Annotated in this window: 61 protein-coding genes (2 of these 61 cut by a window edge); 54 read left to right on the top strand and 7 right to left on the bottom strand. The window is 64.0% G+C overall.

Annotated elements, in window-relative coordinates:
* The 38 genes from motA to FXB40_RS14900 all read left to right on the top strand — a co-directional run.
* Positions 1-508, top strand: partial view of a flagellar motor stator protein MotA gene (gene motA / locus FXB40_RS15085; protein ID WP_187436891.1) — the 3' portion only. The gene continues 389 nt to the left of window position 1, outside the view; 508 of the gene's 897 nt are visible here — the last part of the coding sequence; its start codon lies beyond the left edge, outside the window; its stop codon occupies positions 506-508.
* Complete coding sequence (locus tag FXB40_RS15080; protein WP_148772968.1) at positions 505-1,446, top strand: flagellar motor switch protein FliM; 942 nt, start codon at positions 505-507, stop codon at positions 1,444-1,446. Before motA ends, FXB40_RS15080 begins: the two co-directional genes overlap by 4 nt.
* Entirely contained in the window at positions 1,427-1,741 is a 315-nt protein-coding gene (locus FXB40_RS15075) for a hypothetical protein (protein ID WP_148772967.1), read from the top strand. Before FXB40_RS15080 ends, FXB40_RS15075 begins: the two co-directional genes overlap by 20 nt.
* A 75-nt stretch (positions 1,742-1,816) precedes the next feature.
* On the top strand, positions 1,817-2,191 hold the full coding sequence (gene fliN / locus FXB40_RS15070; RefSeq protein ID WP_027535981.1) for a flagellar motor switch protein FliN: 375 nt from the start codon (positions 1,817-1,819) through the stop codon (positions 2,189-2,191).
* Positions 2,192-2,193: 2 nt separating this feature from the next.
* The gene (locus tag FXB40_RS15065) at positions 2,194-3,234 is read left to right on the top strand and encodes a flagellar motor switch protein FliG (protein ID WP_148772966.1); all 1,041 of its coding nucleotides are present in this window, start codon (positions 2,194-2,196) and stop codon (positions 3,232-3,234) included.
* A gap of 13 nt (positions 3,235-3,247) precedes the next feature.
* Positions 3,248-4,333, top strand: coding sequence for a flagellar biosynthesis protein FlhB (flhB, locus tag FXB40_RS15060; RefSeq protein ID WP_148772965.1), 1,086 nt, complete (start codon positions 3,248-3,250; stop codon positions 4,331-4,333).
* 64 nt (positions 4,334-4,397) lie between these two features.
* A complete protein-coding gene (flgB, locus tag FXB40_RS15055) occupies positions 4,398-4,799 on the top strand; it encodes a flagellar basal body rod protein FlgB (protein WP_035973106.1) in 402 nt (133 codons plus the stop codon).
* A gap of 11 nt (positions 4,800-4,810) precedes the next feature.
* Positions 4,811-5,227 carry a flagellar basal body rod protein FlgC gene (gene flgC / locus FXB40_RS15050; RefSeq protein WP_148772964.1) on the top strand — a complete coding sequence of 139 codons (417 nt, stop codon included), beginning with the start codon at positions 4,811-4,813 and terminating at the stop codon, positions 5,225-5,227.
* Positions 5,228-5,229: 2 nt separating this feature from the next.
* The gene (fliE, locus tag FXB40_RS15045) at positions 5,230-5,562 is read left to right on the top strand and encodes a flagellar hook-basal body complex protein FliE (protein ID WP_148772963.1); all 333 of its coding nucleotides are present in this window, start codon (positions 5,230-5,232) and stop codon (positions 5,560-5,562) included.
* Between the two features lie 17 nt (positions 5,563-5,579).
* Positions 5,580-6,371 (top strand): flagellar basal-body rod protein FlgG, encoded by a 792-nt coding sequence (gene flgG / locus FXB40_RS15040; RefSeq protein ID WP_148772962.1) that lies wholly within the window; start codon positions 5,580-5,582, stop codon positions 6,369-6,371.
* Positions 6,372-6,384: 13 nt separating this feature from the next.
* The gene (gene flgA / locus FXB40_RS15035) at positions 6,385-6,861 is read left to right on the top strand and encodes a flagellar basal body P-ring formation chaperone FlgA (RefSeq protein ID WP_187436890.1); all 477 of its coding nucleotides are present in this window, start codon (positions 6,385-6,387) and stop codon (positions 6,859-6,861) included.
* Positions 6,858-7,988 (top strand): flagellar basal body P-ring protein FlgI, encoded by a 1,131-nt coding sequence (gene flgI / locus FXB40_RS15030; RefSeq protein WP_148772960.1) that lies wholly within the window; start codon positions 6,858-6,860, stop codon positions 7,986-7,988. Before flgA ends, flgI begins: the two co-directional genes overlap by 4 nt.
* 67 nt (positions 7,989-8,055) lie before the next feature.
* On the top strand, positions 8,056-8,811 hold the full coding sequence (locus FXB40_RS15025) for a MotE family protein (RefSeq protein ID WP_187436889.1): 756 nt from the start codon (positions 8,056-8,058) through the stop codon (positions 8,809-8,811).
* Positions 8,812-9,507 (top strand): flagellar basal body L-ring protein FlgH, encoded by a 696-nt coding sequence (gene flgH, locus FXB40_RS15020; protein WP_148772958.1) that lies wholly within the window; start codon positions 8,812-8,814, stop codon positions 9,505-9,507.
* Positions 9,508-9,537: 30 nt separating this feature from the next.
* Positions 9,538-9,981, top strand: coding sequence for a flagellar basal body-associated FliL family protein (locus FXB40_RS15015; protein WP_148772957.1), 444 nt, complete (start codon positions 9,538-9,540; stop codon positions 9,979-9,981).
* The gene (gene fliP, locus FXB40_RS15010; protein ID WP_148772956.1) at positions 9,978-10,718 is read left to right on the top strand and encodes a flagellar type III secretion system pore protein FliP; all 741 of its coding nucleotides are present in this window, start codon (positions 9,978-9,980) and stop codon (positions 10,716-10,718) included. The genes FXB40_RS15015 and fliP overlap by 4 nt, the downstream gene beginning before the upstream one ends.
* A gap of 238 nt (positions 10,719-10,956) precedes the next feature.
* Positions 10,957-11,862, top strand: coding sequence for a flagellin N-terminal helical domain-containing protein (locus FXB40_RS15005; RefSeq protein ID WP_148772955.1), 906 nt, complete (start codon positions 10,957-10,959; stop codon positions 11,860-11,862).
* 273 nt (positions 11,863-12,135) lie between these two features.
* Complete coding sequence (locus FXB40_RS15000) at positions 12,136-13,044, top strand: flagellin N-terminal helical domain-containing protein (RefSeq protein WP_148772954.1); 909 nt, start codon at positions 12,136-12,138, stop codon at positions 13,042-13,044.
* A 276-nt stretch (positions 13,045-13,320) separates the two neighbouring features.
* On the top strand, positions 13,321-14,229 hold the full coding sequence (locus FXB40_RS14995) for a flagellin N-terminal helical domain-containing protein (protein WP_148772953.1): 909 nt from the start codon (positions 13,321-13,323) through the stop codon (positions 14,227-14,229).
* Between the two features lie 304 nt (positions 14,230-14,533).
* Complete coding sequence (gene fliF, locus FXB40_RS14990) at positions 14,534-16,159, top strand: flagellar basal-body MS-ring/collar protein FliF (protein ID WP_148772952.1); 1,626 nt, start codon at positions 14,534-14,536, stop codon at positions 16,157-16,159.
* Positions 16,156-16,857, top strand: coding sequence for a hypothetical protein (locus tag FXB40_RS14985; RefSeq protein WP_148772951.1), 702 nt, complete (start codon positions 16,156-16,158; stop codon positions 16,855-16,857). The genes fliF and FXB40_RS14985 overlap by 4 nt, the downstream gene beginning before the upstream one ends.
* Positions 16,858-16,864: 7 nt before the next feature.
* Positions 16,865-18,184 carry a MotB family protein gene (locus tag FXB40_RS14980; protein WP_148772950.1) on the top strand — a complete coding sequence of 440 codons (1,320 nt, stop codon included), beginning with the start codon at positions 16,865-16,867 and terminating at the stop codon, positions 18,182-18,184.
* Positions 18,181-19,365, top strand: coding sequence for a chemotaxis protein (locus tag FXB40_RS14975; protein ID WP_148772949.1), 1,185 nt, complete (start codon positions 18,181-18,183; stop codon positions 19,363-19,365). The genes FXB40_RS14980 and FXB40_RS14975 overlap by 4 nt, the downstream gene beginning before the upstream one ends.
* Entirely contained in the window at positions 19,362-20,717 is a 1,356-nt protein-coding gene (gene fliK / locus FXB40_RS14970; protein WP_148772948.1) for a flagellar hook-length control protein FliK, read from the top strand. The genes FXB40_RS14975 and fliK overlap by 4 nt, the downstream gene beginning before the upstream one ends.
* Positions 20,668-21,246, top strand: a complete 579-nt coding sequence (locus tag FXB40_RS14965; RefSeq protein WP_148772947.1) for a transglycosylase SLT domain-containing protein — start codon at positions 20,668-20,670, stop codon at positions 21,244-21,246. Before fliK ends, FXB40_RS14965 begins: the two co-directional genes overlap by 50 nt.
* A gap of 115 nt (positions 21,247-21,361) precedes the next feature.
* Positions 21,362-22,618 carry a flagellar hook protein FlgE gene (locus FXB40_RS14960; protein ID WP_148772946.1) on the top strand — a complete coding sequence of 419 codons (1,257 nt, stop codon included), beginning with the start codon at positions 21,362-21,364 and terminating at the stop codon, positions 22,616-22,618.
* Positions 22,619-22,664: 46 nt separating this feature from the next.
* On the top strand, positions 22,665-24,140 hold the full coding sequence (gene flgK / locus FXB40_RS14955; RefSeq protein ID WP_148772945.1) for a flagellar hook-associated protein FlgK: 1,476 nt from the start codon (positions 22,665-22,667) through the stop codon (positions 24,138-24,140).
* A gap of 2 nt (positions 24,141-24,142) precedes the next feature.
* A complete protein-coding gene (locus tag FXB40_RS14950) occupies positions 24,143-25,189 on the top strand; it encodes a flagellar hook-associated family protein (protein WP_148772944.1) in 1,047 nt (348 codons plus the stop codon).
* Between the two features lie 61 nt (positions 25,190-25,250).
* The gene (flaF, locus tag FXB40_RS14945) at positions 25,251-25,595 is read left to right on the top strand and encodes a flagellar biosynthesis regulator FlaF (RefSeq protein WP_148772943.1); all 345 of its coding nucleotides are present in this window, start codon (positions 25,251-25,253) and stop codon (positions 25,593-25,595) included.
* On the top strand, positions 25,595-26,005 hold the full coding sequence (gene flbT / locus FXB40_RS14940; protein ID WP_148772942.1) for a flagellar biosynthesis repressor FlbT: 411 nt from the start codon (positions 25,595-25,597) through the stop codon (positions 26,003-26,005). Before flaF ends, flbT begins: the two co-directional genes overlap by 1 nt.
* A 14-nt stretch (positions 26,006-26,019) precedes the next feature.
* Positions 26,020-26,439 carry a flagellar hook assembly protein FlgD gene (flgD, locus tag FXB40_RS14935; protein WP_148772941.1) on the top strand — a complete coding sequence of 140 codons (420 nt, stop codon included), beginning with the start codon at positions 26,020-26,022 and terminating at the stop codon, positions 26,437-26,439.
* Between the two features lie 2 nt (positions 26,440-26,441).
* Complete coding sequence (fliQ, locus tag FXB40_RS14930) at positions 26,442-26,708, top strand: flagellar biosynthesis protein FliQ (RefSeq protein ID WP_148772940.1); 267 nt, start codon at positions 26,442-26,444, stop codon at positions 26,706-26,708.
* 78 nt (positions 26,709-26,786) lie between these two features.
* Complete coding sequence (flhA, locus tag FXB40_RS14925; protein WP_148772939.1) at positions 26,787-28,868, top strand: flagellar biosynthesis protein FlhA; 2,082 nt, start codon at positions 26,787-26,789, stop codon at positions 28,866-28,868.
* Complete coding sequence (fliR, locus tag FXB40_RS14920) at positions 28,865-29,614, top strand: flagellar biosynthesis protein FliR (protein ID WP_148772938.1); 750 nt, start codon at positions 28,865-28,867, stop codon at positions 29,612-29,614. Before flhA ends, fliR begins: the two co-directional genes overlap by 4 nt.
* A 6-nt stretch (positions 29,615-29,620) precedes the next feature.
* A complete protein-coding gene (locus tag FXB40_RS14915) occupies positions 29,621-30,040 on the top strand; it encodes a hypothetical protein (protein ID WP_148772937.1) in 420 nt (139 codons plus the stop codon).
* A complete protein-coding gene (locus FXB40_RS14910) occupies positions 30,037-30,510 on the top strand; it encodes a rod-binding protein (protein ID WP_148772936.1) in 474 nt (157 codons plus the stop codon). Before FXB40_RS14915 ends, FXB40_RS14910 begins: the two co-directional genes overlap by 4 nt.
* Before the next feature lie 44 nt (positions 30,511-30,554).
* Entirely contained in the window at positions 30,555-31,139 is a 585-nt protein-coding gene (locus FXB40_RS14905) for a flagellar biosynthesis protein FlgN (protein ID WP_148772935.1), read from the top strand.
* On the top strand, positions 31,136-31,594 hold the full coding sequence (locus FXB40_RS14900) for a hypothetical protein (RefSeq protein WP_148772934.1): 459 nt from the start codon (positions 31,136-31,138) through the stop codon (positions 31,592-31,594). The genes FXB40_RS14905 and FXB40_RS14900 overlap by 4 nt, the downstream gene beginning before the upstream one ends.
* A 214-nt stretch (positions 31,595-31,808) precedes the next feature.
* Here FXB40_RS14900 and FXB40_RS14895 read toward each other — a convergent pair whose 3' ends face one another.
* Positions 31,809-32,579 (bottom strand): response regulator transcription factor, encoded by a 771-nt coding sequence (locus FXB40_RS14895; protein ID WP_148772933.1) that lies wholly within the window; start codon positions 32,577-32,579, stop codon positions 31,809-31,811.
* A gap of 817 nt (positions 32,580-33,396) precedes the next feature.
* On the opposite strand from FXB40_RS14895, the gene FXB40_RS14885 reads away from it, so the two are divergent.
* On the top strand, positions 33,397-34,329 hold the full coding sequence (locus tag FXB40_RS14885; RefSeq protein WP_148772932.1) for a hypothetical protein: 933 nt from the start codon (positions 33,397-33,399) through the stop codon (positions 34,327-34,329).
* Between the two features lie 13 nt (positions 34,330-34,342).
* On the opposite strand, the gene FXB40_RS14880 is transcribed toward FXB40_RS14885, so the two are convergent.
* Positions 34,343-34,921 carry a MarR family winged helix-turn-helix transcriptional regulator gene (locus tag FXB40_RS14880; protein ID WP_148772931.1) on the bottom strand — a complete coding sequence of 193 codons (579 nt, stop codon included), beginning with the start codon at positions 34,919-34,921 and terminating at the stop codon, positions 34,343-34,345.
* A 568-nt stretch (positions 34,922-35,489) separates the two neighbouring features.
* Between FXB40_RS14880 and FXB40_RS14875 the strand changes: the two genes are divergently transcribed.
* Together FXB40_RS14875 and FXB40_RS14870 are read left to right on the top strand one after the other, a co-directional pair.
* Entirely contained in the window at positions 35,490-36,710 is a 1,221-nt protein-coding gene (locus FXB40_RS14875) for an MFS transporter (RefSeq protein WP_246207622.1), read from the top strand.
* A gap of 119 nt (positions 36,711-36,829) precedes the next feature.
* Positions 36,830-37,717, top strand: coding sequence for a dienelactone hydrolase family protein (locus tag FXB40_RS14870; RefSeq protein WP_148772930.1), 888 nt, complete (start codon positions 36,830-36,832; stop codon positions 37,715-37,717).
* 58 nt (positions 37,718-37,775) lie between these two features.
* On the opposite strand, the gene FXB40_RS14865 is transcribed toward FXB40_RS14870, so the two are convergent.
* Positions 37,776-39,041, bottom strand: coding sequence for a serine hydrolase domain-containing protein (locus tag FXB40_RS14865; RefSeq protein WP_148772929.1), 1,266 nt, complete (start codon positions 39,039-39,041; stop codon positions 37,776-37,778).
* Between the two features lie 114 nt (positions 39,042-39,155).
* Positions 39,156-40,004 (bottom strand): SDR family oxidoreductase, encoded by an 849-nt coding sequence (locus tag FXB40_RS14860; RefSeq protein ID WP_148772928.1) that lies wholly within the window; start codon positions 40,002-40,004, stop codon positions 39,156-39,158.
* Positions 40,005-40,141: 137 nt separating this feature from the next.
* Between FXB40_RS14860 and FXB40_RS14855 the strand changes: the two genes are divergently transcribed.
* Positions 40,142-40,894, top strand: a complete 753-nt coding sequence (locus FXB40_RS14855) for an HAD family hydrolase (protein ID WP_187436888.1) — start codon at positions 40,142-40,144, stop codon at positions 40,892-40,894.
* Positions 40,895-40,907: 13 nt separating this feature from the next.
* Here the strand turns inward: FXB40_RS14855 and FXB40_RS14850 are convergent, their stop codons facing one another.
* The gene (locus FXB40_RS14850; RefSeq protein WP_148772927.1) at positions 40,908-41,315 is read right to left on the bottom strand and encodes a nuclear transport factor 2 family protein; all 408 of its coding nucleotides are present in this window, start codon (positions 41,313-41,315) and stop codon (positions 40,908-40,910) included.
* Positions 41,316-41,401: 86 nt separating this feature from the next.
* A complete protein-coding gene (locus FXB40_RS14845; RefSeq protein ID WP_187436901.1) occupies positions 41,402-42,871 on the bottom strand; it encodes a mannitol dehydrogenase family protein in 1,470 nt (489 codons plus the stop codon).
* 146 nt (positions 42,872-43,017) lie between these two features.
* Here FXB40_RS14845 and FXB40_RS14840 point away from each other — a divergent pair, with 146 nt between their 5' ends.
* From FXB40_RS14840 to FXB40_RS14805, 8 genes are all read left to right on the top strand, one after another.
* Positions 43,018-43,827, top strand: coding sequence for a FadR/GntR family transcriptional regulator (locus FXB40_RS14840; protein WP_148772925.1), 810 nt, complete (start codon positions 43,018-43,020; stop codon positions 43,825-43,827).
* Positions 43,828-43,914: 87 nt separating this feature from the next.
* Complete coding sequence (locus tag FXB40_RS14835; protein ID WP_148773032.1) at positions 43,915-44,874, top strand: sialic acid TRAP transporter substrate-binding protein SiaP; 960 nt, start codon at positions 43,915-43,917, stop codon at positions 44,872-44,874.
* Between the two features lie 78 nt (positions 44,875-44,952).
* On the top strand, positions 44,953-45,531 hold the full coding sequence (locus FXB40_RS14830) for a TRAP transporter small permease (RefSeq protein WP_148772924.1): 579 nt from the start codon (positions 44,953-44,955) through the stop codon (positions 45,529-45,531).
* A gap of 4 nt (positions 45,532-45,535) precedes the next feature.
* Positions 45,536-46,942, top strand: coding sequence for a TRAP transporter large permease (locus FXB40_RS14825; RefSeq protein WP_148772923.1), 1,407 nt, complete (start codon positions 45,536-45,538; stop codon positions 46,940-46,942).
* Positions 46,939-47,988: an L-idonate 5-dehydrogenase gene (locus FXB40_RS14820; protein WP_148772922.1), complete on the top strand. Its 1,050-nt coding sequence runs from the start codon at positions 46,939-46,941 to the stop codon at positions 47,986-47,988. The genes FXB40_RS14825 and FXB40_RS14820 overlap by 4 nt, the downstream gene beginning before the upstream one ends.
* A gap of 36 nt (positions 47,989-48,024) precedes the next feature.
* Positions 48,025-49,215 carry a mannonate dehydratase gene (gene uxuA, locus FXB40_RS14815; protein WP_148772921.1) on the top strand — a complete coding sequence of 397 codons (1,191 nt, stop codon included), beginning with the start codon at positions 48,025-48,027 and terminating at the stop codon, positions 49,213-49,215.
* Between the two features lie 34 nt (positions 49,216-49,249).
* Positions 49,250-50,401 carry an alpha-hydroxy acid oxidase gene (locus FXB40_RS14810; RefSeq protein ID WP_148772920.1) on the top strand — a complete coding sequence of 384 codons (1,152 nt, stop codon included), beginning with the start codon at positions 49,250-49,252 and terminating at the stop codon, positions 50,399-50,401.
* Positions 50,402-50,569: 168 nt separating this feature from the next.
* Positions 50,570-51,487: a lipase family protein gene (locus FXB40_RS14805; protein WP_148772919.1), complete on the top strand. Its 918-nt coding sequence runs from the start codon at positions 50,570-50,572 to the stop codon at positions 51,485-51,487.
* A gap of 20 nt (positions 51,488-51,507) precedes the next feature.
* Here the strand turns inward: FXB40_RS14805 and FXB40_RS14800 are convergent, their stop codons facing one another.
* Complete coding sequence (locus FXB40_RS14800; protein ID WP_148772918.1) at positions 51,508-52,446, bottom strand: LysR family transcriptional regulator; 939 nt, start codon at positions 52,444-52,446, stop codon at positions 51,508-51,510.
* A gap of 205 nt (positions 52,447-52,651) precedes the next feature.
* On the opposite strand from FXB40_RS14800, the gene FXB40_RS14795 reads away from it, so the two are divergent.
* The 4 genes in view from FXB40_RS14795 to FXB40_RS14780 are tightly spaced (at most 36 nt apart) and all read left to right on the top strand, a layout consistent with a single transcriptional unit that may run on beyond the window.
* Positions 52,652-53,731: an ABC transporter ATP-binding protein gene (locus tag FXB40_RS14795; RefSeq protein WP_148772917.1), complete on the top strand. Its 1,080-nt coding sequence runs from the start codon at positions 52,652-52,654 to the stop codon at positions 53,729-53,731.
* Positions 53,732-53,767: 36 nt separating this feature from the next.
* Positions 53,768-54,484: an HAD family hydrolase gene (locus tag FXB40_RS14790; RefSeq protein ID WP_148772916.1), complete on the top strand. Its 717-nt coding sequence runs from the start codon at positions 53,768-53,770 to the stop codon at positions 54,482-54,484.
* Positions 54,485-54,499: 15 nt separating this feature from the next.
* Positions 54,500-55,807 carry an NAD(P)/FAD-dependent oxidoreductase gene (locus FXB40_RS14785; RefSeq protein WP_187436887.1) on the top strand — a complete coding sequence of 436 codons (1,308 nt, stop codon included), beginning with the start codon at positions 54,500-54,502 and terminating at the stop codon, positions 55,805-55,807.
* Positions 55,808-55,829: 22 nt separating this feature from the next.
* Positions 55,830-55,859, top strand: the start of a protein-coding gene (locus tag FXB40_RS14780) for an ABC transporter substrate-binding protein (RefSeq protein WP_187436886.1). The gene runs 1,017 nt beyond the window's last position; 30 of the gene's 1,047 nt are visible here — the first part of the coding sequence; it begins with the start codon at positions 55,830-55,832; its stop codon lies off the right edge, out of view.

Below are 55,859 nucleotides of genomic sequence, written 5' to 3'. Positions count from 1 at the left end.
CCGCCTCATCATCATGGGCAATGCGCGCACGCACGAGATCGAAGCGCTCATGGATGAGGAGATCCACACCATCGTGAAGAGCAAGCTGACGCCCTATCATGCGCTGGTGACGGTGTCAGAGGCGCTGCCGGCACTCGGTATCGTCGCCGCCGTGCTCGGCGTCATCAAGGCCATGGGCGCGCTCGATCAGTCGCCGAAGCTGCTCGGCGGCTTCATCGGCGCCGCGCTGGTCGGCACCTTCGCCGGCATCTTCCTGTCCTACGGCATCATTTCGCCCTTCGCGTTGAAGATCAAGATGACGCGCGAGAAGAAGTGCCGGCCCTACATTATCGTCAAGCAGACGCTGCTGGCGTTCATGAACGGCGCCATGCCGCAGATCGCCGTCGAGCACGGCCGCAAGATGATCGCGAGCGGTGAGCGGCCGTCGATCGACGTCGTCGAGAACGAGACGATCGCAGGTCCCAAGGCCGTCGTGACCGAGGCTGAACCCAAGGCTGCACGCGCATGACGATGGAAGACGTCGAGATCGATCAGCGGAAGCAGCTGCCGAACTACCTGCTGGACGCGGCCGGCATCTCGATCGAACGCATGCCGATGCTCAATGTGATCTTCGATCGCATGGCGGCATCGTGCACGGACAGCCTGCAGCCGATGGCGGGTACACCCTGCTACTTCTCGGTCAACGGCATCACCAGCGATCCTCTCGGCGACATCATCAAGGACTACGAGGGCAACGCGGTCGCCGCCGTGCTCTATGCGGAACAGTGGGACTCCCGCGTCATTATCGTGCTCGACCGCGACTTCGTTTTCACCATGGTGGAGGCGATGTTCGGCTCCGACGGCGCCGAGCCGCCGCTCGACGTCGAGCGTTCGTTCTCGAACATCGAGATCCGCCTGGTCCAGGCGCTGTTCGAACGGTTCGCCAAAGCGCTACAGGCCGCCTTCGCTGGCACGTCCAACGTCACCTTCCGCGTCGAGCGGGTCGAGACCGCCATGGCGTCGCTGGCGATCGGGCGCAGCAGCAACATGTCGATCTGCGCGAACATCATGGTGCAGGCACTCTATCGCGGCGGCCAGATGTTCTTGATCATTCCGCACTCCGCGCTCAATCCGCTGCGGCAGAAGCTCGCTCACGTCGTCGTCAGCGACGGTCGCGCGGCCGATCCGCGCTGGCGCGAGCAGATGGAGAGCGAGGTTCACCGCACCGAGGTGACGCTGAGCGCAGTGCTCGACGAGAAGATGATAATCCTCGACGACGTCGTGAAGTTCAAGGTCGGACAGGTGCTCGAGCTCGAAGCCACGCCGCGCACGCTGGCGCGGCTCGAGAGCAACAACCAGGTGCTGTTCTGGTGCCAGATCGGCCAGCTTGATGGCTACTACGCCATGCAGGTGGCAGATCCCGTCGATCAGAAGCGGGAGTTCGTCGATGATATCCTATCTCGTTGATGCCGTGCTGCTGATTGCGCTGGCCTTCACCAGCATGCGGGTGACCCGGATGCACCGCGAACTGGCACGGCTGCGCAGCTACCAGGGTGAGTTCTCGACCATCGTCCACGAGACCGCGGGCGCCTTCGATACGGTGATCACCGCGGCGCATGATTCCACGGCAAATCTCGGCCGGCTGGCCAACGTGCTGAGCACGAAGATCGACCAGGCCCACGACGCGATCGCGGCGCTCGATGCGCGGATCGGGCTCGAGCCCGCGGCGACCGCGAGCGGCGCTGAGGCCAACAAGCATTGAGGCCGGGACCGGCTGAACGGATAGATCGGAACGTCGCGGCGCTCCGGGAGCGGAAATACCAAGAGGCGATACCAAATGGCGCAATCCTTCGACTACGAGTCAGCAACCGCATCCGATGATGCCGAGACGTCTCCGCTGGAGCGGCTCGCGGAGATCGCCGCGCGCACCGCGGAGGAGACCGGCAAGTTCGCCAATGTCGACGCCATCCTGCGCATTCCCGTCACCATGCAGGTGGTGCTGGGATCGGCGACCATCCCGGTGGCGAACCTGATGAAGCTCGGCCGCGGTGCCGTGGTTCCGCTGGATCACCGCGTCGGCGAGCCCGTCGACGTCGTAGTCAACGGCCGCGTCGTTGCCCGCGGCGAGGTGGTCGTCGTCGAGGAGGACAATTCGCGCTTCGGTGTCTCGCTGACCGAGATCGTCGGACCTCTGGGGCAGGGTGATTCCTGACCATGGCGGCACAGGTCGGCATCGCTCCCATCAAGCAGCGAGGCGTTGCCACGCTGGGTGGAACGGAAAAGGTCGCGGCGCTCCTGCTGGCCATGGGCCGGCAGGCGGCCGCGAGCGTGCTTGCGCAGTTCGAGCCGCAGGACATCCGCATCGTCACCAAGGCCGCGGCTGAGCTGCGGCCGATCACGGCGCAGGAACTCGAGCAGATCGTCGAGGAGTTCGCCCAGCAGTTCTCGATGGGCGCGAACATTCTCGGCACCCTCGGCGGCCTCGAAGCGGTGCTCGGCGACGTGCTTCCCGCCGACCAGGTCTCAGCGATCATGTCGGACCTGCTCGGCAATTCGAGCCGGTCGGTGTGGGACCGCGTCTCGTCGGTCTCGGAAAACTCGCTGGCGACCTACCTCTCCAAGGAGCATCCGCAGACCGCGGCGTTGATCCTGTCCAAGGTCAAGCCGTCCTGCGCGGCCAAGGTGATGAGCCAATTGCCGTCGAGCCTGCGCAACGAGCTGATGCGGCGCGTGCTCAGCCTCAAGCCGATCGTCGACGACGCGCTGAAGGTCCTCGAGAAGACGCTGCACGAAGATCTGACGCTCAATTTCGCCCGCAACCTCGGCGCCGACACCTACGCCCGCGTCGCCGACATCATCAACAAGATGGAGCGCGGCCATATCGAGGACATGCTCAAGAGCTTGTCCGAGAAGCGACCGAAATCCGCCGAAGTGTTGAAGGAGCTGCTGTTCACCTTCGACGACGTCATCAACCTGGCACCGAAGGCGCGCACCATGATCTTCGACCAGGTGCCGACCGATCGTATCGTCGTCGCGCTGAAGGGCACCGACAAGCACTTCCGCGAGCTGATCCTGTCCGCGGTCGCCTCGCGCGTCCGCCGCGTCGTCGAGCACGAACTCGCGATCGGCGAGCCGTCGAACCAGCGCGACGTGCTGGAGGCGCGCCGCGTCATTACCGACCTCGCCCTCGACCTCGCCGAGAAGGGCGAAATCGAGCTCAATCCCGACCAGGAGGATGAGCTGGTCTTCCGCTGACCGCTGAGCAGGCATGGCAGAGTCATCCGATCAGGAGAGCAAAACAGAAGAGCCGACCGAGAAGAAAGTCCGCGATGCGCTCGAGCAGGGCAATATTCCGGTCTCTCGGGAGGCATCCATGCTCGCGACCATGGCGGCGCTGATGGTGATCCAGGCGTTCCTGATCGGCCAGGGCGTGCAGCGACTGACGCCGACCTTGAAGAGCTTTATCGACGAACCCGACGGCTTCCCGCTCAGCACCTCGGCGGACGCACAGAATCTTCTCACCGTGGTGGGTCTCGAGGCACTGCGATTCCTGGTGCCGCTGGTCGTGATCATTGCGGTGTTCGGGCTTGCCGCGTCGCTGCTGCAAAACGCGCCGCGGCTGGCGCTGCAGCGCATCCTGCCCGACGTCTCCCGAATCTCGCCGACCAGCGGTTGGAGCCGCATTTTCGGAGCGCAGGGCCTCGTCGAGTTCGCCAAGTCGATGTTCAAGCTCGCCTCGGTGAGCATCGTCGTCTGCTTCGTGCTGCGATCGTCGGAGGCGAGAGCGTTCGAGGCGATGTACACCGATCCTGTCGCGTTGCCGGAGATGATCCTCACCATCGCGATGCGGATCGTGTCGGCGATCTGCATTGCGACGATCGTTCTGGTCGCGATCGATCTCGCCTGGGCGCGCTTCCGCTGGCGGCGTGAGCTGCGCATGACCAAGCAGGAGATCAAGGACGAGCACAAGCAGTCCGAGGGCGATCCGCTGATCAAGGCGCGCCTGCGTTCGCTCGCGCGCGACCGCTCGCGCCAGCGCATGATCGCCTCGGTGCCGCGCGCGACGCTGGTGATCGCGAACCCGACGCACTTTGCGATCGCATTGCGCTACAACCGCGACGAAAACCCGGCGCCGCTGGTGGTCGCGAAGGGCATGGACGTGATCGCGCTGAAGATCCGCGAGGCCGCCGAGCAGAACAAGATCCCGGTGATCGAGAACAAGGCTCTCGCGCGCGCGCTCTACGAGGCGGTGCAGGTTGATCAGGTCATCCCTGCCGAATTTTTCCGCCCGGTTGCCGAGATCATCTACTTCTTGCAGTCGAAGCAAACGCCGCGACCCGAGAAGGTTCAGTAGATTTACGAGGATGGTGCGTCGCCCAACAGCTTGACGAAAGCTTAACGCCCTAGGGTTCTCTCCAATGAATCATAATGGGGCCGTCGTGGGACCGCTTTATCTCTTCGAACTCGCATCGTCGCAGGCACGCTGGCTCGAGCTTCGTCAGTCGACCATCGCCACCAACGTCGCCAACGCCAATACGCCGGGTTTCAAGGCGCGCGACGTCGAGCCGTTCAACAAGGTGCTCGACGGAATGCCGGTCAGGCTTGCGACGACGTCGCCCACGCATATGCAGCTTTCCCCGGCCGAGACCGATACGCGGGCAACCGCGAAGAAGGATAGCTGGGATGTCGTCCACTCCGGCAACTCGGTCAGCCTTGAACAGGAAATGATCAAGGGCAGTGACGTCAATCGCGACTATTCGATGAACTCTGCGATCGTGCGTTCGTTCAATCGCATGATCCTGACCAGCGCGAAGACCTGAGGCGAACCGACATGCTTGACGCTCTATCGGCTTCATTGACGGTCGCGAGCTCCGGGCTCGAAGCGCAGTCGACCCGCATGCGCGTCGTCTCGGAAAACCTCGCGAATGCGAGCTCGACCGGGCGCACCGCCGGCGCAGACCCATATCAGCGCAAGACCATCACTTTCGATGCCGCGATGGATCGTGCCTCGGGCTCGCAGCTGGCGAAGGTCAAGGAGATCGGGGTCGACACCACGCCCTATCGTGTCGAGTACGATCCAGGACATCCCGCGGCCGACAAGGCCGGCTACGTCAAGATGCCCAACGTCAACATGATGATCGAGATGGCGGATATGCGGGAAGTCAACCGGTCCTATGAAGCCAATCTCCAGGTGGTGAAGCAGGTGAGATCGATGCTCGGCATGACCATCGATCTTTTGAGGAGCTGAAAATGCTAGAAGCGATTTCATCCACTGCGATCACCGCAGGGCAGGCGGCGGCGTCCCGCATCACCGAAACGCAGACCATTGCGCCCAGCGCGACGTCCCCGGTTCAGGCCGGCGACGACGTTGGCTTCGATTCGGTGATGAAGCAGGTGACCACGGACGCGATCGGTACGCTGAAGGCCGGCGAGAGCGCGTCGATCTCGGCGATGCAGGGCAAGGAATCGACGCGGAAAGTCGTCGAAGCGCTGATGTCGGCCGAGCAGGCCTTGCAGACCGCGGTCGCCGTCCGCGACAAGGTCGTGCAAGCCTACCAAGAAGTCGTTCGTATGTCGATTTGATCTGAAGGAATGACGCTGTGAAATCGCTTGCCATCGCGGCCACGGGCATGAATGCCCAGCAGACCAATATCGAAGTCATCGCGAACAACATCGCCAACATCAACACGACGTCGTTCAAGCGTGCACGTGCGGAATTCACCGATCTGTTCTACCAGATGGACCGCATGCAGGGTGTTGCGAACGTCAACGGCGCCTCGCCGATCCCGGAAGGCGCCAATCTCGGCCTCGGCGTCAAGTCGGCCGCGATCCGCAAGCTGCACATCCAGGGCGCGCTGACGCAGACCGGCAACCCTTATGACCTCGCGATCAACGGTCGCGGCTGGTTTCAGGTGCTCGGCCCGAACAACGAGGTGCAGTACACCCGCGCGGGCTCGTTCAACACCAACGCCACCGGCCAGCTGGTGACGATGGACGGATACCTGCTGGATCCCAACATCACGGTGCCGCAGGGAACGGTGCAGGTCACCGTCAACCAGACCGGGCAGGTGTTCGCCAAGCTGGACACGGTAGTGAACCCGCAGCAGATCGGCCAGCTCAACCTTGCCAATTTCGCCAACGAAGCGGGCCTCGAGCCGCTGGGCAGCAATCTCTATCGCGAGACCACGGCGTCGGGCGCCCCGGTCGTTGGTCTCCCCGGCGATGCCGGCTACGGCAAGATCAACCAGCAATATCTCGAAGCCTCGAACGTCGATCCCGTCAAGGAAATCACCGAGTTGATCTCGGCGCAGCGCGCTTACGAGATGAATGCCAAGGTCATCCAGGCGTCGGATGAGATGGCGCAGACGGTATCGAAGAATCTCAGTCGCTAGTTCCGGTGTGTCCATGTTGAACAGGGTGGGCCTGATCGCGCGCGGGTTGGCCGCCGCGCTGCTGGTTCTCGTCTCCGCGCGGCTCGCCGCCGCAGACGAGAAGCGGCTTCCGGTGCCGGCTGTAGCGATCCGCGCCGGAGAGCTGATCAGGGACGACATGATCACCGAGCGCACCTTTGCGCCGAACGTGCTCGGTGTCGCCATGTTCATCGAAGGGCGTCAGGTCCTCGTCGGCCGCATGGCGCGGCGGGCGTTGCTGCCGGGCCAGCCGATTCCCACCAATTCGGTCGAGGATCCCTGGACCATCGCCCGTGGCGCCATGGTCAAGGTCGTGGTCGAAGACTCCGGTCTGTCGATCGTGACCTACGGTGCGGCTATGCAATCCGGTGCACCGGGCTCGCTCATTACCGTGCGGAACACCGACACGGGCGTGATGATCAGGGCCATCGTTCAGCCGGACGGCACCGTCAGGGTTGCGGACGGGTCATGACCAGATTCCTGATCGCGCTTCTCCTTATCGTTTCCGCCGCCAGCGCCCAGGCCGCCGTCCGCATCAAGGACATCGCGGACATCAAGGGTCTGCGCGAAAACCAGATCGTCGGCTATGGCCTCGTCATCGGCCTCAACGGCACCGGCGACACCCTGCGCAACGCGCCATTCACGGAACAGTCGCTGCAGTCGATGCTCGAAAACATGGGCATCAACGTCCGGAACGAGACGACCAGCACGAACAACTCGGCGCGGCCGACGACGCTACGCACGCGCAACGTCGCCGCCGTGATGGTGACCGCGGATCTGATGCCGTCGATCGGCCCAGGCGAACGGATGGACGTAACGGTGTCGTCGCTGGGGGATGCGACGTCGCTGCTCGGCGGCACGCTGGTGATGACGTCGCTGCGCGCGGCCGACGGTGCGGTCTACGCGGTGGCGCAAGGTGCGGTCATGGTCGCCGGTTACAGCGTCGGAGGCCAGGCCCAGAACGTCAGCCAGGGCACGCCGACGTCGGGCCGTATTCCGAACGGCGCGCTGGTCGAGCGGGAGGTGCAGGGTAGCCTTCACGAGATGGAATACCTGGTGCTGGAGCTGAAGAACCCCGACTTCGTCACCGCGACGCGAATCCTCGACGCCGTCAATCGCTATGCCGGCGGCCGCTATCGCGCCCAGATCGCCTTCGAGCGCGACTACCGGACCATCGTGCTGTCCAAGCCACGCTACGTCGGCCCGGTCCGCTTTCTCGCCGAGATCGGTGAGCTCACCGTCGAGCCCGACACGCCGGCGCGGGTGGTGATCAACGAGCGCACCGGCACGGTGGTGATCGGACGCGACGTGCGAATCTCCACCGTCGCCGTCACCCATGGCAATTTGACGGTCCGTGTCACCGAGATGCCCGTGGTGTCGCAGCCGGCGCCGTTCTCGCAAGGCCAGACGGTCGTGGTGCCACAGACCATCGTCGAGGCCAACGAGGCCGGATCGCAGGTGGCGATCCTGAGCGGTGTCGACCTCCAGCGCCTCGTGCGCGGGCTGAACCAGATCGGACTGAAGCCGTCCGGCATCATCGCGATCCTCCAGGCGATCAAGACGGCCGGTGCGCTGCAGGCCGAAGTCATCGTGCAATGATGCATAAGCGTCGTGCAAGCTTGGTCGCTCAATGCTCTGGTCTCGACCGAGAATCGCACGCGACCCGATGCTGAAGCTGGATCACATAGCGCAACTTCTTCTCCTGGCCGCGATGTTGGCGCTCGCGGGCGCGTCGCCCGCGCTGGCGCTGGACGAGCCGAAGTCGTCGAAGCCGCTCAATCTGCTCTCCTTCGCACGCGCTCGCGCGCCCGGGCCGCAGAAGCCGCACGCGCCGGCCCCGAGCGATAATTCACGGGCAACAGCCTGGGCGGCCGAAGATTCGGGTCCCGCAATCACGGGGGCGGTTCCGACGGAGGCTCCTCCGCCGGCGCCGGCCCCCGCACCCGTGCCCCGTCCGGCGAAGTCCGGCAGTGTCACGGCGCCGCCGAAGCCGGCGCCGGCTCAAGCTGCCGCGCCTGGGGACAATGAAGTTGCGCTGTTCTGCAGCAACGTGGCCGATCCCGCCGTCGACGCCAGGCTCGCCTGGCAGCTGAAAGAGCTGGAGAAGGCCGAGAGCCTGCTGCGGGAGCGGATCGCCGAAGTCGAGGCCAAGCGCGCAGAATACGAGAAGTGGATGGCGCTGCGCGACGACTTCCTGAAGAAGGCGGAAGCGAGCGTCGTCGAGATCTATTCGCGCATGAAGCCGGACGCCGCCGCCACCCAGATCGCCGGCATGGCGGACGAGACGGCCGCCGCGGTGCTCGCAAAGCTCAGCCCGAGGAGCTCGAGCGCAATTTTCAACGAGATGGAGACCGGGCGCGCAGCACATCTCGCCGACCTGCTCGGTGGAATGCGTCGCGTGGATGACGGGAAGACCAAGTAAATGAAGACGCTGATCCTCATCCTGTCGCTCGTGCTTCTCGCCGGATGCTCCCATGATCCGGCGGAACTCCTGACCGGCCCGAAACTGTCGCCCGTCGGCAGCGGTCTGAGGGCGCCGGCCGATCCGATCCCGGTGACGCCCCGCATGCGCACGCCCGTCAGCTATCGCTCGACCTGGGATGACGGCACCGATCTCTACCGCGATCCCCGTGCCCGGCGCATTGGCGATGTCGTGACGGTGATCATCTCGATGCAGGACAAGGCCAAGCTCGACAACAAGACCGACCGTTCGCGCGATTCGCAGATCCAGTTCGGGCTGAACTGGCTGATGGACGTCGCTGGATGGCAGGACAAGGGCCAGACCAACGCCAACCTCAACACCAATACCCAGATCAAGGGCAACGGCCAGATCGACCGCTCCGAGGACATCAAGCTTTCCATTGCGGCCGTCGTCACCGACGTGTTGCCGAACGGAAATATGATGATCAGCGGGTCGCAGGAGTTCGGTATCAACACGGAGATGCGCGTGCTCAACGTCGGCGGCATCGTGCGTCCACGCGATATTTCGCGAACCAACACGATCTCCTACGAGAAGATCGCCGAGGCGCGCGTGTCCTATGGCGGTCGCGGAAATCTGTCTGACGTGCAGCAACCTGGATGGGGGCACCGGATCTATGACGCCGTCGCACCGTTCTGAGGCTCGCGCGTCGTGGGAGCAGGGGGCGTCATGCGCCTGATTGCAGCCATCCTCGTGCTGACCCTGGTCGCGATCGGCGCGGGCGCGCTGGCGGGCTTGCACCTGTTCGCCGCAGCCGAACGCGTCGCCGACGCCAAGAAGGGTGCCACCCCGCCGCCGATCGCGTCGAGCTACGCCGGCAGCGCGCGGCTCAGGAAGCTGTCTCCGATCGTGACCAACCTCGCGGCGCCGGCCAACAACTGGGCCCGGGTCGAAGCCTCCATGGTGACCGACAGCATGAGCGACGAGGATGCCGGCATCCTGGCCGCTCATATCAGCGAAGACATCGTCACTTATTTGCGGTCCGCGTCGGTCACGCAGTTCGAAGGCACGCGCGGGCTCCAGCATCTGCGTGACGACCTGTCCGAACGCGCCAGCATCCGCTCGTCCGGCAAAGTCCGCGAATTGATCATTGAGACGTTGGTGATCCAGTGAAATTGAGAGTCTTGCCGCTTGCGTTGCTGCTGGTCGTGCTGCCCGAGGTAGCGTTCGCCCAGATCCCGGACCTCAATTCGCTGCTGCCGCCCGGCAACGGCTCGACCAGCGGCCGGATCATCCAGCTCATGGCGCTGCTGACGGTGCTGTCCGTCGCACCGGGGCTGCTCATCATGGTGACGAGCTTCACGCGCTTCGCCGTCGCGCTCTCGTTCCTGCGCGCCGGCCTCGGCCTTCAGACGACGCCTCCGAATCTCGTGCTGATCAGCCTCGCCATGTTCATGACCTTCTACGTCATGGCGCCGACCTTCGATCGCGCCTGGGAAACCGGCGTGCAGCCGCTGATGAAGAACGAGATCTCGGAGGAGGAGGCCTATCTGAAGATCAGCGATCCGTTCCGTGAATTCATGCTGGCCCATGTCCGCGACAAGGACCTGCAGACGTTCGAGTCGCTCGCCGCGGAAAGCTTTCGCAGGAAGTTCGACGACAAGCGCATCGACATGCGCGTCATCATCCCGGCCTTCATGATCTCCGAGCTCCGGCGTTCGTTCGAGATCGGCTTCCTCATCATTCTGCCATTCCTCGTCATCGACATGATCGTGGCGACGCTGACGATGTCGATGGGCATGATGATGATGCCGCCGTCGATCCTCGCGCTGCCGTTCAAGGTGCTGTTCTTCGTGCTGATCGACGGCTGGAACCTGCTCGCCTCCGGACTGGTGCGGTCGTTCTCGTAACAGCGGCCTCGACCTAACGGTTGGTTAAGGTTAGCGAAGAGTAACATTAATCATATGATTTTGCTGAAGAATTCAGGCCCGTCTTAATTCGGAAGCAAGATTCGGCGTGCTAGCTATGCGGCACGGCGGGTTGGACCCCACCCACAGTCCAAAGGCATGATGCCGCCCCTCCGTACCGGTGAAAGCCCGGTATGTCCCCTCGTGAAAATGTAACGCGTACATCAAAGGGACATTCGCAATGTCAAGCCTGCTTACGAACTCGACCGCTATGACCGCCCTCCAGACCCTGCGGTCTGTGAGCTCCCAACTCGCCACCACGCAGACCCGCATCTCCACCGGCCAGCGCGTCTCGACTGCTTCGGACAACGCTGCCTACTGGTCGATCGCGACCTCGATGCGCGCCGACAACGCCGCGCTCTCCGCCGTCTCCGACTCGCTCGGTCTGTCGGCCGCGACCGTCGACACCGAATATACCGCTCTGACCTCGGTTGTCGGCGACAGCACCGGCGGCCTGACCAAGCTGCAGTCGTTGCTGGTCGAAGCCAAGACGGCGGGTATCGACCGCACCAAGATCCAGGCGGACGTCACCCAGATCCAGCAACAGATGAAGAGCACCGCGGATGCGGCGACCTTCAACGGCGTCAACTGGCTGAGCACGACGACGGCCACGCCGGCGACGGTTGATCTGGTGTCGTCGTACTCCCGCGTCGGCAGCACGCCGACCACCGGCTCCATCCAGCTGACCACTGCCAACTATGCGCTCTACAGCTCGTCCACCAACGGCATCCTGGACACGGTGAGCAGCGGCGTGTCGGTCAACACGATCGACATCTCCACGCTGACTGACGCGGCAACCGACCAGGCCACGCTCGATACCTACATCTCGCAGGTCACTGCTGCGATCAACTCGGTGGCTTCGGCCGCCGCCAACCTCGGCGCCGTCAAGAACCGTATCTCGACCAATACGGACTTCGTGAAGTCGCTGATGGACTCGGTGTCTCGCGGTATCGGCCAGCTCGTCGACGCCGACATGAACCAGGAGTCCACCCGTCTGTCGGCTCTCCAGGTCCAGCAGCAGCTCGGTGTTCAGGCGCTCTCGATCGCCAACAGCAGCAGCCAGAGCATCCTCTCGCTGTTCCGCTAAGCCTGAAAAACCATCTGGGGGAGGGCCGCGCTTCTCGCGAAGCGCGGCCCTTTCGTTTGACGTGACGTCCCGCTCACGCCGCGATTTCGGCTGCGCTGTTGCGGCCGGGACACAGACCCACAAGCCCCGCACAAGCTTCGCGCGCTACGGTCACCGCTACGACGGGTTGGGCCTAACCGCTTTTCCGCAGCCCAAAGGCATGACGCCGCCCTGTCGTACCGGTGCAAGTCCGGTATGTCCCCAAATCAACTCAATCTTCAAAGGGACATCAAAATGGGTTCTAGCCTTCTCACCAACTCCGCAGCAATGACCGCGCTGCAGACCCTCCGCAACGTCAGCTCCAGCCTCCAGACCACCGAGAACCGGATCTCCACCGGTCAGCGGGTGGCCACGGCTTCGGACAACGCCGCCTATTGGTCGATCGCGACCTCGATGCGCGCCGACAACGCCGCGCTCTCCGCGGTCTCCGACTCGCTCGGTCTGTCGGCTGCGACCGTCGACACCGAGTATACCGCTCTGACCGCGGTTGTCGGCGACAGCACCGGCGGCCTGACCAAGCTCCAGGCGCTGCTGGTCGAAGCCAAGACCGCCGGCATCGACCGCACCAAGATCCAGGCTGACATCACCCAGATCCAGCAGCAGATGAAGGGCACCGCCAATGCGGCAACCTTCAACGGCGTGAACTGGCTGAGCGTGACGACGGCAACGCCAGCGACCTTCGACCTCGTGTCGTCGTTCTCCCGCGTTGGTGGCACGCCGACCATCGGCTCGATCACCCTGACGATCTCCAACTACTCGCTCTACAGCACGTCCACCACCGGCATCCTGGACACGGTGAGCGGCGGCGCGTCGGTCGACACGATCGACATCACCTCGCTGACCGACGCGGCGACCGACCAGGCCACGCTCAGCACCTACATCACGCAGGTGACTGCTGCGATCAACTCGGTGGCTTCGGCCGCCGCCGACCTCGGTGCCGTCAAGAACCGCATTGCGACCAACACGGACTTCGTCAAGACCTTGATGGACTCGGTGAATCGTGGTGTCGGTCAGCTTGTCGACGCCGACATGAACGCGGAATCCACCCGCCTTCAGGCGCTCCAGACCCAGCAGCAACTCGGCGTTCAGGCGCTCTCGATCGCCAACCAGAACAGCCAGAGCATCCTCTCGCTGTTCCGCTAAGCCTGAAAACCATCTAAGGGGGCCGCGCTTCGTGAGAAGCGCGGCCCTTTTCATTTTGGCGTGCGCTGTTCGGGTGTCAGAGGCGCGATTTCGTGTCTCGAATTGCGGTCCGGTCACAGAGCCACAAGCCTCGCGCAAACTTCGCGTGCTATCGCCGCCATTACGACAGGTTGAGCGCGCTTTTTCGCAGCTCAAAGGCATGATGCCGCCCTCTCGTACCGGTGCAAGCCCGGTATGTCCCAAAAATTTCAAATCGTTTTCAAGGGGACGTCAAAAATGAGTTCTAGCCTGCTCACCAACTCCGCAGCAATGACCGCGCTGCAGACGCTGCGCAACGTCAGCTCCAGCCTCCAGACTACCGAAAACCGGATCTCCACCGGTCAGCGCGTGGCCACGGCTTCGGACAACGCCGCCTATTGGTCGATCGCGACCTCGATGCGCGCCGACAACGCCGCGCTCTCCGCCGTCTCCGACTCGCTCGGTCTGTCGGCCGCGACCGTCGACACCGAGTATACCGCTCTGACCGCGGTTGTCGGTGACAGCACCGGCGGCCTGACCAAGCTCCAGGCGCTGCTGGTCGAAGCCAAGACCGCCGGCATCGACCGCACCAAGATCCAGGCTGACATCACCCAGATCCAGCAGCAGATGAAGGGTACCGCCGATGCGGCGACCTTCAACGGCGTGAACTGGCTGAGCGTGACGACGGCAACGCCAGCGACCTTCGACCTCGTGTCGTCGTTCTCTCGCGTTGGTGGCACGCCGACGATCGGCTCGATCACCCTGACGATCTCCAACTACTCGCTCTATAGCACGTCCACCACCGGCATCCTGGACACGGTGAGCGGCGGTGCGTCGGTCAACACGATCGACATCACCTCGCTGACTGACGCGGCGACTGACCAGGCCACGCTCAGCACCTACATCACGCAGGTGACTGCTGCGCTCAACTCGGTGGCTTCGGCCGCTGCCGACCTTGGCGCCGTCAAGAACCGCATCGCGACCAACACGGACTTCGTCAAGACCTTGATGGACTCGGTGACGCGCGGTGTCGGTCAGCTCGTCGACGCCGACATGAACGCGGAATCCACCCGCCTGCAGGCGCTCCAGACCCAGCAGCAGCTCGGCGTTCAGGCGCTCTCGATCGCCAACCAGAACAGCCAGAGCATCCTCTCGCTGTTCAAGTAAGCACTAGCTTCCAAGACGACCGTGCTCCCTCGGGAGCACGGTCCCCGCCGTGACCGGCGGAAGTGACGGCACATGATGTGCCCGTAGTCGACCTCCCGACGCCAGACCTGATGCAACACGCTGCAGCCGATCGCGCGGTAACGCGTTCGATCGTCGGCCCGTTGCCGTCGACCTGCCTGCGTCGCTCAAACTTCTTGTAAAATTGCAACGCCTCGCCTGCGAAGCGACACATTCGCGTTTGCGCGCAACCTTCAGACAAGGTTGACAGCGGAGTGTCCTTACCAATCGCATGGTACGAGGTCATATGCTCAGTCGCGCGCAGCTACAGCAGCTGCTCAACAATCTGCTGGAACTTGGGCCGCGACGTCTGATGGCCTTGGGACTGATCGGCTTCGCCGTCCTCGTCACCGTGGTCGGGGGTGCTTATTACTTGAGCCGGCCGGAATTCGAATCCCTCTATACCGGCCTGTCCCGCGAAGACGTGACGCGTATCGGCGCCGCCCTGCGCGAGCAGAACATTACCTTCGATATCAGCGCAGCCGGCGATGCCGTCTCGGTGCGGCCGAGTCAGACCGCGCAGGCGCGAATGCTGCTGGCCGAGAAGGGGCTGCCGACCAGCGCCAATGCCGGTTACGAGCTGTTCGACAAGATCGGATCGCTCGGACTGACCTCCTTCATGCAGGAAGTCACGAAGCTTCGCGCGCTCGAGGGTGAGATTGCGCGCACCGTTCAGCTGATGAAGGGCGTCAAGGCGGCGCGGGTGCACATCGTGATGCCGGTGCGCGGCTCGTTCCGCGCGACGCAGCAGCCGCCGTCCGCATCGGTCGTGCTGCGCACCGACGGCGCGATCGAGGCGCGCACGGCGCAATCGATCCGCCACCTCGTCGCGGCTGCCATTCCCGGCATGACGCGCGACAAGGTCACCGTGCTCGACGCCGACGGCTCGATGCTGCTGGCCGAAGAGGACGAGGCCAGCGCCGCGCCGACCAAGATGGCGAGCCTCCAGAAGACCGTCGGCGGAATGGTGCAGGAAAACATCCGCAAGGCGCTGACGCCCTATCTCGGCCTGGACAATTTCGAGGTCAGCGTCGCGCCGCAGCTCTCCACCGACAAGCGCCAGGTCAACGAGACGGTCTACGATCCCGAGACCCGCGCCGAGCGTTCGGTCCGCAACGTCCGCGAAAACGAAAAGTCGTCGAACGCCGACCGATCGACGCCGACGACGGTCCAGCAGAACCTTCCGGATCAGCAGGTCAACGCCGGCGGCACCAAGAACTCCAGCGAGGACAAGACGCGCCGCGAGGACGTTACCAATTTCGAGGTCTCGTCCAAGACCACGACGACGGTCAGCGACGGTTACTTGGTCAAGAAACTCTTCATCGCGGTCCTGGTCAATCGCGCGCGGCTCGTCGCCGACCTCGGCGACAAGACCAATCAGGCCATCGTCGACAGCAAGCTCGCCGAAATCAGCCAGCTCGCAGCGACCGCCGGCGGACTGGACAAGGCGCGCGGCGACCAGATCCAGGTGACTGCGGTCGACTTCGTGGAGGGCTCGCGCGAGCTCGCGCCGGTACCGCCGATCAGCTTCGTCGAGATGATGAACAAGCAGCTCGGCAGCGTCATCAATGCGGTGACGATCCTGGCCGTCGCTTCGATGCTGGTCTGGTTCGGGCTTCGGCCCGCGGTCAACGGCATCCTGGCCCATCGCGCCGCGCAGGAGCAGACCGAGGCTGCCGAGGCCGCCGAGCTCGAGGCTGCTACGGCCCTTGCATTGGCCGATAGCCAGGATCCCGAGCTCAACCTCGTCGAGGACCTCGAAGGCAAGATGCAGCGTACGCCGCAGAAGCGGCTGGAGCAGATCGTCCGCCTCGATCAGATGCAGGCGGCAGCAATCCTTAAAGACTGGATGCGACGCGAGGAGCCGGCATGAACGCGGCAATCGGAAAGCTCCTGACCCAATTCGACGCGAACGGCCGGGCCAAGTCGCCGCCGCCGCCTCCGCCGCCCAAGATCCAGGACGTCCTGACGAGAAAGGAGATTCGGCGCGAGCCTCAATCGCAGCCTCAAGCGCAACGCCAGGCGCAGGCCCAGCCGCAACTTCAGCCGCCTCCGGCGCCCACGCCCGAAGCCGCGCCGGTCAATCTGCTCGAAGATGCCTATCGACGCGGCCATACCGCAGGCCTAGCGGAAGGCGAATCCAAGCTCGCCGAAGAGCGCGTCCGCAGCGCGATCCGGCTCGGCGAGGAGCGGGCCAAATGGTCCGACCAGCAGGCGGTCGCGATCGTCAACGGATTCGACTCTGCCTGCCGCGAGATCGAGAGCAACATTGCAAGCTCGGTCGCCCGGATATTGCTGCCGTTCCTCGCCGATGCGGTCCGCGACAAGGCGATCGGATCCCTGGTCGAGCAGATCTCGGCGCTGACGTCGAAATCCCCGGTGCCGGCGTTCCGCGTCACCGGCCCCAGCGAGCTCATCGACCTCGTCAGGGCGCAACTCAATCTGGCCGGCCGCTCTGGCGTCGAATATCAGTCCGCCGACACCGTCGAGGTTCGTGTCCTCGCCGATCAGACCACGATCGAGACGCAGATCTCGACGTGGATGGATCGGCTGAAAGAGGCGCGCCGGTAGTTTCACCATGGAGGAGGTCAAGCACGAGCTCGTCATTATCCGTCGGCGGAGCGCTTTCGAAGACGAGAAGCCGCACGGTGGCGTTTGGAAGATTGCCTACGCGGACTTCATGACCGCGATGATGGCGTTCTTCCTGGTGATGTGGCTGCTCAATGCGCTCAACCAGGACCAGAAACAGGTGGTTGCGAGCTACTTCAATCCGATCAAGCTCGCGGAGAACGCGCCCGCGCCGAAGGGCCTGAAGGACCTCACCAAGAAGGAGCCGACGACGTTCGAGGGACAGGATGGCAAGCGCCAGCCGTCCGGGCCGAACGAGGAGCGCCGCGGCGACTCGCCGACGGCCGAGAAGCCGCCCTTCTACGAAGAGAAGGTCCTGTTCCGCGATCCCTACGCAACGCTTGCCGAAATCGCGGCGAGCTCGAACCAGGCCTCGGGCCAGCGGCGTGCCGGTGCGCTGACGTCGGCCGAAGAGGATGGCCTCAAGGGCGGCGACGCCTATCGCGACCCGTTCGATCCCGGCTATTGGAAGCTCGCGCCCGAGGCTTCGAAGGAAGCTGACAGGATCATGGACGGCGAGCCGAAGCCGAATGCTTCCGCGCGCGACAATCCGGCCGGCACAAATCAGGGCGAGCCGCGTCGCGGCAGGACCGATGATGCCGGCGGCAGCTTGGCCCCCGACGCGCAAGCGTCGTCCACGAGCCAGTCGCCATTGCTGCCGCCGGGACCGGCGCCATCATCGTCTGCGCGCGACGGCACCGTTCAACCGAATGCGCAGGCCAACCTCCAGGCCAACGTCGGGCCGCAGGCCCGTCCCACCGATGCTCCGAAGGAATCCGAGCCACGTGACGCGGCCCAGACCCAGCAGCCGACCGTCAAGCAGCTTCAGTCTGCGATCGCCGATGCCCTGTCGGATATCAAGGCCGGCGCCGGGCCGGTGGCCGAGGTCCGTCAGGTCGAGGACGGTCTGCTGGTCAGCCTGACCGACGATGCGACCTTCGGCATGTTCGCGGTCGGCTCGGCCGAGCCGAGGCCGGAACTCGTGCGCGTCATCGACAAGATCGGCCCGCTGATCGCCAAGCGCCGCGGCATGATCATCGTCCGCGGTCATACCGACAATCGGCCCTACAAGTCGGATAACTATGACAATTGGCGGCTGTCCACGGCGCGCGCGCAGATGGCCTACTACATGCTGGTTCGCTCCGGCGTCGATGCGCAGCGGATCGAGCATGTCGAAGGCTATGCCGACCGCCGGCCAAAGCTTCAGAACGATCCGGCCGCCGCGCAAAACCGTCGTATCGAAATCCTGATCCGGGAGAAGCGCCCTTGACCAGGCCGCTGCTCCGCGCCGTGATGCTGATGGTGCTGTCGCTTGTGGCGACGCGCGCATCTGCCGAACCGACAGCGCCGTCCGGAGAGCCGTTTGAGCTCGTCCGCGCGCTGCAGGCGGTGCAGGACGGCATCGCCAATGGCGACACCGCGGCGCATGCCAGCCACATCGCGCTGATCCGGCAGATCGGCGAAAAATTTCTCGCTGCCGACGCGAGCGTGTGGAGCAATCCGCAGAACGGCCAGGCGGTCGTGATCTATCTGCTCAGCGGCGGCGCCCCGCAGATCGTCCGCAAGCTGCCGCGCGACAAGATCAATGTGGATTCGCGGCTGTTCGACGGCGCGCTCGCTTACGTCGAAGGCCGGCAGGACGAGGCGAGGGACCTGCTCAAGGACGTCAAGCCGCGCACGATCCCGTCCGGCATGGGCGGGCAGGTGGCGCTGGTCCAGGGCGCGCTGTTCGCACGTTCCGAGGCCTCGCTGGCGATCGAGCGTCTCGATGACGCGCGCCTTCTGCTGCCCGGCACGCTGGTCGAAGAGGCGGCGTTGCGGCGCGAGATCCTGCTGGTCGGGCAGGCGGAGGATTTCGACAAGTTCGAGTTCCTGACGCTGGCCTATATCCGCCACTACCGCAACTCGGTCTACGCCGGCGATTTCTGGCAGCGCTTTTCCACGGGCCTGACGCAATCTGGTCTCGCGCTGGATGATCGCCGCTTTGCGCGGGTCGCGGCGCTGCTGGAGCAGGTCGACCGCGCCAGCCGCCTCAAGCTCTATCTGGTGATCGCGCGCGGCGCGCTGGTTCGCGGCAAGCTCACCGTGACCCGGCTCGCAGGCGAGCGGGCGCTGACGCTCAGCGCCGATGCCACGCCCGATCGCGAGCGCGCCCATTTCTACCGCGGCGCATCCCGCGCGCTCACTGACGAATATGACGGCGGCTTTGCCGAGCTGAAGGCGCTCGACCGGACGAAGCTGGTGGAGCGCGACGTCCTTCTTCTCAATGCAACCCTCCAGCTCGCGCTCGACGTCCGTAAGCCGATTGCAGGTCCGACCGCTGTCATCTCGGCGGACAAGCCGCCGCCCACGCCGGCGCGGATCGATCTGGCGTCGTCGAACGCAATGCTCGCGCGTGCCCAGACGCAGCTCGGCGAACTGGAGCTTCTCACCAAGGATCGCCGTCCATGACCAAGCTTAGCGGAACTTCCGGACAGCTTTTCGCAGGCCTCGCCGAAACTCTTACGCGCGGGGTGTCCCGCTCGGCGAAGGGCACGGCGACGACGGGTGCGAAAACCGCGGACGATTCATCGTTTCACGATCTGCTCCACACGGTCTCGAACATGGCCAAGCGGGCGCTGAACGATCAGGGCGGTGACACGACTGCAAAAACTGCTTCGGTACGCCCGCGCCTGGCCCAGCTGACCGAGCCCGACACGTCGAAGGACGAGCCGGTGCACGAGCGCACCGAGGAGCCTAAATCGTCGACCAAGAAAGAGCCGGTCGATCAAACGGCGAAGGCGGACGTCCCGGCCAGATTGAGCGCTCCGACGGTCGTGGGGCAGGAACTCGCAGCAGCTCAGGCCGTGACGATGCAGACGCCGCAGCCGTCGAGCGACAAGAACGACACCTCGACCCGCGACGAACGAACCTCGACTGCGAAGCGCGAAGTTCAGAGCGTGACCGACGCGAAGGTGGCGACGGAAAATGTCGCGCGGTCCTCCGCAACCTCATCGACCGTCGCGCCGTCGACTGCCGCGCGTTCCACGGCCGATGCTTCCGGGCCGCGCGCGCAGCCGGCCGCTGCGACGCTGCAGGCGTTTCCGGAGGAAAGCGACGTTCAACCGAAAGCGATGCCGGGCGCCACATCCGGGTTCGAAGCCGTCACGGCGAATGTCGAGCGCGCCGCCAAGTCCGCGAGCCGCGACGCCTTGCCGGAAACGACCAAGGTCACGGTGGTTCAGCAGGAGACCCATCTGCCTCCCGTTGCGCAGTTCAGCGCGAGCCAGCAGGTCGCGAACGCGGTGGTGTCGGATCTGAAGAGCTCGGCCGCGCCGGCCGCATCCGCCGGTGCCGATCTCGTGGGCGCCCAGGGCAATGCACCGGATCAGCCGGTCAAGATCCTCACCGTCAATCTCGAGCCGCCGGATCTCGGCAATGTCACCGTGCGCCTTCGTCTCGTCGGCACCGAGGTGTCGGTTCAGCTTGCCGCGCAACGCAAGGACACCAGCACGATGCTGGATCAGCAGCGCGACCAAATCCGTGACCTGATGCAGTCGGCGGGCTACGTGGCCGACGTCGCGCCCGTACAGCACGGCTCGCTCGACGGATTCCAGGCCGGATCCGGCCAGTCGCAGTCGCAACTCGCGAGCCAGCAACAGCAATCATCCCAGTCGCAAGGCGCGTTCAGCGGCGCGGGCACGTCGTCCGGTCAATCGGACGGCGGAGCCAAGCAAGCCCGGCAGGATCAGCAGCCCAACCAGGAGGCACGCCATGACCAGGACGTGGCGCCGCACACTCGTCGCGGCCCTGTTTATCTGTAGCGCCGCCGAGGCGGCGGCGACCGACACTGCGCGCCCCTGCGAGCGCGAGATGGCGCGCGCATCGCAGCAGCACGGGATTCCGCTCGGCATTCTCTATGCCGTCGGCCTCACCGAGACCGGCCGGCGTGGCGCACTCTATCCCTACGCGCTCGGTGCGGAAGGGCAGACCGTGTTCGCCAGGGACATGAATGATGCGATGGCGAATTTCGAAGCGATGCGAGCCAAGGGCATCAAGCTGATCGATCTCGGCTGCATGCAGATCAACCATTATTTTCACGGCGACAAGTTCACGTCGGTGCGGGCGATGTTCGATCCGGCCAGGAACGTCGACTACGCCGCGCGCTTCCTCAAGGAGCTGAAGCAACGCGAGGGAAGCTGGACCATGGCGGTCGCCCGCTACAATGCCGGCCCCAACAATCAACCGGCGCAGAAACGCTACGTTTGCCACATCGTCGCGCATCTCGTCTCCAGCGGCTTCGGCGCGTGGACCGACAAGGCGCGCTCATTCTGCCAACCCAAGACAACGTGAATCAACGACGTGAAATGACGATGCATCGCATGAAGTTGTGCATCGTCTCCAATCATCAGCCCCGCGCAAGCAAGATCCCCCATTGTAACGACAATCTGTCAAAGGAGCCCAATCTATGAGCCTGTATGGTGTTATGCGCACCGGCGTTTCCGGTATGAACGCGCAGTCCAACAAGCTGTCGACGGTCTCGGACAACATCGCGAACGTCAATACGGTCGGCTACAAGCGGGCTTCGACGGAATTCTCCTCGCTGATCCTGAAGAGCGGCTCCGGTAATTACGATTCCGGCGCGGTCGAGACCACGGTCCGCTACGCCATCACCGATCCCGGCAACCTCCAGTTCACGACTTCGACGACGGACCTCGCGGTCCAGGGCAACGGCTTCTTCGTCGTGCAGGACACCAACGGAAACAACTTCCTCACCCGCGCCGGCTCGTTCGTGCCCGACAGCACGGGCAACCTCGTCAACACAGCCGGCTTCCAGCTGATGGGCTACAACATCCAGAATGGTGCTGCGCCCAACGTCGCCGCCAACGGCTTCGGCGGCTTGCAGGTCGTCAACGTCAATCAGATGGCGCTGCAGGCCTCGCCGTCGACGCTGGCGACCGTGGCTGCCAATCTGGATCCGAGCGCGGCGGTTGTCGGCACACCGGCCGCTGCCGCTGGCCCGGGCAATTACACGTCGAAGACGTCGATGGTGACCTACGACAATATCGGAAATCCCGTGACGCTCAGTGTCTACGCGGCCAAGACCAGCGCGAATACGTGGGACGTCGAGGTCTACGATCCGTCCGGAGCCGCGCTGACGAGCGGTCCCTCTGCCGCGACCACGTTCAAGTTCGACGTGAGCTCGACCGGAAAAGGCAAGCTTGACCTGGTGGGTCCGCCGCCGAGCGCGACGTCGCTCACGGTCGCAATCCCAGGCGGCTCGGGCACTTTCAAGATCGACATGTCGGCCATGACCCAGGTCGCATCGAGCTTCGACTTCAAGGCGACCGTCGACGGCAACGCGCCGTCCGCCGTGGACAAGGTCAATATCGACAGTAAGGGCGTGGTCACCGCGGTGCTCAAGAACGGCACCGAATTGCCGAGCTTCCAGATCGCGCTCGCCACCGTGCCGAGCCCGGACCATCTGACGCCCGAGGTCGGCAACGTCTATTCGCCGAACCTGGACTCCGGAAACGTACAGGTCGGCCTGGCCGGCCAGGGCGGTCTCGGAACCATCCAGTCCGGCGCGCTCGAAGACTCCAACGTCGATCTTGCCAGCGAGCTGACCGACATGATCTCGGCGCAGCGCGGTTTCACCGCGAACTCCAAGTCGTTCCAGACCGGCGCTGATCTGCTCGACGTCGTCGTCAACCTGAAGCGCTGAATTCTTCAGCGCCTTTCCCGGGCAAGAGAACGTTCAAGAGCACGCCATGTCCATTACGTCAGCCCTCGACTCCGCCCGCAATTCGCTCATGGCGTCGGGCATCCAGTCGTCGACCGTCTCGCGCAACATCGCCGGCGCCAGTTCGACCGGCTATTCGCGCAAGATCACGGTGCTGGACAATCTTCCCGGTGCCGGCGTCTACGTGGCGGCGATCCAGCGCGCCGCCTCCTCCGGCCTGTACAGCAACGTCCTGACCGCGACCTCCGCGGCCGCCACGCAGAGCGCGATCTATGACGGTCTCCAGAAGATCGCTTCTGCCACGGTGGACGACCCGCAGCTCGACCAGTCGCCGACGGCGCAGCTCAATGCGCTGAAGCAGGCGCTTCAGCAATATGCCAACGCCCCGGACAATACCACGCTGGCCCAGGCCGCCGTGACGTCCGCCAAGGACATGGCGACCGCGCTCAACCAGGCAACCCAGACCGTACAGTCGGTCCGCGAGGGCGCGGATGCCGACATGAACATTTCGGTCCAGAACATCAACCAGCTGCTCTCCCAGTTCCAGACCGTCAATACGGCGGTCGTGAAAGGGACGATCGCCGGCGACGACGTGACCGATTATCTCGACCAGCGCGACAGCATCGTCTCGAAGCTGTCCCAGGAGGTCGGCGTCACGATGTCGATCCGCACCAATGGCGATGCTGCGCTCTACACCGACAGCGGCGTGGTGCTGTTCGACAAGACGGCGCGGGCGGTGAGCTTCGCGCCGACCACCTCCTATTCGGCGAACATCACGGGAAACGCGGTCTTTATCGACGGCGTGCCCGTGACCGGCGCCAATTCGGTGATGCCGATCAAATCCGGCAAGCTCGCCGGTCTCGCCCAATTGCGCGACAACGACACGGTCACCTATCAGAGCCAGCTCGACGAAGTCGCCCGCGGCCTGATCAATACTTTCAAGGAAAGCGATCAATCGGGCGCGGCTCTGCCCGACGTCCCCGGTCTCTTCACCTATCCAGGCTCGCCGGCGATGCCCGCGAGCGCCACCGTCTCGGTGGGCCTCGCCGGCACGATCTCGGTTGCTGCATCGGTCGATCCGGCCCAGGGCGGCAACCCGAATCTGCTGCGCGACGGCGCGATCAGCGGCAACGTCGCCTACCAATACAACACCGCCGGCAGTGGTGGCTATTCGACCCGGCTTCAGCAGCTCATCACCAATATGGATGCGTCGCAGCCGTTCGATGCGACCACGCAAGGCAAGCCGAACGGCAGCCTGATCGACTACGCGTCGTCGTCGACGAGCTGGATCGAAAACCAGCGCAAGACCGCCAACGACAACTCCCAGTACCAGAGCACGCTGCTCGACCGCAGCACGACGGCGCTGTCAAACGTCAACGGCGTCAACATGGACGACGAGATGTCGTTGATGCTTCAGGTCGAGCGCACCTATTCGGCGTCGTCTAAGATCATTTCGACCGTCGACCAAATGTTGCAAGCCTTGCTAGCCGCCGTGGGGACTTAGTCATGATGAGCGCCAACTACATTTCCACCCTGATGCTGTCCTCGTCATTGAGGTATTCGATCACGAGCAACCAGGCTGCGCTGAGCAAGGCGTCGACGGAGGCGACCACCGGCCGCTTCGCCGATGTCGGCCTCGAGCTCGGTGCCACGACGGGAGGCGACGTCACCTTAAGGGCGGACATGAGCTTCGCCGACCAGCTCGTCGATACCAACGGGCTCGTCGCGGGACGCCTGGACGTGACCCAGGACCGCATCACCCAGCTCAGCTCGACCGCCACGGACTTCCTCAAGGACCTGATCGCGGCCCGCAGCACCGACGGCGGCGGGCGGATCATCCTGCCGCCTGCGTCCTCCAACCTTCAGGACCTGATCGGCGCGCTGAACATCTCCTATAACGGCTCGTATCTGTTCTCGGGCATCAACACGCAGAACCAGCCGGTCACGGCTTATGCCGCCGGCTCGGCCAGCAAGAACCAGGTCGATAGCGATTTTCTTTCGACCTTCGGCTTCTCACAGTCGTCGGCCAGCGTGAGCAGCATTACGCCTGCTCAAATGCAGAGCTTCCTCAACACCAGTTTCGATGCCGAGTTCGCAAGCCCGGCCTGGAACACCAACTGGTCGTCGGCCACCGACCAGGTCATGCAAAGCCGCATCTCCACGACCGAGATCGCCGACACCTCCGTCAGCGCCAACCAAACCGGTTTCCGCAAGCTCGCCGAGGCCTATACGATGATGGCCGATCTCGGGAACGCGAATCTGAACCAGTCGACGTTCCAGGTCGTCGTGGACAAGGCCATCGGCCTCGTCGGCAGCGCCATCACCGACCTTGCTGCGCTCGGCGGCAGCGTCGGCACGGTTCAGCAGCGGATCACCACCGCGACCGACAAGCTCAAGACCCAGAAAGACATTCTGAACAATCAGATCGTCGGCATGGAGCAGGTCGATCCGACGGAAGCGTCGGTGCGCGTCAATGCGCTGCAGACCCAGATCCAGACGGCGCTCGCGCTCACCTCGCAGCTCCAGAAGATCAGCCTGATCAACTATCTCTGAGCCTGAGCGGGGTTCGCGTTCGCTTTTCGTTTCTTGCAATTTTCTGCGCAGAGTTGTCCGGATGACTTTTGAAGCCTACGAAACGGTCGTTGAAGACAGCGGCTACGAGGCGCGGGGGCGCGAGCGCCAGGCGCTCAGCCTCGGCATCGACCGGCTGGAGCGGCTCCAGAGGGAGGACTACAGCAGGGAGGATCAGGTCCAGAGCCTGCTCTACGTCCGTCGGCTGTGGACCATCTTCATCGAGGATCTCACGCATCCGGAGAACGGGCTGCCCGAACAGCTGCGCGCCGACATCATCTCGATCGGCCTGTGGGTCGTCAAGGAAGCCGATCGCCTTCGCGAGGAACGATCGAACGACGTGATGCAGCTCGTCGAAATCAACCGCATGATCCGAGACGCGCTTTAATGAAGATTTCCTTGCGGGCGGGCGAACGGGTCTACATCAACGGCGCGGTGCTGCGCGTGGACCGCAAGGTCTCGCTCGAGCTCGTCAACGACGTGATGTTCCTGCTCGAAGGGCAGGTCATGCAAGCCTCCGACGCCACCACGGCGATGCGCCAGCTCTATTTCATGGTCCAGCTCATGCTGATGAACCCGACCGATGTCGGTGCCGCCGCCTCGCTCTATGGGCAGCACCACGCGGCCCTGCTCGCGGTGTGCGAAAACCCTGAGATGCTGGACGGGCTCGCCGCGATCGACGAGATGGTCGGCGGGACCCGCTATTTCGAGGCGCTCAAGCGGATCCGGGCGCTGTTTCCCCTGGAGCAGGCGATCCTCGCCGGCGCCACCACCGAGTCCCCAGTCCAGGCTGCCTGACAGCGGAGAGGCACATGAACGTCCCCAGCGCGACCGATACCACAAGCACCAATTCGACCAGCTCGACCTCGTCCACCACGTCGACGTCGAACAACACCGTCGACTACAACACGTTCCTGCAGCTCCTCATCGCCGAGATGAAGAATCAGGATCCGACCAATCCGATGGATACGTCGCAATATATGAGCCAGTTCGCCCAGCTGTCGTCGGTCGAGCAGGCAATGCAGACCAATACGAAGCTGGACTCGCTGCTGTCCTCGCAGGCGCTGTCGCAGGCGGACGGGCTGATCGGGAAGAACGTCAGCTTCACCGACTCGACCGGAGCGACCTTCACCGGCAAGGTCGCGTCGATCTCCATCAACAGCAACGGCTCCGTCGCGACCCTCGAAGACGGCACCAAGGTCGCGGTCGGCCCCGGGCTGACGATCAGCTAGCCATGAACGAGCGGGACGCCCTCGACATCGTCCAGGCGGCGATCTGGACCATCCTTGTTGCCTGCGGACCCGCGGTCGGCGCGGGGATGCTGGTCGGCATCGGTATCGCGCTGGTCCAGGCTCTGACCCAGATCCAGGAGGCGACGCTGACCTTCGTTCCGAAGATCGTCGTCATCCTTGTGGTCGTGGCCGTCTCCGGCTCCTTCATCGGCGCGCATATCTCCACCTTCACCGAGATGGTCTATTCGCGGATCGAGCACGGCTTCTGATCCGCGGAGCGCTCCGGCCACCACCCCCGCGTAAGCTTTGCGGGGCAAATTGCAGGCCGACCCTGCTGCCGGTGACCCATGGCCGATACTTTAGCTGCTAGCCTGCCGAACGCGCGACGCTTGGGCGCGGACGCCTTCTTTGCGGGCGGTATCGTGGCTATGCTCACGATCCTGTTCCTGCCGATACCTCCGATCCTGATCGACCTTGGCCTTGCCTTCTCGATCGCGCTGTCGGCCCTGATCCTGATGGTCGCGCTGTGGATCCAGCGTCCGCTCGACTTCTCCGCCTTCCCGACGGTGCTGCTGATCGCGACGATCCTGCGGCTGGCGCTGAACGTTGCAACGACCCGTCTGATCCTGTCGCGCGGCGGCGAGGGCGAGGAGGCTGCGGGCCATGTCGTCGCCGGTTTCTCGAAGTTCGTCATGGGCGGCGACTTCGTCATCGGCCTGATCATCTTCGCGATCCTGGTCACGGTGAACTTCGTCGTGATCACCAAGGGCGCGACGCGTATCGCCGAAGTCGGTGCCCGCTTCACCCTGGACGCCATCCCGGGCAAGCAGATGGCGATCGACGCCGACCTGTCGGCGGGCCTGATCGACGACAAGGAAGCTCAGCGCCGGCGCCGCGAGCTCGAAGAGGAAAGCTCCTTCTTCGGCGCGATGGACGGTGCCTCGAAATTCGTCCGCGGCGATGCCATCGCCGGCCTGATCATCACCGCGATCAACATCTTCGGCGGCATCATCATCGGCGTCACCCATCACGGTCTGACGCTGTCGCGCGCTGCCGACGTCTACACAAAACTCTCCGTCGGCGACGGTCTGGTCACGCAGATGCCGGCACTGATCGTGTCGCTTTCGGCGGGCCTTCTGGTCTCCAAGGGCGGCACTAGAGGTTCGGCGGAGCAGGCCGTGCTGCGGCAACTCGGCGGCTACCCGCGCGCGGTGTCGGCGGCGTCGTTGATGATGTTCGTGCTCGGCTTGATGCCGGGATTGCCGATGGCGCCATTCGTGCTCCTGGGCGGCGTCATGGCCTTCGTCGGCTACTCGCTGCCGAGGCGGCAGGCGGCCGCGCAGCAGAAGGAAGCGGCGCGCAAGGCGGAAGAGCGTGCGCAGAGCGATGCCAAGGAATCCGTCAAGGAGTCGCTCAAGACCGCCGAGATCGAGCTGTCGCTCGGCAGCCATCTGTCGGTCCATCTGCTCAGCTCGCGCAACGAGCTTGCCCACCGCGTCAGCAAGATCCGCAAGAAGTTCGCCAAGCAGTACGGCTTCGTCATTCCCGAGATCAAGCTGTCGGACAATCTGTCGATCGATCCCAAGAGCTACCAGATCCGAATCCACGATACCCGCGTCGCCCATGGCGAGCTCAGGATCGGCGAGGTGATGGTGCTGGTGGACAAGGATGGCAAGCCCGACGTGCCCGGCGACGAGGTGATCGAGCCCGCATTCGGCATGAAGGCCCTGTGGGTCACCGAAGCCTTCACCGATGAGGTCAGGCGGCAGGGCTGCAAGCCGGTCGACAATCTGTCGGTGCTGCTCACGCATCTGAGTGAGGTGCTCAGGGCGAACCTCTCCCAGCTGCTGTCCTACAAGGACATGCGCGGACTGCTTGACCGGCTCGAGCCGGAGTACAAGCGCCTGGTCGACGATCTCTGTCCGTCGCAGATCTCCTATTCTGGCCTGCTGGCGATCCTGAAGATCCTGCTGGGCGAGCGGGTGTCGATCCGGAATCTTCATCTGATCCTCGAGGCGGTCGCCGAGATCGCGCCTCATGTGCGGCGGTCTGAGCAGGTGGCCGAGCACGTGCGCATGCGCCTGGCCCAGCAGATCTGCGGCGATCTCTCCGACAATGGCGTGCTCAACGTCCTTCGCCTCGGCAACCGCTGGGATCTGGCCTTCCACCAGAGCCTGAAGCGCGATGGCAAGGGCGACGTCGTCGAGTTCGACGCCGATCCGCGGCTGATCGAGCAGTTCGCGACCGAAGCCAGCGCCTCGATCCGGAAATTCACCGAGGACGGCACCAGCGTGGTGCTGGCGGTGACCCCGGAAGCCCGACCCTATGTCCGCATGATCCTGGAACGGGTGTTCCCGACATTGCCGATCCTGTCGCATGTCGAGGTCGCTCGCAGCGCCGAGATCCGGGCGCTCGGAGCCATCTCGTGATCAGCGGCCTCGCCGACAACGTGCTCGCGACGTTCATCGTGTTCTGCCGTATCGGCTCCTGCCTGATGCTCGTGCCCGGTTATTCCAGCACGAACATTCCGCCGCAGATCCGCCTGTTCGTCGCGCTCGTCACGACGTTCGCGCTGTCGCCGATTCTGGTCTCGGTCCTGAAGCCGCTCGTGGACGATGCAACACCGCTAACGCTCGCGTTTCTGATCGGCACCGAAGTCCTGGTCGGCAGCGTCATCGGTCTCGGCGGGCGCGTGTTCTTCCTCGCGCTCCAGACCATGTCCACCGTCATGGCGAGCGCGATCGGGCTCAGCAACATTCCAGGCGTGCCGATCGGCGACAACGATCCGACGCCGGCGTCGGTGCCGCTGATCATGGCAGCGGTCACCACCCTGTTCTTCCTGACCGATCAGCATTGGCAGGTCCTGCGCGGGTTGATGAGCTCCTACGACGTCTGGCATCCCGGTGAGAAGCTGAGCGGCGAGATGGCGTTGAACCAGCTCGCCAGCCGCCTGACCGACGCGTTCGTGCTGACGCTGCGGATCACCAGCCCTTTCATCGTCTATTCCGTCATCGTCAATTTTTCGGTCGGCCTCATCAACAAGCTGGCGCCGTCGATTGCGGTCTATTTCGTCTCGGTGCCGTTCGTCCTGGTTGGCGGCCTTCTGCTGCTCTACCTCACCAGCGACGAGTTGCTGACGCAATTCATGCTCGGCATGTCGTCGTGGCTGGGATGACGGGCCATGACCTCGCGCGCGGACAAGCTCGGTCGGATCGTCTCGCTGGTGAAGCTTCAGCTCCGTCTGTCCGAATGGCAGCTGGCGCACTTGCGGCAGCAGGAGCAGACCATGCAGGATGAGCAGGTGTGGCTGGTCGGGACTCTGAACGAGGGAAAACCGCCGGCCGGATCGTCGAGCGATTCGCTTGCGAGGCGCCTCAACAGGACGACCGTCGGCGCGCGTGCCGTGCAGGAACGTGCCGCGATGCAGCTCGACAAGGTCCGCTCGGAGAACCGGCGCGTGAAACAGCTCGAGGAGGTCGCCAAGGTGGCGCTGGCCGAAAAGCTGCGCGACGCCGAGAAGCGCTCGCTCGCGGAAATGACGGAGACACATGCCGCCGTGCGTGATTTGACGCCGCGGCCAGCCAGCCGGAACAAGACATGATCGTGACACCGACATCCGACGTCGTCCTCGACGTCCTCGACGCCGCCGATCCGGTGACGCAGCGCGCCGCGACCGCGAAGCTCGACGCGCTGAAATCGTCGGACGCCGATTTCGCCGCGACGATGGACGCCGAGGCCACCAAGGCGGCCGCGGCCGATCAATCCGCCGCAAAGGTGGTGGAAGCGCAGTCTGGCGTGGTGAACGGGCCGCCGGTGCAGGTGATCAAGAAGCCCGGCCCGGACGAGGTCTATCGCAAGTTCGAAGCCTTCATTCTCCAGACCTTCGTCGAGACGATGTTGCCGAAGGAGTCGGAGGAGGTGTTTGGCAAGGGCACCGCCGGCGGCGTCTGGAAATCGATGCTGGCCGAGCAGCTCGGCGCCCAGCTCGCGAAGGGCAAGGGGATCGGAATTGCCAAGCAGCTCGCGTCCGCGCATCCGCCTGGTCCGGATGTGACGGGCAAGTCGGGCTGATGGTTCTGGGACATGGGTGACGAAAGTTGAAGGGTGAATTTGCTATGCAGGTAGAACAAGGCGCGACACTTCCGGTGATGGAGCAGCCGGTCGTTGAACGGCAGGTCTTGAACTCGCAGGTCTTGGACTCCCAGGTCTTGGACTCCCAGGTCTTGGAATCCGAGGTGATGACGGGGGCCGCGTCGGGCGATGCTCTGTTGCCCGTGCTCCTGTCGAATGTCGGTGGCGAGATGCCGTTCGACGAGGCTGAAGCGGCAAGATTGGAGGCGACGCGGGCCGAGGAGGTTAGTGGCCTGCTGTCCGCGATCCGCCGGCTCGAGAACATCGTCGAGGAAGAAACCGTCGCGCTCGCGACCGGACAGAAGGTCGATTTCGACGATTTCAGCATGCGCAAGAGCCGGAGCATGCTGGAATTCGTCCGCCTGATGCGGGCGCGGATGCATCTCGGCGGCGAGACCGAGATCACCGAGGAGATCCGGCAGCTGCGCGAGAAGCTCGAGCGAAACCGTTCGCTCCTCGAAATGCATTACGACGCCGTGCGTGAGGTCGCGACCATCATCGTCAGGGCGATCAAGGAGGCCGAGTCGGACGGCACCTATACCGGTCGCGTAGCGCGGGACGGAAAATGATCAAACTGGTGCTGGCCGGGCTCTGGGTATGCATCCTCACCGCGGGCACGAGCTATGGCGTGGCCTATTGGAAGGAAAACGGCACCTTGCTGCCCGCGAAGGACGAATATCTCGATGGGCTGCAATACCAGAAGACCCGGGCGCTGAGCATACCCATGGTCGAGAGCGGCGCCGTGCAGGGCTACATCGTCGCGCGCTTCGTCTACACGGTGGAGGCGCGAACCATGCACCAGCTCACCGTTCCGCCCGAGCCGTTCGTCGTCGACGAGGCCTTCCGCAGGATCTATGCTGACGACAAGCTCGATTTCAGGAAGCTCGCCCGCTACGACCTCGCCGTCCTCACCGCAGGAATCAAGCAGCGCGTCAACGAGCGGATGCAGGCCGACATCGTCCAGGACGTTCTGGTCGAGGACTTCAACTACGTCTCCAAGGAAGAATTCCAGCAGAAGCCGTAACGCGCCGGGCCGCGTGGCTTCGCCGGCGTAACGACGTTTCTTGCTGCTGGAAACAAACCGGCCTCTGCGGATGTCCCCGCAGAGGCCGGTTTTCGTTTGCGAGCCGTGGCTTAAAGCATGATCCGGAAAAGTGTGCGGCGGTTTTCCCAATAGATCATGCTCAAACAACAGTCCAAAGCGCGATGAGGATTCATTCTCATCGCGCTTTGGCGCCTCAGTTGCCGGCCGGATATGCCGCCGGGGCGGCATGTGCCCGGTTCAGGAGGATGCCGACCTCGTCGAGCTCCTGCAGCGGCTCGTCGACGGCCTCATTGGCTGGGATGTTGAGCCGGTATCCGACGTAGCGCCGTGCCACGATCGCGTCGAAACCGAGTCGGTCACGCAGTTTCTTGCGCAGCTTGCTGACGTGGCTTTCGATCACGCTCTCATCGAACGTGGATTCGAAGATGCCGTAGACCGCGTTGAAGATCTGCGTCTTGGTGATCCACTTGCCGTGATTGCTGACCATATACTCGAGAATGCGCAGCTCGCGGCGGGGCAGGGTGAGGGCGTGGCCCGCGATCTCGGGGTCACGTCCGTTGAAGAAGACCTGGATCCTGGTCTCGCAGGGCCTCGGCAGCTCGCCCACCCGGCGGCGGGCGATCGCAGCCGTTCGGGCGAGGATCTCACGCAGGTGAATCGGCACGTGAACCACGTCGTCCACGCCGGATTCAAACAGCTCCAGCGTGTTCTTGAGCATCTTCTGGCCGCTCATGGCGATGATCGGAGCCGTGGACCGCTTCCGCATCGCCCGTGGCAGGCTTCCGCGGGCATCGCAGTCCCCCAGAAGGAAGGCATCGACCGCTGCCAGGTCCGATTCGTTCGCGGATTGCAGCCAGTCCCAGAATTCTCCGGAGGAGAATCCGATCGACGATACGCCCTCGCGAACGAGCCCTCCTACGTAGCTGTTCGTGACGCTCTCGCGATCATCAACGATTATGTACATCAGTCAGTCGCCCCTGTTTCGCACTTGCAGCGGCCGGGAATTTGTTGTGATGCCCCGGCTCGACGCCATGCTGTTTGACGATATTTCCCTCCCGCGAACCGTTGTTATGGTTTCGATATTCGCGGGCAGCCCTACGCATTCAGTGCCTGCGTGAGCAGGCCTGCTACTTCGACTCGATACTGAACGCTTACTGCGTGAGGCCCGGCGGGTGTCTTACGGATCACCCCGCGCGGAGCGGTGAGACAGCGACCTAGAACAGTTGCGCCACGTTGCTGTGCGTCCGAACGCTACTGAACTCAGTCGATCTCCTCGCCAACTGGCGAGAATCACTTGAGTAGGACCGTAACAATTGCCGATTTCCGATCAAGCGTGCGAAACAAAGCGTTTGCTACGTGTGCTTGATGCTGTTGGTTTGTTTCTGGTTGTTTCTTTGTATGTCTAGACTCATCAATTGGTTTGATAGCCAAACTACTTTTGCACCGTGACGGTTATAAGGTTCCGTATGCCCGTACAAATACAGCTATTTTGGGTAGTGCCGCAGCACCGTCGCAGGGAGGAGTTTTCAACCCGGGATTGACTCTCCTGGCCGCGCACCCGCCTGCGACAATTCGACTCATGTATGGCAGTGAGACTCCAGCTTGGCGAAATCTTGGCGAGTGTGTGTCTTTCGAGTCGCACTTTCGCCGCGTGCATGACGCGTTGGACTCATTCGACGTCGCATTGTTTGTGACGAACAGATTTTTTGATGCGCACGTTTCAGGCAAGCTTCACCAACTAGCTTCGTTCAACAGATCGAAAACGAACGGAGCATTTTCAAATGTTGTCCGATGGAAAAACGCGCCCCGCCGAAACTGCGGATTTAACCGCAGCGGCGAAGCCGGCTCCGGAAGCGCGCGACACGAAGACCAATAATGCGCCGCGCGCGGCCAAGCCCGCGACAGCAGCGAAGCCCGTGTCGGCCGCGAGCGACGAAGTTGCGGCCAAGGCAGCGCTCGAGGGATTGAAGCGCATTCGCGCCAAGGCGCGCCTTGATAAGATGGCGATACCAAAGCCTGCGCCGGTGGTGATCAAGCCGGCGGTGATCGTGGCCAAACCGCCGCCGCCGCGTCCGACATGGGTCGCACCGCTCGCGACATTGGCGGTTGCCGCCGTCCTGGTGGTGTGTGCCTGCACCGGCTTCATTGCCTATCTCACCACGCAGCCGAGCCAGACCAATGTTGCGGCCAACGCCGAGATCAGGAATCTGCGCGATACGGTCGCGCAGCTGCGCAAGCAATTGTCCGGCGTGTCCGAGAATCTCGACGGTCTGCGAACCGCGGTCGATCAGTCGAGCAAGGCGACCAGCGATCGCTTTGGCCGGTTCGCCGAGAATCTGGATCGTATCGAGCGTGTGAGCTCGTCCTCGACCGCGAAGCTCGACAGGCTCGCCCAGGCCCAGGTCCAGCCGCCGACTCCGGTTGCCGTGCAGCCGTCGCCGGCGATGCCGATGATGGCCTCGGTCGCGGCACCCGAGACCACGGGGTCGGTGTCTCCGGCCGAACGCAGCTCGGCACCGCGAAAGGCGGTCAAGGGCTGGTCGGTCCGCCAGGCTTATGAAGGCATTGCGATCCTGCAGGGGCCGAGCGGTGTCATCGAGGCCGTGCTCCGCCAGCAGGTCCCGAATCTCGGTCGCATCGAGGAGATCCGGAACGAGAACGGCCGTCTGGTGGTGGAAACCAGCGGCGGCGTCGTCTACTCAGCGCGCAAATGAGCGGCGGACCGTTCTATTGGCGGTGATGCTCGAAGCTGGTGCATAGCAGGTCGATCTCGGCTTCGGCGATCGGCGCGCGAAACAGCCGGCAGGTGAATTCGACCGTCGTCTTGTTCTCGGACGCAGTGCGATCCTCCCGCAGGAAGATGCATCGCTTGCAGACGTCGGTGTGGTGCCGCTGTTCGGCGGCATCCGCCTGATCGAGCACGTGTCGCAAGGTGTCGCGAAAGCGGATCTTGCCGTCGTCATCGAGGACGGCAATGGCCTCGACGAGGCCATTGACGGGGTCGCGCGCCAGAAACTTCTTGCCCTGCTGCGTCACGCTCAGCGTCACCGAACGCTTGTCCTTGGTGGAGCGCTTTCGCTCGACATAGCCGAGACGCTCGAGCTCGCCGATGATGAACGAGGCGGTGCCGCGCGTGGTGCCGACATAGCTTGCCAGCGCCGATGGCGTCCTTGAGAACCGGTTGGCACGGGAGAGAAAGCGCAGCGCCATCCACTCGCGATCGCGCATGCCGTGCTTGGTGCCTTCGAACCACAGGATTCGCGCCACCTGTCCCAATAATTCAATTGCTTCGCGAGCCAAATTCATTTCGATGCCAGATCGGATAAAGCTTTATTCAATTGATGCGTTGGGTGCGCAATCGCTGCGGGTCAGAATGAAGCTGTCGAGCTTCGCTCGAAGCGGAAACAATTGCCGCGCTTGGAAGACGCTTCTCCGTTCTGGAGATGGAACATTCGGGAGTGGAACTAGAGCGTCACGAAGAAAGTTCGAGTAAATATGACGGCTCAACTGATCTGAAAATTTCAGTCAAATGACGCGGGCGCGCGCTCAAATATCGGACTGTGTGCTGTGCATGGGCAACATGATGTGTCATTGCGACCACGATCGAGCCGAATGTTGCGGCGAAACGTTTCGAATTGCGCGAAGCCGCACACAACCTGCAACGCGTGATGGCGCCGCGGGCAGCGGGAGAACCCCTCTTTTCGGTTAATGGATGTTGCGATGCAATGCGGTCACGCGGTTAAATCGGGCGAACAGATCGGGGAATTCAAGCGTGTCGCTGGGAAACGAGCAAGCCAAGCCTTTTCAAGTTCAGCCTCGCCAGGCAGAGCCGTTCAATGTCAAACGCGCAGCACTGGCCGCCACCGTCGGCAACATGCTCGAGTTCTACGACTTCATCACCTACAGCTTCTTCGCGATCCAGATCGGCCACACCTTCTTCCCGACCGGAAGCGAGTACGGCAGTCTGATGCTGTCGCTTGCGACCTTCGGCGCCGGCTTTGTGACGCGGCCGCTCGGCGGCATCGTGCTCGGCATCTATTCCGACCGGATCGGCAGGCGGCCGGCCATGCTGCTGAGCTTCGCGCTGATGGGGGCGGCGATCCTGACCATCACGTTCACGCCGTCCTACAATACGATCGGCATTGCAGCGCCGATCATCGTGATCGCGGCCCGCATGGTGCAAGGCTTTGCGCTCGGCGGCGAGGTCGGGCCGACGACCGCCTATCTGATCGAGATCGCGCCAATCGAGCATCGGGCGCTGGTGGTGGCGTGGCAGCCGGCGAGCCAGGAGATCGCGGCGACGGCCGGGGCGCTCGTCGGCGTCATCCTCAGCAAGACCATGGCGCCGGAGATGCTGGACGCCTATGGCTGGCGGCTCGCGTTTCTGATCGGCGCGGTCTGCCTGCCGTTCGGCGTCTGGATGCGCCGGACCCTGCCGGAGACGATCCCGCAGGCCGAAGCCGGTGCCGCCGCGAAAGAAAGCACAGGCCATTTCTCGCAGGCCCGCCGCCACTCTCGCCTGATCGTGCTGGCGCTGATGGTTCTGGCCAGCGGCACGATCTCGACCTATGTCACGCAATACATGACGACCTATGCGCAGAACACGCTGCATGTCTCGTCGACTTTGGCGTTTGGCGTGTCGCTGGTCAGCAACGCCATTCAGTTCGCCGGCGCGCTGGTCGGCGGCTGGCTCGCCGATCGTCTCGGCCGCAAGCCCATCATGATCTGGCCGCAGCTCGCAACACTGTTGCTGACCTATCCGGTCTTCCTATGGATCGTCCATGCGCCCGGTACGCTGTCGCTGCTGGTCGGGTTTGGCCTGCTCTCCGTCATCGGCTCGCTGCCTTTCACAGCGTTTTATGCGACCTTCACCGAGGCGCTGCCCCAGAACATCCGCGGCGGCGTGTTCGCCACCGTCTACGCAGTCGCGATCGCGAGCTTCGGCGGCACGGCGCAGCTCGTGGTCACCTGGCTGCTCCATGTCACCGGCGATCCGCTGGCGCCGGCCTGGTACCTGCTGCTTGCGGCGATCGTCGGACTTGTCGCGATGAGCCTGATGCCGGAGACTGCGCCGGTGAAGCAGCGCGATCGCTAGATCTGAAAGGTCTGGCGCTCGCAGGCTGGTGATTTGCGTTTCGCCGGCAATTATTGGCGAATGCGTCGCCTGAAGGATCAGGGCAAGACACTAGCGCAAGGCATCAGGAAGGATCGCCGATGAGCATTGAGACTACCATTACGTCTGACGTCGTAGGGCTGATCAAGCCGCCCCCGGTCTCGCGCCGCGGCTTCATGAGCGCCACCGCCGCCGTTGCTGCGGGCTACACGCTTGCGACAGGTCCCGTCCGCGCCGAGGTGATCACGACCGACACCAGCGGCCTCCAGGCCGGAGATGCCAAGATCAAGGTCGGTTCCGAGGAGATGCCGGCCTATTTCGTCCGTCCCGCCAGCAGCACCAAGGCGCCGGTGATCATCGTCGCGATGGAGATTTTTGGCCTGCACGAATACATCAAGGACGTGACGCGGCGCCTCGCCAAGCTCGGCGCCTTCGCGGTCGCGCCCGACTATTATTTCCGCAAGGGCACCGACCTCACCAAGATCACCGACATCAAGGACCTCTTGCCGGTCGTCAATTCCAAGCCGGACGCCGAGCTGCTGTCCGATCTCGACGCGACGGTGGTCTGGGCGGGATCGCAGGGTGGCGACACCGCCAAGCTCGGCATCATCGGCTTCTGCCGCGGCGGCCGCACGGTCTGGGAATATGCCGCTCATAGCGGCACGCTCAAGGCCGGCGTCGCCTTCTACGGTCCGCCGGTCGATGCGCCCAATCCGCTGTGGCCGAAGAGCCCGCTGCAGCTCGCGCCCGAGATGAAGGCGCCGGTGCTCGGCCTCTATGGCGGCGCCGACACCGGCATTCCCGTGGCCCAGGTCGAGCAGCTCAAGGCGGCGCTCGCGGAGAACAAGAAGACGGCCGAATTCAAGATCTATCCGGAAGCGCCGCACGGCTTCCATGCCGATTACCGCGGCAGCTACCGCAAGGATGCCGCGGAGGACGCCTGGAAGCAGGCGCAGGCCTGGTTCAAGAAATACGGCGTGTTGAGCTGACGCTGAATATCAAAGGGCGGCCGATCGGCCGCCCTTTCTACTTGAGTGCGGGCCGGTCTCACTTCGTCATCGCGCCATAGACGATGTCCTGCACCTGCTCGCGATAATATTTCCTGAGCTCGCCGGGCGCGGCCGTTCCCACCACCACGACAAGCCGCTCCTTCGGATCGCAGAAGAACTGCGTCCCGTAGGCGCCGTTCCAGGTGAACTCGCCGGGATTGCCGGGAACCGACGAAAGCCCTTCGCTGGTGCGGACCGCGACCGCGAGACCAAAGCCGAAGCCGGCACGATGCGGCTCGATATTGGCCACGTTGTTCTTGATCTCGGGGCCGAGATGGTTGCTCGTCATGTGATGGACGGTCTTGGGCGAGAGGATACGCTGGCCCTCGAGCTCGCCGCCATTGAGCAGCATCTGGCCGAAGCGAATGTAGTCGCCGACCGTCGCAAACGAGCAGGCGCCGCCGCAATCGAACTTGGTCGGGGTATCCAGCAGCTTGATGGCCTGCGGTCTTCCGGTCAGCGGGTCGTTGGCAAAGGGACGAGCGAGGCGAGGGCGCTGTGCGTCGGTGGGATGGAAGGTCGCGTCCTTCATGCCGAGCGGCTGCCAGACATTGGCGGCGAGATAGTCGCCGAGATGCTGCTCGCTGACCTTCTCGACCACCGCGCCAAGCACGTCGATCGAAAAGCCGTACTCGAATTCAGTCGAGGGCTGATGCACCAGCGGCAGCTTTGTGATGCGCTCGATGAAGGCCTGCGTGTCGCCTTCGATCGCTGGCGCCGTGCCCTCGGGGTATTGACGCGCCAACACGCTGGAGCTGTCCGGGCGGCCGCCATACATCAGGCCGGACGTGTGCCGATACAAATCGTGGATGAAGATCGGTGACGCCTGCGGCTCGAGCTTCAGGGAGCCGTCGGCCTGCTGAACGCCGACTTGCATGTCGGCAAAGGCGGGAAAGTAATCGGACAGTTTTGCCTGGAGCGGCAGCTTGCCTTGCTCCATCAGCGTCAGGCCGGCAACCGCAGCCATCGGTTTCGTCATCGAGGCCAGCGCGAACATCGCGTCAATGGGCATCGGCGTGCCCTTTTCCGGATCGAGCATGCCATAGGCCTTGTAGTGCACGAGCTTGCCGTCCCGCGCGATCGCGACGACCGCGCCCGGCACGCGCTTGGCAGCGATCTCGCGCGCGAAGAAGCTGTCGAGCCTTGCAAGGCCCTGCTTCGAGAAACCGGCGTCGTCGGGATTGGCCTCGGGCAGCGGCGCGGCGCGCGCTGCTCCGAGCGTGATGACGGCAGCCGCCGCGATCATGGCGATCGTCTTGTTCATTGTATCCTCCCAAAGGCGAGCTCGTTATGCGGTGGCTCGCTCCACGCCTAGATCACGACCGCGCAGATGCGAAGTCAAGCGTGGGCAGGGCATGTCTGGGACGCGCCCGGAACCTTATCGTCCGTCGCCTTCGCGCCACAGCGCATCGAGGCCGTGCCGATAGGTCGGATAGGCCAGCGCGACGCCGAGCTCGTGCTTCAGTTTTGCGTTGGCGACGCGGGCGCTGCTGGCATAGAAGCTGCGCGCCATCGCCGACATCTCGGCGGTCGCGAACGGTTCTTCGTCCGGTGGCGCAATGCCCATCAACTGCGCGGCGTAGGCGATCACGTCCTGGGGCGGCGCGGGCTCGTCGTCGCAGACATTCCAGATGCCGCCGCTGTTGTGGCTGATCGCGGCCACGATGGCGCTGGCGATATCGTCGACATGGATGCGGTTGAAGACCTGGCCGGGCTTGATGATGCGGCGCGCCGTGCCGCTGCGCAGCGTCACCAGCGCGTTGCGGCCCGGACCGTAAATGCCGGCAAGCCGCAGGATCGCGACGTCGCCTTGTGCCATTTCCGCCCAGGCCTGCTCCGCCGCGACCCGCATCCGCGCGCGGTCGAGGGTAGACTGCGGCGGCGTGCTCTCGTCGACCCATCCGCCGGCGTGATCGCCGTAGACGCCGATGGTGGAGAGATAGACGACCTTGCGGCGCCTCGCCGCCAGCACATCGCCGAGCGCGGCGATTGCGGGGTCGCCGGTGCTGCCCGGTGGGATCGATACGAGGAGGACATCGGCATCGCTGATACGGCCGACCGTCGCGTCAGCCGGACGGCTGCCGGAAAAGCCATGCACCTCGATCCCTGCAAGGTCGTCCCGCGCGGTGGGGTCGCGGACCGTGCCGGCGACATGCGAGAAGCTGCCGCCGAATTTGCGGACGAAATGCCGGGCGCTGTAGCCGAGGCCGAGGATGAAGAGCCGCATGCGTCTCCCGTGAGTTCCTGTTCGCGCCACCCGGCGCGTCCCCGCTCATAAGAGATTTTTGGGTCCGGCAAAAGATATTGCGATTGTACTCGCCTGCTGCCTCGGGCGATGGTCGCTCGTGACAGGGAGGCTCGACCATGCAGGCGGAACTGGCCACCATGGCGCCATCCGGCGCGGCGGAGCTGATCCGGAACGCGGTCGCGCTGATCTTCGATGTCGACGGGACCCTCGCTGAGACGGAGGAGCTGCATCGGCGGGCCTTCAACCACGCCTTTGCCCGTCACGGTCTCGATTGGCATTGGGACCGGGTCGCCTACAAGGATCTGCTGCGCGTGACCGGCGGCAAGGAACGCATCCGCGCCTTCCACACCAGGCAGTGGATCGCGCCGCCCCTGTCGGATGCGGATATTGCCGTGCTCCATCGCATCAAGACTGCGCATTATGCCGAGCTGGTCGAGACCGGCTGCTGCGCCTTGCGGCCCGGTGTGACGGAGCTGCTCATTGCGGCCAAGGCGCGCGGCCAGCGGCTCGCGATCGCGACCACGACCTCGCACGGCAACATCGGTGCGTTGCTGTCGCGGGCGCTGGGGACGCGCTGGGCCGCGGATTTCGATGCGATCGTTGCCGGCGACGATGTGAGGCACAAGAAGCCTGCGCCGGATGTCTATCTCGAGGTCCTGGCGCGGCTGAAGCTGGCGCCATCCGACTGCGTCGCGATCGAGGATTCCGCCAATGGGCTGATCGCGGCCTCGCGGGCCGACATTCCCGTGCTCATCACCCGCAGCCTGTACTTCCGGGATGACGATTTCAGCGCGGCGCGGGTGGTGCTGGACGATCTGTCGGAACTCGCCGCCGAACCAAAAACCGCAAAACAACCCCATGCACAGTAGAACGCCGTCGCGGTCAGTGCACCCGGTGACTTGCTCTATCGTCCTCAGCCTGCTCGACAATCTGCGCGATTGGGCTCGACTGGTGATGCACCAGCCGCCAGCCGTCGCCAACGCGCCGAAAATGGTTGGCGGCGGCCAAGGCGGTGCCGTCGACGATCTCGATGCAGAGCACGCGCGCACTGTCGCCGTCGACGATCGCCTGCGGCTCGGCGCAGACGATCTGCGGCCGTTCCGGATTTTGCAGGATGTCGCGCCAGCTTCCGATCACGGTGGCGTGGCCGACGATCGCGGGCCAGCCGGGATGAATGCAGGAAATGGCGTCGTCATCCGCCCACATCCGCTTCATTTCGTCAAAATCGCCGGTCGAAAAGGCGGCGTAAAAAGCCGCGTTCGCGGCGATGACCTTGCTGTCCTTTGCCATGCCTCTCGGGTGCGGCAACGGCACGCAAAAATCAAGCGCGACTTCCGTCCGAATTTGACCGCAGTGCAGCATTGCCCACTTTGTGGTCACGCCGAAACGAGCGTCTCCACCGTGCGCCGCGCACCTTCCTTGTAGAGACGGCCGAGCGCCGCTGTCACGGCCTCGCGCAGCCGTGGCTCGGCGCCGAGCGGTCCGAACACTTGTGTGACGCCGAGCAAGGCGGGGGCCAGCCTTTCCGCGACGGGGCCGGCCTCGCGCGCCAGGCCCGCGAGCTCGGCGGCGAGGGGATCGCGCACGTCGATGGCGCGGCCCTGTTCGTCGCGCGCGGTGACGTAGCGCATCCAGCCGGCGACCGCGAGCGCGTGCGTCGCGATCGGCAGGTTTTTGGCGAGGCGATCCTGCATCGCGCCGAGCAGGCGCTGTGGCAGCTTCTGCGAGCCGTCCATCGCGATCTGCCAGGTGCGGTGATGCAGCGCCGGATTGGCGAAACGCGTGAGCAGCGAGGCGCGATAAGCGGCGAGATCGGTGCCCGCCGGCATCGTCAGCGTCACCGCGGCCTCTTCCATCACTTGTGCTGCGAGCCGCGCGAAATGCGGATCCTGCATGGTATCGGCGATGGTCTCGTAGCCGCCGAGATAGCCGAGATAGGCGAGCGCGGAATGGCTGGCATTGAGCAGCCGCAGCTTCATCAGCTCGAATGGCTTGACGTCGGCGACGAGTTCGACGCCCGCCGAGGCGAGATCGGGCCTGCCCGCGGCAAAGCGATCCTCGACCACCCATTGCGTGAACGGCTCGGTCATCACCGGCCAGGTGTCACGCATCCCGAGTGCCGCGGCGACCGCATCACGGTCGGCATTCGTCGTTTCCGGCACGATGCGATCGACCATGGTGCAGGGGAAGGCAACGTTGTCCGCGATCCATTTGCCGAGGTCCTTCGACCGAAGGGCCGCGAACTGCGTGACGATCCGCTGCACGGTGTGGCCATTGGCGGCGAGGTTGTCGCAGCACAGTACGGTGAACGGCGAAAGCCCCTGCGCCCGTCGCCGCGCCAGTGCAGCCACGATGAAGCCGGGCGCCGAGCGCGGTGCGTCAAAATTGTTGAGATCGTGCACGACATCGGGATGCCGCTCGTCGAGATCGCCGGTCTGCTGCGTGTGGCAATAGCCCTTCTCGGTGACCGTGAGCGAGACGATGCGAATGGCGGGATCGGCCATCCGCTCGACCAGCACAGCCGGCTTCTCGCGCGCGACGACGCTGTCGAGCAGCGCGCCGATGACGCGATGCTGGGTGCCTTCGGCGGCGCGCACGGCGACCGTGTAGAGATGATCCTGCGGGGCGAGGGCGTCGCGGGTCTCCGGACTACGCAGGCTCGCGCCGATGATGCCCCAGGCGCTAGCGCCGATTGCAAGGCAATCGTCGATGACGACGGCCTGATGGGCGCGATGAAACGCCCCTAAGCCGAGATGCACGATGCCGGGCGTGACGCGCGAACGGTCATAGGCCGGGCGACGAATGCCGGGTGCCAGTTGATCGAGATTGGCGCCGCCAAGCCGCATGGTCGTCTCTCCCTGTGTTTGGCGGCTGCTTGACATGGCGGCCGTCCTCGGTCAATGCTCCGGTCAATTGGTAAGGCCAATTATCCAAAATTGGCGGGCCGCCGGGCTGGAAGCCATCCCGGCGAGACCCCTTAGGGGAGGCCAGCGTGCCGCTGGAAGCTGTGGAGGCGAGACGGCTCTATCGCCAAATCGCCGATCAATTGCGAAGCCTGATCGACAGCGGCGAGTACGCCGTCGGCAGCCGCTTGCCGACCGAGCGCGACCTCGCCGATCAGCTCAAAGTGTCGCGGCCGACGGTGCGCGAAGCCCTGATCGCGCTCGAAGTGGAAGGACGCGTCCGCATTCGCGTCGGCTCCGGCATCTATGTGATCGACCCTTCGGACGCGACGCCGGCGCCGTCCGCCGTCATCGAGGGGCCATTCGAGCTGTTGCGCGCCCGCGAATTCCTCGAAAGCGCCATCGCCGAGCAGGCCGCACGCGTGGCGACCAAGGACGATATCGCACGCATCGACGCAGCCCTGGTCGCGATGGAGAACGTCGCGCACCCCGGCGAAGCGTCGATGGTCCATGACCGCGCCTTCCACATCGCGATCGCCGGATGCCTCGGCAACGCCGTGCTGGTGCGCGTGGTCGGCGAGCTGTTCGACCAGCGCCTCAATCCCTACTTCGCGCAGCTTGCGCACTATTTCGAGAACCCCGGCACGTGGCGCACCGCGCTTAGCGAGCACCGGGTCGTGCGCGATGCCATTGCGGCGCGTCAGCCAACCGCGGCCCGCGACGCGATGCGCGATCACCTCGCGCATTCGCAGGAGCGCTTTGCGCAGAACTTTGGCGCCGAGACCGCAACCGGATCGCCGGCAACGCGGAAACGGACCGTGCGATCTGGCACAGCTCCCGCGAAACCAAAACGACCGCCGAAGAAGCAGGCAAAAGGCGGCAGCGCGCGGCGGCGATGAGATTGGGCGGCTCGACTCGTTTCGGGGCGGGCAAACAAGAAACAGACTTGAGTTAGTGGAGGATATTCAGTGTTGAAGAAAATCACGATGGTGCTGGCGACGTCGATCGCCGCAATGTTGGCGACGACCGAGGCCAGCCTGGCGCAGACCAAACTGAAATGGGCCCATGTCTACGAGACCTCGGAGCCGTTTCACACCGCTTCGGTCTGGGCCGCACAGGAGATCGGCAAGCGCACCAACGGGCGCTACCAGATCGACGTCTATCCGGCCTCCCAGCTCGGCAAGGAAGCCGACATCAACCAGGGCCTCTCGCTCGGCTCGGTCGACATCATCATCTCCGGCTCGAGCTTCGCGGCCAAGAGCTTTCCGCCGATCGGCGTGACCTATTACCCCTACACCTTCCGCGACGCCGATCATCTGCTCGCCTACACCAAGAGCGACATCTTCAAGGAGCTCGCCAAGGGCTATGAGGACAAGAGCGGTCACCACATCATCGCGGTGACCTATTATGGCGTGCGCCAGACCTCGTCGAACAAGCCGATCAAGACCTGCGCCGATCTCAAGGGCCTGAAGATGCGCGTGCCCGACGTGCCGGCCTATCTCGCCATGCCGCGCGCCTGCGGCGCCAACACCGCGCCGATCGCGTTCGCCGAAGTCTATCTCGCGCTCCAGAACGGCACCGTCGAGGCGCAGGAGAATCCGCTGACCACGATCGAGGCCAAGAAGTTCTACGAGGTGCAGAAGCACATCGTGCTGACCGGCCACATCGTCGACCACCTCAACACCGTGGTGGCCGGCGCGCTCTGGAAGAAGCTCTCAGACGAGGACAAGAAGATCTTCACCGACGTGGCGCAGGAAGCCGCCGCCAAGGCCACCGAGGAGATCAAGCAGAACGAGGCCAAGCTCGTCACCTTCTTCAAGGAGAAGGGCCTGACCGTGACCGAAGTCGACAAGAACGAGTTCCGCGACATCGTGCTGAAGAACGTTCCGTTCGAGACCTTTGGCTATCGCAAGGCCGATTGGGAGCGGATCCAGGCGGTCAAGTAGCGCAATAGCGGTCATTCCGGGCTCGACACGCATGCGTCGTCCCGGAAATGACGTTCAAGTCGTATAGGGAGTAACCACATGTCGACCGCCGAAGTGCACCGGCAGATCACCGGGGACGAGATCGCCCATACCTTCGAGGAGGAGGCGGTGCCGAAGGTCGATCTCGGCATCTACGCTTTCGAGGATTGGATCGCGCTGGTGATCTTCTGGGTCATGGCGCTCGCCGTCTTCCTGCAGTTCTTCACCCGCTACGTCCTCAACGACAGCTACGCCTGGACCGAGGAGATCGCGACCTACTGCCTGATCGGCGTGGTCTTCATCGGCGCCTCGATGTGTGTGCGGTTGTCGCGCCACATCCAGATCGACCTGATCTATCGCTATTTGCCGCACCGCGTCGCGCGTGCACTGTCGACGGTGATCGACGTGATCCGGATCGCCTTCTTCGGCTACGCCGTCAAGCTGGTCTGGGTCTACATCCAGATCATCGGCGACGAGACCATGACCACGATCAACTTTCCGAAGAATTACGTCTACTACGCCGTGCTGCTCGGCTTCGTGCTGATGTTCGTACGCTCCGTGCAGGTGGCCGTGCAGCATCTGCGACAGGGCTATTCGATCCTCGAACGTCCCGGCGCCTACGACGGTTTTGAAGGGTAAGGTCATGCTGCTGTTGCTTGGAGGCTTTCTCGTCCTGATGCTGCTCGGCGTTCCCGTGGCGATTGCCATGGCGTCGTCGTCGCTGCTCTACATCCTGGTCAGCGGCGTGACGCCTGATGTCACGCTGGCCCAGCGCATGATCGCCGGCGTCGAGAGCTTTCCGCTGCTCGCCGTTCCCTTCTTCATTCTGGCCGGCAATCTCATGAACATCGCCGGCGTCACGGGGCGCATCTACAAATTCGCGGTCGCGCTGGTCGGCTGGATGCGCGGCGGCCTCGGCCACGTCAACATCATCGGCTCGGTGATCTTCTCCGGCATGTCCGGCACCGCGATCGCGGATGCAGCCGGCCTCGGCACCATCGAGATCAAGGCGATGAAGGACCACGGCTACACCACCGAGTTCTCGGTCGGCGTCACCGCGGCCTCGGCGACGCTCGGCCCGATCATCCCGCCGTCGCTGCCCTTCGTGATCTACGGCATGATGGCCAACGTCTCGATCGGCGCGCTGTTTCTGGGCGGCGTCATTCCTGGCATCGTCATGACCTTGCTGATGATGGCCACCGTCACCTATTTCGCCCATCGGAACAATTGGGGCAGCGACACGCCGTTCTCCTGGCCGCAGCTCGGCTCGGCCGGCCTCGAGATCACCATCGTGCTCGCGTTCCCGCTCGCGATCTGGCTGATGACGCTCGCGGGCATGTCGACCAACATGGCCGTCGTGATCGGGCTCGGCACGCTGCTCGCGATCGACTGGTATTTCGACTTCTCGGCGGTGATGGCGTTGATGGCGCCTGTCATCCTGATCGGCGGCATGACGCTCGGCTGGTTCACGCCGACCGAGGCTGCCGTGGCCGCGGTGATCTGGTCGCTGTTCCTCGGCCTCGTGCGCTACCGCACCATGACCTTGAAGACCGTGGCGAAGGCGACCTTCGATACCATCGAGACCACGGCCTCGGTGCTGTTTATCGTCACGGCCGCCTCGATCTTCGCCTGGCTGCTGACGGTGTCGCAGGCGGCCCAGCTGCTTTCGGACTGGATGCTCAGCATCACTCACAACAAATGGGTGTTTTTGGCGCTCGCCAACGTCCTGATCCTGTTCGTCGGCTGCTTCATCGACACCACGGCGGCGATCACCATTCTGGTGCCGATCCTGCTGCCGATCGTGCTCAAGCTCGGCATCGATCCGATCCATTTCGGCCTGATCATGACGCTGAACCTGATGATCGGCCTGTTACATCCGCCGCTCGGCATGGTGCTGTTCGTGCTCGCGCGTGTGGCAAAGCTCTCGGTCGAGCGCACGACGGTCGCGATCCTGCCCTGGCTGGTGCCGCTGCTGATCGCGCTGATCGCGATCACCTACATTCCTGAACTCACCCTCTGGCTGCCGAAATATATGGGACTCTCCAAATGACCTCGACCTCTCTCGCCGCAACCCTGTTCGGCCCCGAAGATCTGCGCATGATCGAGCATCCGCTCGACAAGTTGGCCTCCGGCATGGTGCGCATCCGCTTCGGTGCCGGCGGCATCTGCGGCTCGGACATGCATTACTTCCGCCATGCCCGGACCGGCGACTTCGTGGTGAAGTCGCCGCTCGTGCTCGGTCACGAGATCTCGGGCCAGGTCGTGGAGATCGCAGGCTCGGCTGCAAACCTGAAGGTCGGCGACCGCGTCGCCGTCAACCCGTCGCGCTGGTGCGGCCATTGCGGCGCCTGCCGCGAGGGACGGCAGAACCTCTGCGAAAATATCTACTTCATGGGCTCTGCGTCGAAGACGCCGCACATGCAGGGCGGCTTTGCGAATTATTTCGATGCGATCCCGGCGCAGTGCGTGAAGATCCCGGACCATGTGTCCTATCAGGCTGCGGCGCTGGCCGAGCCGCTCGCGGTCTGCCTGCACGCCGTTGCGCGCGCCGGCAACATCCAGGGCAAGCGCGGCATCATTTTTGGTGCCGGCCCGATCGGGCTTCTCACAATGTTGGCCGCGCACCGCGCGGGCATGGCCGATATCACGGTGGCCGACATCGCGCCGGCCCCGCTCGCCTTCGCGACCCGGCTCGGCGCATCGCATGTCGAGAACGTCGCAAGCGGTGAAGATGGCCTGAAGGCGCAGGCCGCGTCGCGTCCCTACGACGTCGCGTTCGAAGTCTCGGGCACGGCCGCCGGTCTTGCCAGCGCGATCGGCATTGTCCGGCGCGGCGGCGTGGTGGTGCAGATCGGCAATTTGCCGGGCGGCCAGATTCCGACACCTTCGAATGCGGTGATGGCGAAGGAAATCGACCTGCGCGGCTCGTTCCGCTTCGGGCTCGAATTCATGACCGCGGTGGAACTGATCGGCGCGGGCAGTGTCGACGTGCTATCGCTGGTCACCGCCGAGCGGCCGCTGTCGACCGCGCCGGACGCGTTGCGGCTGGCGCTCGATCGCTCGCAGAGCGTCAAGGTCGTGCTGACCGCGAACTGATTCTTGTTTTTGACGCGTTGCTTTAGGAGAACGCACATGATGCTCGAGGGATGGCGCTGGTACGGGCCTAATGATCCCGTGTCCCTGGACGATGTCAGGCAGGCCGGGGCGAGCGATATCGTCTCGGCGCTGCATCAGGTGCCGATCGGCGAGGCGTGGACCCGCAAGGCGGTCGAGGAGCGCAAGAACTTCATCGAGAACGGCCAGCCCGGCCGGTCGCAATTGACATGGTCGGTCGTGGAATCGATTCCGATCCCCGACGACGTCAAGCGCCTCGGGGCCAAGGCGACGAAGTCGATCGATGCGTGGATCGCGAGCCTGGAGGCGGTCGCGGCGTCCGGCATCAAGATCATCTGCTACAATTTCATGCCTGTGGTCGATTGGTGCCGCACTGATCTGGAATGGGAGCTGCCGAACGGCGCCCGCGCCATGCGCTTCGACCAGGACCGTTTTGCGGCGTTCGAGCTGCATATCCTCAAGCGCCCGGCCGCCGTGCAGGAGTATACGCCGGAGCAGCAGGCGCGTGCGAAAGCGCTGTTCGACAAGATGAGCCAGGCCGACATCGACTATCTCATCATGGCTATCGCCAGCGCGCTGCCGGGTTCGACCACCGAGCCGATGACCATCCCGCAATTCCGCGACCGGCTGGAGACCTATCGCGACATCACGCCAAAAATCCTGCGGCAGCATCTCGCCGAATTCCTTGCGCGCGTCGCGCCGGTCGCCGAGCACCTCGGCCTCTCACTGACCCTGCATCCTGACGACCCGCCGCGTCCGCTGTTCGGTCTTCCGCGTGTTGCCTCCACCGCCGACGACTATCAGGCGCTGTTGGATGCGGTGCCGTCGAAGGCCAACGGCATCTGCCTGTGCACCGGCTCGCTCGGCGTGCGCGCCGAGAACAATCTGCCTGCGATAGCCGAACGCTTCGGCCCGCGCATCGCCTTTGCGCATCTGCGCGCGACCAAGCGCGAGGCTGATGGCCTGACGTTCTACGAGTCCGATCATCTGGACGGCGACGTCGACATGGTCGCGGTGCTGAAGGTGCTTTCGAAGGAGAGCGCGCGGCGTTCGCCCGACAAGCAAATCGTATTCCGTCCGGATCACGGCCACCGCATGCTCGATGATCTCGCCGCTACCAAGCGCACCAATCCCGGCTATACTGCAATCGGCCGCCTCCGCGGCCTCGCCGAGCTCCGCGGCGCGATCCGCGCGATCGAGCATCACTAGGAGATCTGCGGCGGTGTGTGAGCGAAGGTAAGCAATGCGCCTGGCACAATGTCATAATTTCCACGACTTCCGGCGCCTGGCGCGTCACCGGCTGCCCGGCCCGATCTTCAACTATATCGACGGCGGGGCCGACGATGAGACGACCCTTCGACGCAACAGCGCCAGCTTCGAGCATTGCGATTTGCTGCCCAACGTGCTGCGCGGCGTGCAGCAGGTCGATCTCTCGGTCACTGTCATGGGCCAGAAGCTCGCGCAGCCGTTCTACTGCTCGCCGACCGCCTTGCAGCGGCTGTTCCATTATGACGGCGAGCGTGCCGTCGCCGCGGCGGCTGCGAAATATGGCACCATGTTCGGTGTCTCCTCGCTGGGCACGGTGAGCCTCGAGGAATTGCGCAAGGCCTACGACACGCCGCAGGTCTATCAGTTCTATTTCCACAGGGATCGCGGTCTCAACCGCGCCATGATGCAGCGCGCCAAGGAGGCAGGCGTCGAGGTGATGATGCTGACGGTCGACAGCATCACCGGAGGCAATCGCGAGCGCGATCTGCGCACCGGTTTCAGCATTCCCTTCCGCCTGACTTTGGCCGGCATGCTGCAGTTCGCGATCAAGCCGAATTGGGGCATTCAGTATCTCACCCACGAGAAATTCAAGCTGCCGCAACTGGACGAGCACGTTGACATGAGTGGCGGCGCCATGTCGATCGGCCGCTATTTCACCGAGATGTTGGATCCCGCAATGAACTGGGATGATGTCGCGGAGATGGTGCGGACCTGGAACGGGCCGTTCTGCCTGAAAGGGATCATGTCGGTGGAAGACGCGCGTCGCGCGGTTGATATCGGCTGTGCCGGGATCGTGCTGTCCAACCATGGCGGCCGGCAGCTCGACGGCTCTCGCTCAGCCTTCGATCAACTCGCCGAAATCGTCGACGCCGTGGGTGACCGCATCGACGTGATGATGGATGGCGGCATCCAGCGCGGAACCCACATCCTGAAAGCGTTGTCGCTCGGAGCCAAGGCGGTCGGGCTTGGACGATATTATCTCTATCCGCTTGCCGCCGCCGGCCAGCCCGGCGTCGAACGCGCCCTCGGCCAGCTGCGCGCCGAGCTCGAGCGCGGCATGAAGCTGATGGGGTGCAATTCGATCAGCCAGCTGTCGCGCGCCAATCTGCGCTTCCGGCCCGGGTAGCGCGCCTCGATCGCCCTGCATCGATAGGGCAGGAGGGTCTCCCTAAAGTTTGCGAGGGTTTTGGTCGAATACTCGCGGAGATTGTCTTCAGTTCCGGTGTGTGCAAGAGTGGCTGCATTGCATTTTGACTGACGCATTGCAGCCACGGGCCATTTGTAGGAGCTGAACATGAGCTTCCTGGTCGAACTTCCTCCCGCGCAGTACAATCCGAACGCGTTCGCGAACTTCAACAGCGCGTCTGGCGATTTCGATATCGACGTTGCGCGCGCGATGATGTGGATGTCTCAGCTTGCCTACGAAACCCACGTCCCGAAAACGATCACTGCGGTGTCTGGCCTCTGGACGCTGTCCAACGTCAAGCCGCTGATCCAGCCGGCGAAATCGACGCTCCCGGTATCGGACACCCGCGGCGTCATCGCCCAGCGCAACGGCGCGACCATCATCGCGTTTGCCGGGACCGATCCGCTCATTCTCAAGAATTGGGTCAGTGATTTCTATCTTGGCCGCCCGAAGGGCGATGTCCACCAAGGTTTCGAAGATGCCGCCGCGGCCGTTTGGGACGACGTCCGAACGGCGCTGATTGCGGCGTCTGCCGCGGGCTCGCCCATATTCATCACCGGACACAGCCTCGGAGCGGCACTTGCCGTTGTCACGGCCGATCGCGCGCGTAGTGAGCCTGGGATTGCGCGCCCTCAAGTCTATCTCTACGGCTGCCCGCGCGTCTGTGGCGTCGATGCTGCGGCTACTTACAACGCAGCGCTCGGGCCCACGACCTATCGCCTGGTCCACGGCAACGATATCGTCCCGACCGTCCCGCCACCGCAGCTCGGATTCCATCATGTTGGGCGCTATTTGGCATGCGGCCCGGGTGCGAAATTCGTCGCCGGCCAACTTGCACTCAACAGCAACTCCGACGAGCCTTTGCCGACGACCGGGGGCTTTGCCGGAATAGCCCAGCAGCTCGCAAATCTTGTCGTCGGGTTTTCCCCGAGCCAGCGCATGGATGTGATCGGCCGGCTCTCCGAGCTATTGCTGCCCGGCATCAGTGATCATCTGCCGGATCGATATTACGACGCCCTGACTTAGCGCTTCGCAATCTCGTCCGATCAATAGCAGGCGGCCATCGCGCCGAGCTTTGGATAGAGTCGGTCGATCGCAGCGATCTCGCTGTGCATCTGGGCGAGGATCCAGTCGCGGATCTCCGCGGCGATGGGGCGCATCGGCCGGTTGCGCGGCGGCAGGAATTCGCAGATGCGGCGCGTGGTGGTAAGCCTGTCGGAGGCCGGCACCAGCGCGCCGGTCAACAACCAGTGCGAGGCGACCGTCAGCCAGCCAAGCGCGATGCCCTGGCCGAGCAGCGCCGCCTGCACCACGACGGCATAATCGGTGAAGCTCAACGCCTTGGCGGCGCCGCGGCGGCCGGTGAGCAGCGATGAATAATCCGCGGCCCAGTCGCCCGGCGTCTCGGCCAGGCGGATGATGGTGTTGCTCTCTGAGGGATCGGTCTCGCCGAGATAGCCGGGGCTGCACATCGGCAGCATCACTTCCTTCATCACCAGCGTCCCACCGGAGGACGGCTCTTCGCGATCGCGAAAGCGCATGCCGAGGTCGACATTCTCGACCGCCCCGCGCAGCGCGCCGGAGATCAGCTGGAAGCGCAGATCGACCTGGGGAAACTGCCGCTGCAGCTTGTCGATGCGCGGCATCAGCCAATGCGTGGTGAAGGCGGAGGAGACCGACAGCGTCACCGTCTCGGTGCCCTTGCGACGCCGCTCGATCTCGGTGAGGCCGGTCTCGATGCTGCGAAAGCCTTCGAGCACGCGGCGATACAACAGCTCGCCTTCCTCGGTGAGCACCGCGCGCCCCGCTCTGCGGTCGAACAGGCGGACGCCGAGATGATCCTCGAACTGGCCGAGCATGCGGCTCACCGCGGGCTGCGTGACATTCAATTCGGCGGCGGCCGCCGTGAAGCTGCCATTGCGCGCTGCTGCGTCGAAGACGAACAGGGCGTTACTGGAGGGCAGCATCCGGCGCAGCTCGGGCATAACGTCATGTTATGAGCGCGGTGAGAATTTGGCAATTGCCGAGTTTTGCCAAGTCTGGTGTCATTGGCATGACAGCCTAAACACAGGGCCTTCGAGAGAAGATTTGGTGCGGCGCACGCGTCGAGCGTGAGTGCTCCAAATCCCTGTCTATAAAGCAGGCTTATGGCGCGCAGTGAGGCACGCCGTTCATGGACGAGGTCGATCGTTGGACAAACGAGCGGAAAGCGTCGAGATCAGGTCCGCCAGCAAGGCGTATGGCGCCGTTCGCGCTCTCGACGACGTTTCCCTCAATGTCGGCGCCGGCGAGTTCGTCTCGCTGCTCGGTCCCTCCGGCTCCGGCAAGACCACGCTGCTCGGCATTCTCGGCGGCTTCATCCTGCCGACCTCAGGTACAATTCTCTTCGGCGGCCGCGACGTCACCTACATGCCGCCGCACAAGCGCGACATCGGCGTCGTGTTCCAGAACTACGCGCTGTTCCCGCATATGAGCGTCGGCGAGAACGTCGCCTTTCCCCTGCGGGCGCGGCGCCTGCCGAAAGCGAGCTGGCCGGACAAGGTGCGCGCGGCGCTCGCGATGGTCGGGCTCGCCGGCTACGAGGAACGCGGCATCGCGCAGCTCTCCGGCGGCCAGCGCCAGCGCGTGGCTCTCGCGCGCGCCATGATCTTCGAGCCGCAGCTGATCCTGATGGACGAGCCGCTCTCCGCGCTCGACAAGCAGCTCCGCGAATCCATGCAGATCGAGTTGCGCGCGCTGCACCGGCGCATCGGTGCCACCATCATCTATGTCACGCACGACCAGCGCGAGGCACTGACCATGAGCGACCGCGTCGCCGTGATGAAGGACGGCCGGCTGATCCAAATTGATAAGCCCGAGCGGCTGCACGATCATCCTGCCGATTCCTTTGTCGCAAGCTTCATCGGCGAGGCGACGATGCTGCCCGTGCGCCGCGTCGACGCTTCCAGCGTGTCGCTCGGCAATGCGCTGCTGCGCAGCGCCCGCGCCATTCCCGACGGCGACGCGCTGATGCTCGCCATACACAGCGAAAAGCTCCTGATCGACGACGGTGCGCAGGATTCTGCCTGCAACCGCCTGACCGGGACGGTTACCGACATCGTCTACCAGGGCGAGAGCTTGCGCATTTTTCTGGCGCTGACTGACGGCATCGCGCTCAGCCTGCGCCAGCCGGCCTATCACCAGGCCTATGGCCGCATCCCGCCGCTCGGCGGCAGTCTCACTGTCACCCTTCACCCCGAGGACACCATTGTGGTGCCCCGGGTGGACTGAACTTCAGCCTTGTCCAACCTGAGAGAAGAAACTGATATGTCGACCCAAGCCGCGTTCAGCAATTTCAAGGTTCTCACCTTCGACGTCGTCGGCACCTTGATCGATTTCGAAACCGGCGTGCTCTCCGCGGTGCGCAAGATCTCGGGCAAGACGCCGGCCGAGCTCAGCGACGACAAGATCTTCGAATCCTACAAGCGCGGCCGCGATCAGCACTACGAGCGCTCGAGCGAGGTCATGTTCCACGTCTATCGCTATCTCGCCAAGGAGCTCGGGCTGCCGTCTGACGACGCCTCCTGCGACATGTTCCAGCTTTCGGTGCTGCGCTGGAGCCCCTTCCCGGACTCGGTCGAGGCTCTGAAGCGCCTGCGCACGAAATTCCGCCTGGTCGCGATGACCAATGCTGACCGCGTTGCGCTGTCCTGCTATGCGCATGCGCTCGGCAACCCCTTCGACGATACCGTCTGCGCCGACGACACCGGCGTTGCAAAACCCAATCCGGAATTCTTCGCCTACAACAGGGGCCGCCAGTCCGCCTTCGGCTACAAGCAGTCCGACATCTTGCATGTCGCGCAGAGCCAGCACCACGATATCGGGATCGCGCGCAAGCTCGGCTACAAGGTGTGCTGGATCGAGCGCCGCCAGGGCATGGCCGGTTTTGGCGGCACGCCGGCCGTGGAAACGCTGACCAAGCCGGACTTCCACTTCCCGACGCTGAAGGCGCTGGCCGACGCGGCCGTCGGGCCCGCGGCGTAATCCGTGAGCGCCGGCATGACACGGGACTGGAACGCGCTGCCATCGGCCAATTCGCTGTGGGAAGCCACGGCGGAGCCGGCGCGCGCGTTTCCTGTGCTGTCCGGCGAGCATCAGGCAGATGTGGTGATCATCGGTGCCGGCTATACCGGCCTGTCCGCCGCGCACCACATCGCCAAGGGCGGGCTCGCGCCGGTCGTGCTGGAAGCGAACCGGCCCGGCTGGGGCGCGAGCGGGCGCAATGGCGGCGTGATCACCGCAAAGTTTCGGCTGTCGTTCCGCGAGATCGACGCCACCCATGGCCGCGCCATGGCCAAGCGGATGTACGAGATCGCGCATGAATCGACCGACATGGTCGAGGAGCTGGTTTCCGAGTTCGGCATCACCAGCGCAAACCTCACGCGAACCGGCCAGGTAAAGGCCGCGCATAACGCGACGACGCTGAAAGCCGCGATCGACGAGGCCAATTGGATGACGCGCGAGATGGGCTCGGCCGAGGTTCGCATCCTCGACAAGCACGGCGTGCGCGACGAGACCGGCTCGGACATTTTTGTTGGTGGCGTGCTTAATCCCGGCTCGGGCGGCATTCATCCGCTGAACTATCTGCGCGGCCTCGCCGATGGCGTGGCGCGCCGCGGCGTTCCCATTTTTCAGGAGTCGCCTGTCATAAAACTCCGGCGTGACAAGGACGGCATCGTCGCGGAGACGCCGCAAGGTGCGGTGCGCGCAAAACAGGCGATCATCGCTACCAACAGCTATTCCGACCTGACCGGTGCGACCGCGCATCTGCAGCGCACGCTGATCCCGTTCCGCAGCGCGCTGATCGCGACCGAACAGCTGCCGCGCAATCTCGCCGGCAAGCTGATGCCGACGGGACGCACCTACACCGAGACCAAGCGCATGATGCGCTGGTTCCGCATGGTCGACAACCGCGTCATTTTTGGCGGCCGCGGCGCCTTCGGCAAGCAGGACTCGCAGGCCGCGTTCGATGCGCTGCGCAAGGCGATGGTCGGCATCTTCCCCGATCTCGCCGACGTCCCGCTCGCCTACAAATGGTCGGGCCTTGTTGGCATGACCCTGGACTCGGTGCCGCATATCGGCCGGATTGACGACCGCACGCTGGTCTCGATGGGCTACAACGGTGCGGGCGTCGCGATGTCGAGCCTGATGGGCCGCTATCTCGCCGCCTTCGTGCGCGGCGAGACGCCCGAGGTCGGGCTGCTCGACGTCAGCCGCATGAAGGCCATTCCGTTCTATCCGCTGCGCGAGCCCGCCGTGCGCATGGTCGCCGGCTGGTACCAGTTTCTCGATGCGATTGGTCAGTGAGATCTCTTTGGAGGAGGTGAGGATGACGATGAAGCAGAATTTGGGATTGGGC

Origin of the sequence: Bradyrhizobium rifense (assembly GCF_008123425.1) — a bacterium.
Lineage (GTDB): Bacteria > Pseudomonadota > Alphaproteobacteria > Rhizobiales > Xanthobacteraceae > Bradyrhizobium > Bradyrhizobium rifense.
This window is presented reverse-complemented; position numbering and strand designations above follow the sequence as displayed.

Bases quoted from the DNA above. Each gene is read 5' to 3' on its own strand.
- FXB40_RS14895 (WP_148772933.1), bottom strand. From the start codon at position 32,579: ATGTACATAATCGTTGATGATCGCGAGAGCGTCACGAACAGCTACGTA.
- flgB (WP_035973106.1), top strand. From the start codon at position 4,398: ATGAATCATAATGGGGCCGTCGTGGGACCGCTTTATCTCTTCGAACTC.
- FXB40_RS14910 (WP_148772936.1), top strand. From the start codon at position 30,037: ATGATCGTGACACCGACATCCGACGTCGTCCTCGACGTCCTCGACGCC.
- FXB40_RS14885 (WP_148772932.1), top strand. From the start codon at position 33,397: ATGTTGTCCGATGGAAAAACGCGCCCCGCCGAAACTGCGGATTTAACC.
- flhA (WP_148772939.1), top strand. From the start codon at position 26,787: ATGGCCGATACTTTAGCTGCTAGCCTGCCGAACGCGCGACGCTTGGGC.
- FXB40_RS14870 (WP_148772930.1), top strand. From the start codon at position 36,830: ATGAGCATTGAGACTACCATTACGTCTGACGTCGTAGGGCTGATCAAG.
- FXB40_RS14905 (WP_148772935.1), top strand. From the start codon at position 30,555: ATGCAGGTAGAACAAGGCGCGACACTTCCGGTGATGGAGCAGCCGGTC.
- FXB40_RS15000 (WP_148772954.1), top strand. From the start codon at position 12,136: ATGGGTTCTAGCCTTCTCACCAACTCCGCAGCAATGACCGCGCTGCAG.
- flgH (WP_148772958.1), top strand. From the start codon at position 8,812: ATGAAGACGCTGATCCTCATCCTGTCGCTCGTGCTTCTCGCCGGATGC.
- FXB40_RS14850 (WP_148772927.1), bottom strand. From the start codon at position 41,315: ATGGCAAAGGACAGCAAGGTCATCGCCGCGAACGCGGCTTTTTACGCC.
- flbT (WP_148772942.1), top strand. From the start codon at position 25,595: ATGAAGATTTCCTTGCGGGCGGGCGAACGGGTCTACATCAACGGCGCG.
- FXB40_RS14805 (WP_148772919.1), top strand. From the start codon at position 50,570: ATGAGCTTCCTGGTCGAACTTCCTCCCGCGCAGTACAATCCGAACGCG.
- FXB40_RS14790 (WP_148772916.1), top strand. From the start codon at position 53,768: ATGTCGACCCAAGCCGCGTTCAGCAATTTCAAGGTTCTCACCTTCGAC.
- fliF (WP_148772952.1), top strand. From the start codon at position 14,534: ATGCTCAGTCGCGCGCAGCTACAGCAGCTGCTCAACAATCTGCTGGAA.
- FXB40_RS14960 (WP_148772946.1), top strand. From the start codon at position 21,362: ATGAGCCTGTATGGTGTTATGCGCACCGGCGTTTCCGGTATGAACGCG.
- FXB40_RS14980 (WP_148772950.1), top strand. From the start codon at position 16,865: ATGGAGGAGGTCAAGCACGAGCTCGTCATTATCCGTCGGCGGAGCGCT.
- FXB40_RS14865 (WP_148772929.1), bottom strand. From the start codon at position 39,041: ATGAACAAGACGATCGCCATGATCGCGGCGGCTGCCGTCATCACGCTC.
- FXB40_RS14785 (WP_187436887.1), top strand. From the start codon at position 54,500: ATGACACGGGACTGGAACGCGCTGCCATCGGCCAATTCGCTGTGGGAA.
- FXB40_RS14800 (WP_148772918.1), bottom strand. From the start codon at position 52,446: ATGCCCGAGCTGCGCCGGATGCTGCCCTCCAGTAACGCCCTGTTCGTC.
- fliN (WP_027535981.1), top strand. From the start codon at position 1,817: ATGGCGCAATCCTTCGACTACGAGTCAGCAACCGCATCCGATGATGCC.
- flgI (WP_148772960.1), top strand. From the start codon at position 6,858: ATGACCAGATTCCTGATCGCGCTTCTCCTTATCGTTTCCGCCGCCAGC.
- FXB40_RS14845 (WP_187436901.1), bottom strand. From the start codon at position 42,871: ATGCGGCTTGGCGGCGCCAATCTCGATCAACTGGCACCCGGCATTCGT.
- flgK (WP_148772945.1), top strand. From the start codon at position 22,665: ATGTCCATTACGTCAGCCCTCGACTCCGCCCGCAATTCGCTCATGGCG.
- FXB40_RS14995 (WP_148772953.1), top strand. From the start codon at position 13,321: ATGAGTTCTAGCCTGCTCACCAACTCCGCAGCAATGACCGCGCTGCAG.
- FXB40_RS15075 (WP_148772967.1), top strand. From the start codon at position 1,427: ATGATATCCTATCTCGTTGATGCCGTGCTGCTGATTGCGCTGGCCTTC.
- FXB40_RS14855 (WP_187436888.1), top strand. From the start codon at position 40,142: ATGCAGGCGGAACTGGCCACCATGGCGCCATCCGGCGCGGCGGAGCTG.
- FXB40_RS14875 (WP_246207622.1), top strand. From the start codon at position 35,490: ATGCTCGAGTTCTACGACTTCATCACCTACAGCTTCTTCGCGATCCAG.
- FXB40_RS14915 (WP_148772937.1), top strand. From the start codon at position 29,621: ATGACCTCGCGCGCGGACAAGCTCGGTCGGATCGTCTCGCTGGTGAAG.
- flgA (WP_187436890.1), top strand. From the start codon at position 6,385: ATGTTGAACAGGGTGGGCCTGATCGCGCGCGGGTTGGCCGCCGCGCTG.
- fliE (WP_148772963.1), top strand. From the start codon at position 5,230: ATGCTAGAAGCGATTTCATCCACTGCGATCACCGCAGGGCAGGCGGCG.
- FXB40_RS14950 (WP_148772944.1), top strand. From the start codon at position 24,143: ATGATGAGCGCCAACTACATTTCCACCCTGATGCTGTCCTCGTCATTG.
- FXB40_RS15080 (WP_148772968.1), top strand. From the start codon at position 505: ATGACGATGGAAGACGTCGAGATCGATCAGCGGAAGCAGCTGCCGAAC.
- flgC (WP_148772964.1), top strand. From the start codon at position 4,811: ATGCTTGACGCTCTATCGGCTTCATTGACGGTCGCGAGCTCCGGGCTC.
- FXB40_RS15065 (WP_148772966.1), top strand. From the start codon at position 2,194: ATGGCGGCACAGGTCGGCATCGCTCCCATCAAGCAGCGAGGCGTTGCC.
- FXB40_RS14820 (WP_148772922.1), top strand. From the start codon at position 46,939: ATGACCTCGACCTCTCTCGCCGCAACCCTGTTCGGCCCCGAAGATCTG.
- FXB40_RS14835 (WP_148773032.1), top strand. From the start codon at position 43,915: ATGGTGCTGGCGACGTCGATCGCCGCAATGTTGGCGACGACCGAGGCC.
- fliQ (WP_148772940.1), top strand. From the start codon at position 26,442: ATGAACGAGCGGGACGCCCTCGACATCGTCCAGGCGGCGATCTGGACC.
- flhB (WP_148772965.1), top strand. From the start codon at position 3,248: ATGGCAGAGTCATCCGATCAGGAGAGCAAAACAGAAGAGCCGACCGAG.
- flaF (WP_148772943.1), top strand. From the start codon at position 25,251: ATGACTTTTGAAGCCTACGAAACGGTCGTTGAAGACAGCGGCTACGAG.
- FXB40_RS14880 (WP_148772931.1), bottom strand. From the start codon at position 34,921: ATGAATTTGGCTCGCGAAGCAATTGAATTATTGGGACAGGTGGCGCGA.
- FXB40_RS14830 (WP_148772924.1), top strand. From the start codon at position 44,953: ATGTCGACCGCCGAAGTGCACCGGCAGATCACCGGGGACGAGATCGCC.
- FXB40_RS14860 (WP_148772928.1), bottom strand. From the start codon at position 40,004: ATGCGGCTCTTCATCCTCGGCCTCGGCTACAGCGCCCGGCATTTCGTC.
- FXB40_RS15015 (WP_148772957.1), top strand. From the start codon at position 9,538: ATGCGCCTGATTGCAGCCATCCTCGTGCTGACCCTGGTCGCGATCGGC.
- FXB40_RS15025 (WP_187436889.1), top strand. From the start codon at position 8,056: ATGCTGAAGCTGGATCACATAGCGCAACTTCTTCTCCTGGCCGCGATG.
- FXB40_RS14810 (WP_148772920.1), top strand. From the start codon at position 49,250: ATGCGCCTGGCACAATGTCATAATTTCCACGACTTCCGGCGCCTGGCG.
- FXB40_RS14825 (WP_148772923.1), top strand. From the start codon at position 45,536: ATGCTGCTGTTGCTTGGAGGCTTTCTCGTCCTGATGCTGCTCGGCGTT.
- FXB40_RS15005 (WP_148772955.1), top strand. From the start codon at position 10,957: ATGTCAAGCCTGCTTACGAACTCGACCGCTATGACCGCCCTCCAGACC.
- uxuA (WP_148772921.1), top strand. From the start codon at position 48,025: ATGATGCTCGAGGGATGGCGCTGGTACGGGCCTAATGATCCCGTGTCC.
- fliK (WP_148772948.1), top strand. From the start codon at position 19,362: ATGACCAAGCTTAGCGGAACTTCCGGACAGCTTTTCGCAGGCCTCGCC.
- FXB40_RS14985 (WP_148772951.1), top strand. From the start codon at position 16,156: ATGAACGCGGCAATCGGAAAGCTCCTGACCCAATTCGACGCGAACGGC.
- FXB40_RS14900 (WP_148772934.1), top strand. From the start codon at position 31,136: ATGATCAAACTGGTGCTGGCCGGGCTCTGGGTATGCATCCTCACCGCG.
- FXB40_RS14965 (WP_148772947.1), top strand. From the start codon at position 20,668: ATGACCAGGACGTGGCGCCGCACACTCGTCGCGGCCCTGTTTATCTGT.
- flgD (WP_148772941.1), top strand. From the start codon at position 26,020: ATGAACGTCCCCAGCGCGACCGATACCACAAGCACCAATTCGACCAGC.